The sequence below is a fragment of the Corynebacterium sp. HMSC068H04 genome (genome assembly GCF_001811255.1).
Lineage (GTDB): Bacteria > Actinomycetota > Actinomycetes > Mycobacteriales > Mycobacteriaceae > Corynebacterium > Corynebacterium hesseae.
Genome location: NZ_KV803997.1, coordinates 1 through 57,302 on the forward strand (window position 1 = coordinate 1; position 57,302 = coordinate 57,302).

A 57,302-nucleotide genomic window follows, 5' to 3' on the forward strand; every position below is an offset into this window, starting at 1 on the left:
ACAAGGACATCAACGACAAGAACCAGACGGTTACCTCTGACTCCGACAAGCCTTCCGATACCCCGGATAAGGGCGACGGCAAGGACAATGATGGAGACAAGGGCAGCTCGAAGAAGGACCTGCCGTGGTGGCTGCTGCTCATCCCGGGGCTGGGCCTGATCAAGATCATCACCGACGGTGGCCACAACGGTGGCAACGGCGGCCATGATGGTGGCAATGGTGGCCACGATGGTGGCAACAACCACGGTGAGTCCCATGACAACACCGGCCGCGATGACCGTGAGGTTACCGTCCTGGACGCAACCCCGCCGGAGGATGCTGCTAACCAGCCGCAGGACTTCGGTCAGCCGGTGCCGTCCAACACGCACCGCGTGGAGATCAAGCACGTACCTTCCGGTGCAACCGAGCTTGACCCAGGCATGCAGGACTTCATCAAGTAGTCCGCACTGCAACACCATCCCGGCCCTCACCGGCCGGGCGTGGTAGGGGCAGACAATGATTAGGACAATCCCCTCCAGGGTGAAAACGCTGGAGGGGATTCGTCGTATGATCCTTAGACTATTGTTTACATCGAAACCCCATCGCGAAGACTTTTAGAAGCTAGACGCCCATAATTAGAAGACAGGAACAAGGAGCAGAGATTATGGCTGACGAAAGCCAACAGAACGATTTTCCGGAATACCCCGCCGATTCCACGGGTGAGACTGCCGGGGAGGCCGCCGGGGCGAAGCACCGTGCCGGTGAGGAGCAGTCAGCGGGCGAATCGAAGAAGGGCAATAAGAAGCTCCTCATTGGTCTGGTGGCGCTCATCGCGGTCATCTTGGTCATCGTGCAGCTGGTGATCTATGCAGGCCGCAATGGCGATGATTCCGCGGAAGACAATGCGGGGGATTCGGCGGAGACGTCGCAAAGCGCTGAGTCTGCCGCCCCGACGACGAACAATGATCCTTTCGTGGATGACTCCGGTGAGCAGGATCAGGAGATTGATGCGGCACCGGGTGAGTTCCGTGGCTTCGGTGCTATGTCCTTGGGCATCAACGATGAGTTCGCCGCCGTGGACCCGATTCAGGTTACGGATACCGGCATGCTGATTCCGCCGCGCGATGTGCAGCGCTTGGGTTGGTACTCCGCCTCCGCAGTACCGGGCGAGGCTGGCCCGGTGGGCTCCAGCGTTATCACCGGCCATATCAACTACCAGGGGCAGGGAACGGGCTTTGCGGAGAAGTTCACCACCCTGGAGCAGGGCCAGGAATTCACCGTCTTCATCGACGGTGAGGAGCGCCAGTTCCGCGTGACGGAGGCGCCGTACCGTCTGCCGAAGGGTTCAGGTTTCCCGGACGTGGTGAACGATACGCAGGGAGAGAACCGCCTGGTCCTCATCACCTGCGGCGGCAAGTTCGTCGGCGGCGAGCTGGGCTACGAGGACAACATCATCACCGTGGCAGAGCCGGTGGCGCCAGTGGAAGGCGGCGCTGAGGCACCGGTCGATGGTGCTGTTGACGCGCCCGCTGAGGGTGCTGTCGAAGCGCCGGCGGCTTAGGTTGGTGTCAATAGCCTAAGCGTCAATAGCCTAAGCGGGGTGATGGCTTAGGCGGAGGCCTCCTCCAGGCGCGCGATGTGCAGCGTCAGGTAGGAGACCTCATCGGGGGTTAATGTGTTGTCGAGGCGCAGCTCAATGAGGTTGGCTACCATCTGGGCGGTCTCGACGGCATCGGGGTAGCGCGCGGAGATGGCGGTGGCTACTTGGCGGTCGTCTGAGTCCAGCTGCTGGTGCTCCGCCATGCGCACGAAGAGGTAGCGCAGGTGCGTGATGAAGCGGGCGACGGAGATGTCCTCGCTAATGAGCTCCGTATCGATGTGCGAGCCGATAACGGCCAGAATCTGCTGAATCAGACCCGTCATGCGGTAGGTGCCGGAGAGATCCCCCACCGCGAAGCCGGCGTTGACCAAGTGCAGTGTGATGGCCACGGCTTCGTCGGGAGCCAGCGGCTTATGGAGCCCGCCGTTGATGGCCGTGAGTAGCTGCTGCGCGAGGGCAAAGTCCTCGGCGTAGAGGTGGCGCACCTCGGCTTCGAGGGGATAAGACACGGCGTTGCCGCGGTTGACGGCACCGTGGATGTGGTCCGCAATCGCGACGACCAAAGTGAGTTTGCTGCGCAGTGCCTCAGACATGTCGACGGAGTGCATGGCGTCGATGACCAGCTGGACGTACTCGCCGGGGATGCCGGCGATCATGGCGGCCAGGTGGTCCGGGTCGCGGCCAGAATCCGGTACGAAGACCTTGACCACCTTCGCCGGGTCAACCTCAGTGCCGGGGTGAGCCTGGAAGCCGATTCCGCGTCCGGTGACGATGACGTCCTCCGCGCCGCGGCGTGCGAGCACGACGTTGTTATTGAACACTCGCAACAGTTGCACAAGGCACCTTTCTGGTTGGGGTTAAACGGTTAAGGCTAGCCGGTTGGGGCTAAAACGACTAAAGCCGGCCACGATGGTGGTTCCATCGAGCCAGCTTAGTCAGGGTTCGTTAGAGGCGTGCTAAAGGTTCCCTAGTGGGTCCTTTAGCGGGTCGTGGTGATGACCGTATCGCCAGCGGCTGCGTGGTTCAGGCCAGCCGGGGTGACGGCGGACAGCGCCTTGGTGTTGGTCACGGCAAGGACAATGGTGGTGTCGTAGCCGGCTTCGGTGACCTTGGCGAAGTCAACGGTGGCAAGCAGCTCGCCCTGCTTGACCGTGTCGCCCTTCTTGACGGCTGGGGCGAAACCTTCGCCCTTCATCTTCACGGTGTTGATGCCGATGTGGACGAGGACCTCCACGCCGTCTTCGGTCTTGATGCCGTAGGCGTGGCCGGACTTCATGGCACTCATGACGGTGCCGCTGACGGGGGCGTAGACCTCGTTGTTCTCGGGGACGATGCCCACGCCGTCGCCCAGGGTGCCGGCGGAGAAGACCGGGTCATCGATCTCAGCCATGGGGACAACCTTGCCGGCAGCCGGGGAGGCGATGTCGGTGGTGGTGCCAGCGGCGGGCTCAGTAGTGTCGGCGTCTGCAGCAGCGCCGACGTCAGCCTTGGTGGCGGTTGCGGTGGCGGCACCGGCGCCAGCGCCGGCAGCGGCGGTTGCTGCGGGGGCGTCGGCAAGCGCGGCGTTGTCGGCGGTGTTGGCGTTGTCGAGCTCGGCCTTCTCGGCTGCCTCGCGGGCGGCCTTAGCCTCAGCGCGCTCCTCCGGGGTGCGGTAGTCGGTGAAGAGGATGAGGAAGAAGGCCACGAAGAAGGCCACTGCGATGGCGATGGCGTACTTGGCCATCGGGGTGAAGACCGGGATGGTCAGCAGGGAGGTGAAGACGAAGGCGTCGGTAGTAATGCCGTTCGTGCCCAGGGTCAACAGGGCCACGGTCAGGCCACCAGCGAAGCAGCCCACCAGCATGCGCGGGTAAATCCTCTTGTAGCGCAGGTGGATACCGTAGAGGGAAGGCTCGGACACGCCGCCGAGCAGGCCAGCCAGGAGGGCAGAGCCGGAGGTCTGACGCATCACGGTGTCGTGGTCACGGATGGACAGTGCCAGCACGCCAGCGGTAGCGCCGAAGCAGGCGAAGTTCCATGCGCCCATCGGGCCCTGGATGAAGTCATAGCCCAAGGTCTGAATGTTGACCAGCATGAGGGCGTTGAGCGGCCAGTGCAGGCCCAGCGGGACGAGGAACGGGTAGAGCATCGGGATAGCCAGGGCGAAGACGAACGGAACGTTGTCATTCATCCAGGACAGGCCAGCGCCAATGCCGTTACCGGCCCACACACCGAACGGGCCAATGAGGAAGGCCGTCAGCGGGATGACGAAGAGCAGGGTGAGGAAGGGGACGAAGACCATGTGCACCGCAGACGGGATGATCTTCTGGAAGCCCTTGTAGAAGAGCGCCGCTACGGCCGCCATGATGAGCGGCACGAAGACGTTGCCGCCGTACTCCGGCAGCTGCATGGTCATGCCGAAGATGGGGATGGAGCACTGCTCAGCGCCGAGGGTGTCGTTGGTGACGCACTGGACCGCGGGGTTCTCCGAAAGGTTCAGGAACTCCGGGGTGAAGAGCGCCGCCATGATGGTGGCTGGGACCCACGGGTCGATGCGCAGCTTCTTACCAGCGTTGTAGGCCACCATCACCGGCAGGAAGTAGAACACGGAGCGCCACATGGCGTCCACGAAGAACCAGGAGGCAGGCTTGTCCGGGGAACGGAAGTCCACGACGCCGAAAGCGTCCAGGACGGAGGCGAAGGCGATGATGAGGGAAGCGCCCAGCAGCACGCCCAGAATCGGGCGGAAGGAGTCAGAAAGGTACTCGAAGAAGGCGTCCATCCACGGCAGCTTGCCCTTGGACTTGGCGCGGGCGGCGGCCTTGACATCGTCATTAGATTGGCCGCCGGACTGGTTGCGGTTCTTCATCTGCGGGAGGGCCTTGATCTCGTCATAGACCGTGGCCACGTCACCGCCGATGACAACCTGGTAGTTGCGGCCGCCCTGGGGCACGGCACCCATGACCTTGGGGATGGCCTCGAGTGTTTCCTTGTCTGCCTTGGAGGCATCAGCCAGCTCAAAGCGCAGGCGGGTGGCGCAGTGCGTGAGAGAGGTGATGTTCTCCGCCCCGCCGATGCCATCCAGGATGGCCTCGGCTGCCGAGCGAATATCAGTCGACATGAGAATCCTTTCGCGAGTTAAGGGCCTGTGAAAACCACAAAAGACCTAGGCCACAATGGTTCATAGCGAACCATCCCCACGCGGCTAAGAGTGGGGAGCCTAGGTCTTGCCCGAAGTAACAATCCTGGTTAGGAGCGTACTCCGGGGTGCTCACGGGAGACAAGTTACTGTGGGATAGCACACTGTGGTTCCGGGATAGGTGTCGGTGGCCTGGGAAGTTGATGAGGAAAAGCGTCAAGCGGGCGGCGAGCAGGGATGTGTTCCCGTACTGTGAAAGTGTCGTAGTGTCACTGTGTGTCCCAAATTGTGACCCCGGGTACACACCTTCTATGCAGAGAAAGGTTGGTCATGACCGCCAAGTCCTCACGCAATTCTGCCTTTATCAGCGTCATCGGGCGCGGCTTCGACGGCTTGGACGTTGCTGCTGTGGCTCAGGAACTAGGAGCCACCTTCGCCCAGGTCGATGACTTGGGAACCACGCTCAGCGAGGTTTTGGACAACGCCCCCGCGGGCAACCTGGTCCTTCAGGGAACAGGCGTTATGGACTTTGACGCCAAGGCCGCAGCCGCTCTGGGCCTGCCCTTCGTGCTGGTTTCCGACGCGCCTGACCGCGCCGCAGAGCTGGCACTGGAGCACGCGCGCTCGGTGGGCGCCACCGTGGTGGGCGCGGTGGGCGACGTCTCCTCCGTCCCCAGTGCGATTTCCTCCCTGGAGGACATCGAGCCCTATATGTGCGCCGAGCTCTTCCAGAAGCAGCTTCTGGATCAGGCCCGCGAAATCGGGGCGCACATCGTGCTGCCGGAGGGCGAGGATGACCGCATCCTTCAGGCCGCGGGGGAGCTCATCAAGGGCAAGGTGGCGAAGCTGACGATTCTGGGTGACGGGGACGTCGAAAAGCGCGCCCAGGAACTCGGGATCGACCTGAGTAGCGTGGAGATCATCAACCACCTGGAATCCCCGTTGGCGGAGGAATTTGCAGCGGACTTTGCGGAGCTGCGCAAGAAGAAGGGCGTGACGCTGGAGCAGGCGCGCGAGACCATGAAGGACGTGTCCTACTTCGCCACGATGATGGTGCACAAGGGCTTGGCCGATGGCATGGTCTCCGGCGCGGCGCACACCACGGCGCACACCATTAAGCCTTCCTTCCAGATCATCAAGACCAAGCCGGAGGCCTCCGTTGTCTCCTCCATCTTCCTGATGGTGATGCCGGGCCGCCTGTGGGCGTTCGGTGATTGCGCGGTGAACCCGAACCCGACCCCGGAGCAGCTCGGCGAGATCGCCATCGTCTCTGCGCAGACCGCAGCACAGTTTGGCCTAGACCCGCGCGTGGCGCTGCTGTCCTACTCGACGGGTACCTCGGGCGCTGGCCCGGACGTGGAGAAGGTGACGCAGGCCGTCGAGGTGGCTCGCGGCATCGATTCCTCCGTGGCGGTGGATGGTCCGCTGCAGTTCGACGCTGCCTGTGACCCCGGCGTGGCCGCCAAGAAGGCGCCGGAATCTGACGTTGCGGGTAAGACTACGGTCTTCGTCTTCCCGGACCTGGAGGCCGGCAACATTGGTTATAAGACGGCGCAGCGCACCGGTGGCGCGTTGGCGGTGGGCCCGATTCTGCAGGGGCTGAACAAGCCGGTCAATGACCTCTCGCGTGGCGCGACCGTTCCGGACATCATCAACACGGTGGCTATCACCGCTATCCAGGCAGGGGTGAAGTAGATGGCGTACGTACTCGTTCTCAATTCGGGTTCCTCCTCGGTTAAGTTCCAGCTGGTGGACCCGGAAAGCTCGGCCACGGATACCCCGCTGGTCTCCGGCTTGGTGGAGCAGGTCGGAGAGCCGCAGGGTGCGGTGACCGTCAAGACGGGCGGTGAGGAATACAAGGAAGAGCTGGAGATTCCTACCCACTCCTTCGGCCTCGACCGCGCGTTCGGCATCATGCACGAGCACGGCGTGGGCCCGACGGATGTCGAGGTCATCGCCGTGGGCCACCGCGTTGTGCACGGTGGGCGCCTGTTCAGCGAGCCGCAGCTCATCGTGGACCAGATTGAGTCCATGATCGAGGACCTCATCCCGCTCGCGCCGCTGCACAACCCGGCCAACCTGGACGGCATCCGCGTGGCGCGCAAGCTGCTGCCGGATATCCCGCACGTGGCGGTCTTTGATACGGCCTTCTTCAACCACATGCCGCCGGCGGCCGCGCTCTATGCCATCAATAACGATGTGGCCTCGCAGTACGATATTCGCCGTTACGGCTTCCACGGAACCTCCCACGAGTTCGTCTCGCAGCAGGTGCCGAAGCTCTTGGACCGCGACCCGGGGCACGTCCACCAGATCACGCTGCACCTGGGCAACGGTGCCTCGGCGGCGGCGATTCGCAACGGCCGCCCGATCGATACCTCGATGGGCCTGACCCCACTGGCGGGTCTGGCCATGGGCACGCGCTCGGGCGATATTGACCCGGGTATCATCTTCCACCTCTCGCGTGAGGCAGGCATGTCGATCGATGAGATCGACAACCTTCTGAACAAGCGCTCCGGTGTGAAGGGCATTGCGGGTGTCAACGATTTCCGCGTGCTGCGCGAGCGCATCAACAACGAGGACCAGGACGCCTGGCTGGCCTACAACATCTACATCCACCAGCTGCGCCGCTTCATCGGTGCATACATGATTGCGCTGGGCCGCGTGGACGCGATTACGTTTACCGCCGGCGTGGGTGAGAACGATACCGAGGTCCGCCAGGATTCGCTGTACAACCTGGACATGTACGGCATTGACTTCGACAAGGAAGCCAACCTCGTGCGCTCGAAGGAGCCGCGCATGATTTCGACCGCGGAATCCCAGGTCAAGGTCTTCGTGGTGCCGACCAACGAGGAACTGGCCATCGCGCAGAAGTCCGCGGGCATCGCGGCCATGGCCCGGGAGGCGGGCCTGTACTAGTTCTAGGTGCCGGCGAAAGCCGGCACCTAGAACATCGTGACCGGGCGGACCTTATTGGCCAAGTCCACCAGCGCGTAGCGGTGGCGGGCGAACGGTGCCTGGCGGGCTAGTGCCCGCAAGGTATCCGCCAGGCCATAGCGCAGGCCGCGCTGGGTAAAGGGAAACTCGAAGAGATCGTTGGGGGAGGCAGCGGCGTCGAGGTCTGCCTCGCGCAAGAAGGTCAGCCCGGCGGAGATGACCGCAATCTTGATCTGCAAGAAGCGCGGCTCGTTCTGCGGAATCTCCTCCAAGCGGCGGGCGGCACGGCGGATGCGGGACTCGGAGAGATCGTGCACGATGAGCTGCAGGACCGTGGTCAAGCGGGCCATGCGGTGGTGGCGCGATGCATTGGGCACCCTATCCAAGGTGGCCACGGCGAGCTCAACCTGGTGCTCAGCGCGCAGCTGGCGGGCCAGGCCGAAGGCGGAGGAGACCGTCGTCGGGTTCGTGGCCCACACGATGCCGTAGAGGCGCAGCGAGTTGAAGCGCAGGTGGGCCGGATCATCGGTGACGTGGTCCCAGATGCCGGGCTGATCCTCGAAAGCATCGTTGGGCAGATCCGCCAGCGACGTGGTGAGGTTGGCGCAGGCGCGGGCGACGGAGGCGTCGATAAGCGCGGCTTCCGAAAAACCCAGCTGCTGCAGGATGAGCTCGTTGACCGCGCCGATGGCCAGCTTCGGGGCGGCCTCACCGGGCAGCACGTCGAGGACGTGGGCGAAATGGGCCTGAGCCTCGCGGTACTTATCCAGCAGCAGCTCGGTCACGCCCGAGTACCAGTGGAAGCGCCAGTCCTTGCCCAAGCGCTCCTCGATGGAGGTCAGCCACTCGCGTGCCTGGCCGATGTATCCCAGATCAATCATGGCGCGCACCACGCCGAGGGGAATCTCCGCGGACTCCTCGTACTCCGGAGTCTGCATGGCCTGTCGCAGGGTCTCCAAGGCTTCCTGTGGCTCGGTGTAGGAGGAACCCTGCAGCAGCGGGGCGCCGATATCGGAGCGGACGATGAGCGGGATGGGCAGCGCGGAGACCACCTCGGGGGCGGTGATGCGCACGGTGCGGTCGATGCCGTCGATGAGCTGGTCGGTGCGGAAGACCAGGTGCTTCGTGCCGAAGGTCGTACGCTGCGGGGAGAAGACAGAGTGCTGGGCCGGGTGCTGGATGCCATCGCGCAGCGCGATGACCTCACGCAGCACTCCGAAGAGCTGGTTGCGCAGCTCGGACACGGACGCGAAACGCTGCTCCGGGTCAGGATCGGTAGCGCGCAACAACAGGCGGTAGAAGGAGAGGTAGCGGCGCAGCAGCGGCTCCTCGGTAGGGGAGGGTAGGCCGGGCTTATAGACGCCATCCTCCACCGGCAGCTTCAACGTCAAGCAGGCCAGTGTGCGGCCGATGGAGTAAATATCGCTGGCCACCGAGGGGCCCTGGGTGGCGATCTCCGGGGCCTGGAAACCCTGTGTGCCATAGATGTGGCCGAAGGCGCCGATGCCGGAGACCGCGCCCAGATCGATGAGCTTGACCTGGTCCTCGGTGACGATGATGTTGGAGGGCTTCAAATCGTTGTAGACCACGCCGCGGGCGTGCAGGTAGTCCAAGGCGGGCAGGATTTCCAGGATGTAAGCAATCGCGGTATCGACCGGGAAGCGATCATTGACCTGGTCGTTGCGGCGCTGCTTGAGCGAGGGGCCGCCCACGTATTCCATGACGATGAAGCCGCCGGGCACGCGGGGGTCATCGATGAAGTTGAAAATCTTCACGATATTCGGGTGCGTGATGTCCGCGAGGAACTCGCGCTCCGCCTCCGCGGTGGCGGTTTCCTCCGCGGAATTGGTGGATTGCATGCCCTTGAGCACCACGATGCGCCCGGAGACGAAATGGTCATTGGCCAGGTAGATCCACCCCAACCCGCCATGCGCGAGCACGCCGAGGATTTCATACTGCCCGGCCACCATGTCGCCCGGCTTAAGTTGCGGCGGTGCGGCGCGGGGCGCATCCTTCGGATCGATGAGCGCCTCGCTGGGATCTACCGGGACCACGAAGGGCAAGGTGGCCATGCCATCGGCCACCTCGCGGTCGGTGCGCTTGGTGGCGCGGCGCTGGCGGAAGGTATCGAGCGCGCGGCGGCGGGAGGCCCGCGAGGGGTCCTCTGCTTTGCGACGATCACGCAGCTGCCCCAGCTCCTCGATGAGTGCCGCGATGTTATCCGAATCGACGTATTCGCCGTCGTCGGGTTTGCCCGTCGCGGTGCCGTGCGCGCCGGGGCGGTCCGCTGGGGAGAGGACGGCGCCGGTGGCACCGAGGTCCTCCTCCTCGAGGTCATCCGCGAAGGGATCGAAGGGGACTGCCGCGGTGCGGTCTGAGGCTTCCGTGCTGTCGGCGCCGGGCGCTGCTGCGTTCTGGCCGCCGGATTCCGCGGACGACGCGGTGAGGTGGTGGTCCTCCGAAAAATCGTCCTCCTCATCGGCGAAGGGATCGAAGCGCACGGCCTGGGTGGCGTCGGCAGGAGCTTCGGGCTCCACGGCTGCGGGATCTGCGGCTTTGGGCTGCGCAGTCTCGTGCTCTTCGGGCGTGAGGTGGTCGAGCTCATCCTCGCTGAAGCGGTGCGACATTAGTGCCCCTCCTTCTTCTCACCGGGCTGATTGCTGGTTGGGGAACTCGATTGCGATTCCGTCGCGGGCGGGGTTTCGTCGAGGTACTTCGGCGCCGGGAGCACGGGCTGATCCATGTAATCCCCGAGCCACTCGTTAAAGAGCTGCTGCCAGGTCCCGTCTTTGCGGATGCGCTCCAGCGTGGAGTTGACCTGGCGGATGAGCGGGCGCGAGTCATAAGAGCCATCGGGCTTGCGCACGGCCACGCCATAGCTTTGGCTTTCGAGGGGATCGCCGACGATCTCCGTGTAGCGATCCTGCGCCAGCATCCCGGAGAGCAGGGCATCATCCACCACGATGCCGTCCGTTTGCCCCAGCTGCAGCGCCATGAGGCAATCGCCCCAGGCGCGGGTCTCCAAGATATCGGAAGTAGGCGCGTGCTTGCGTATCGCGTCCACCATGGTGGAACCCTTCGTCGCGCACAAGGTCAACCCGGCGGTATCCGCGATGGAGTGAATGCCGGAGTTCTTCAGCACCAGCAAGCGGGCATCCGTTTGCATATAGGGAATGGAGAAGGCGACTTCGCGCTGGCGTGTGGGGCTAATCGTCATGGTGCGGATGACGATGTCTACCGTGCGGTCGTTGAGGGCACGCGCGCGCTCGGAAGCTTCCACGAAGCGGAAGTCCACCTTGTTGGGATCCCCAAAGATATCGCGTGCAATTTCGCGGGCGATGTCGACCTCGAAGCCGCGGACCTCGCCGGTGGCGGTATCGCGGTAGCTGAGCAGGTTATTGGAGCGGTCCACGCCCACGATGAGCCGGCCGCGCTCCAGGATCTCGGGCACGCGCTCCCTCGGCGTCTTATCGTCCGGGCGGTAGGAGCCGTAGGCTTCGGCATCGCTTTGCTTGGACACCTCACCGCTGCCGGCGGGCTCGATGATGGCATCCTCCGGTAGCGGCGGGCCCGGCGTGGAATCGAGGTTCGCGGTAGACGGCAGGATGGGATCCGGCGCGCTGGGCGGCTCCGGCTCGCAAGCGCTGAGTGCCACGGCGCTGCTGAGCACGAGCAGGGCCGCGGTCCAGGCTGGGCGTTTCGTGGTAGGGCGGCGCATCACAGGTACTCCTGCAGACGGGGACGGATTCCCAACCACACGGCGATAATCGCGCCGAAGGTGGCCAGGAGCACGCCGGTAGACACCATGGTCATGGCGTTGAGCCCCTGGACCAGGTAGGTGCGCATGGCGTCGCGGGCCTGGTCGATGAGCGCGGCCAAGGAATTATCCACAGCGTTGAAAGCACTGGCGGCGGTGGGGTCACCGTCCGGATCGATGGCGGTGGCCTGGTACAGCGCGGCATCGTAGTCACCCATGGAGAGATCCTCCATGAAGTTCTCGTGCGTGGTCGTCCAATCTTCCACTGCCTGCTTCGCGCGGGGAATCAGGGTGGGATCGGAGGAGGGGAAGTCGTCGTCGACAAGCGCCTGCTCATAGTCCCGCAGAGCCTGGTTGACGGAGTACACCGTGGAATTAAAGTGCACGGACATGTCCTGCTGAGAGGAGCGCAGGACCAAGGCGAGGGTCTCCGAGGTGCGCATCTGCTGGGCCTCGATGCGGGAGGCGGTCAGCGAATCCCAGGGGCGCGACACCGTTTCGAAACCCTGGTGGCCCGAGGCCCACGTGGCGAAATTGGAGGCGGAGGCCCACACCAGCGCCAGGAACAACAGCCCCGTGGCCACCACGAAACCGCGGTTGAAGCGGCGGCGGGTCAGCCGCCATAGCCACCACTGCGCCAGGCCGAGGAAGATGAGCGCGGCGACCAGACCAGATAGTGGCACCCACTGCGGGCGGGTCAGGCGCTGCTGCTGTTGGCTCACCTTTTCCGACGTCAAGGTGAACAGCTCCGCGGCGGCGGGGAGGATCTGGGTCCGCATGAGCGCCGAGGCGTTCGACATATAGGAATTCGCCACGGCGTGGCCCGCGCGGTGATTGACGCGGGCCTTTTCCACGAGCGCGGTATACACCGGCAGCTTGCGTTGGATAAACGTGACGAGCTCGCGCACGCGCTCATCCTCCGCGGAGGTGCCCACGATGGCCTCCGTGGCGGCGACGGAGGCGGCATCGATGGCCTCGTTATAGCGGTTGCGGTTCACCTCCGGCTCCACACCCGCCTGCACGAAGCCGGTGGTGGCCACGGTATCCGCCAGGGACAGGTTGGTGTAGAGGTGGTGAGCCGCATTCGACATCGGCTCGGTGGAGGTCAGCAAGGTATCCAGGTCATCGTGCCTTGAAGCCGAGGATGAAGACATGGAAAAGCCGGCCGCCGCGAGCGCGACGGTGAGGATGACGGTGACCGTAAAAAGCTTGCCGGGCGTGGTGGCCGCGAAGCTATAGAGGCGCCGGATGACGCGCGCGGGGCCGGCGAAGGAGCTCATGGCCAGCTGCGTCGGGCGGCTAAACGCCGGGCTGGCGGGCTCGGTGACTTCATCGAGCCAGTGATCGCCCCATGATTCGGGGGAGTGCTCGCGCAGTTCGGTGGCCGGGCCGGTCATTCCCTTAGGATAGCGCCCTTGAGCGCGTCGCGCGATGATTTGGGGCAGGGTGGCGCGGGCTGCTTCTGACGTATCGTGGAAGGCATGTGTACACGCGTAAACCCAGAACTCTCCGGTGATGGCTGGTCTAAGGGGCCGGGCGGGGTGCCGGTATGGGGCAAGTTTGGAGCTGCTGGCCTTTTCTTGGTGGCGGGGGATGAGGTGTTGCTCCAGCACCGTGCCACGTGGACGAATAATGGCGGGACCTGGGGAATTCCGGGCGGGGCGCGGGATAAGCCGGAGTCCCCGGAGCAGGCAGCGCTGAGGGAGACGGCGGAGGAAACCGGAATCTCGGCCTCAGACGTCGAGGTGCTGGATGCGCTGGTCACCTCTGGGCCTTTCGAGGAAGGCTGGACCTATACCACGGTGTTGGCGCGGACACTTTCTGGCCGGCGCTTGGCGGTGACCGCCAATGAGGAATCCGCCGAGCTGCGCTGGGTGCCGTTTAGCCAGGTAGAAGAGCTAGAGCTCTTGGCTCCCTTCCGGGAAGCGCTGCCGCGTTTGCTGGAGCGCTGGGAGGAAATCAGCAGCTGATACAGGCGCGCGGCGGGAACCTGTGGCACGCTGTAGGGCATGATTGAAGTAGCCGGACTGACCAAACAGTACAAGTCTGTCCGCGCCGTCGATGACCTCACCTTCCAGGTGAAGCCGGGACAAGTGACCGGTTTTCTGGGACCAAACGGCGCTGGAAAATCAACGACGATGCGCATGATTCTGGGCTTGGACAAGCCCACCGCTGGCACTGCTCTGGTGCACGGCAAGCCCTACCGCGAGCTGAAGAACCCACTGCGTGAGGTGGGCGCGCTTCTCGACGCCAAAGCGGTCCACGCCAACCGCACCGCCGCCAACCACCTGTTGTGGATGGCGCAGGCCAATGGCATTCCTACTTCCCGCGTCGACGAGGTGCTGGGTCTTGTGGGCTTGGCTGATGTTGCCGGCAAGAAGGCTGGCGGCTTCTCCCTCGGTATGGGCCAGCGCCTCGGCCTGGCGGCCGCCCTGTTGGGGGATCCGGGCGTGCTGATCCTGGATGAGCCGGTCAACGGCCTAGATCCGGAAGGTATTCGCTGGGTGCGCTCGCTCGTGCGGGCGCTGGCGGCGGAGGGCCGCACGGTGCTTATCTCCTCGCACTTGCTGGCGGAGATGGCGCAAACCGCGGACCACCTCGTGGTGATTGGCCGCGGCAGGCTCTTGGCTAATCAACGCACCTATGACTTTGTCAAGGAAAACTCCAGTGCCTCGGTTATCGTGCGCTCGGAGCACCTGCGCGAGTTCGGCTCGGCGCTGAAGGAGGCCGGCATCACGTATAGCGAGTCCGTTGATGAGGAGCAGCGCCGCACCTTGGTCATTCCGAACCAAACCACGGATTACGTGGGTCAGCTGGCTTATTCCACGGGTGTGCCGCTGACGGAATTGACGCTCCACCGCGCCTCGCTGGAAGAGGCCTACGTGACTATGACGGAACGCGCGGTGCAGTACCAGGCGGCGGCACCGAAGGAAGGGGTATAGCGCTAATGTTTTTCAACACTGTGCATGCGGAGTGGACGAAGCTGCGCACGACGAAGTCCTTCTGGTGGACCACGGCGCTCATCTTCCTCATCGTGACCGGCTGGACGCTGCTGAACTCGCTCAACGCGGGGGAGGCGGTGCTGGGCATTAGCCCGCTGCAGGAGCGGGCCTTGGCCTCCATCCTCTTGCTCATGGGCATGCCGATCATAATGATCCAGGGCGCGATGGTGGTGACCACGGAATACCGCTATAAGACGCAATCCTTGACCTTCATGACCAACCCGAAGCGCTGGACAGTGGCCTGTGCCAAGCTGCTGCTCTACGGCGTCATCGCGGCCATTATTGCTTTCTTGAGCCTGGTGTACATCTTCGTGTTGGCGGATATGACGACGAATGAATCGGCGGCGGAGGCTTTCCAGCCCTTTGCCAGCGAGGATGGCAAGTACATGCTGTGGTCCTTCCCGCTCGCGGCCTTCGGCGTGGTTGCCTTCGTGCAGGGCCTGGGCATGCTGTTGCGGCAGACCGCCGGCACGGTGGCGATTTCCCTCATCTTGTACTTGGGCTTGGAAAACATCGTGCGTGTGCTGCCGACGGTGGGCGATAAGGCCATTCACTTCATGCCCTTTACCGCCTTCCAAAACTGGGCGGTGAACTATGTCGATGAGAACGCGCCGTGGTCATCGGTAGGATTTGAGGCCCTCGTCTTTTTCGGTTGGGCCGCGGTGCTGTGGATTTTCGGCGTCATCGTGCTGGAGCAGCGCGACGCGTGATTCCTTTTCCACTCCTGGCTACCTTGGCGCTGTTGTCCGCAACAGCGCCTTTTGCCACTGATATGTACTTGCCGGTGATGCCGGAGATCCTCTCCGATCTGGGCACCACCCGGGCGATGGTCCAGCTGACCATTTCGGGCTTCTTCATCGGCATGGGCGTGGGACAGCTGGTGATGGGCCCGCTTTCCGACGCCATCGGGCGCAAACGCCTCCTCATCGCCGGTGCCTCCCTCGCTCTGGTTGCCTCCGTGCTGGCGGCGCTGGCTCCGACCGCCACGGTGCTCGTGGCCGCCCGCGTGCTGCAGGGCCTCGGCGGCGGCGCGTGCGTGGTGCTCGCCCGCGCGGTGGTACCTGACCTCGTGCACGGCGCGGCTGCCGCGAAGGCTTATTCGCTGCTCATGGCGCTGCAGGGCATCGCGCCGGCGGTGGCCCCGGTGCTCGGCGGTGTCCTGGCAGAGCCGCTGGGCTGGCGCGGCATCTTTTGGGTGCTCGCCGGGCTGCATGCGGTGCAGTTGGTGCTGGCGATTGCCATCGTCCCGGAAACCGCGGGTGGGCGCTCCCGCGCTGGGTTGTTCCGCACGGTGGCGGGAAACTACTGGGCGGTCCTGACCAATGCCCGGGTGTGGGGCTACCTGGTGACCATGGCCTTCGGCTTCTGTTCGATGTTTTGCTACATCTCAGCCTCGGCCTTCGTGGTGCAGAACCAGTGGGGCTTTTCGCCGTTGGGCTATTCGCTGGTTTTCGGCATCAACTCCGTGGGCCTCTTTATGGCCACGCTGGTGAATTCGCGAGCCATGGATTCGGTCTCCCCGGCGGTTATGCTGCGCATCGGCGTTTGCGGCGTTCTTGCGTGTGGGGTGCTCTTGCTGCTGTCGGTGCTGCTCGGCGCCTCGGTGTGGGTGTGCCTCCTCGTGCTCTTTGCGTGCGTGGCGCCGACCGGTTTCATCATGGGCAATGCGACCGCGCTGGCCACGGGCCTCATGCGCCCGCGCGCGGGCAGCGTGTCCGCCATCATGGGCTTTGGTCAGTCCTTGCTGGCCAGCGCCATCAGCCCGCTCATGGGTTGGGGCTCAAATGCGGCGCTGACCATGGCCATCGGGATGGTGTGCTGCAGCTTCATTTCGCTGTGCGGCCTTGTGGTGTCTACGCGGCTGGCCCACGGCGCCGCCTAGCGTACGCCATTGAGCATAAGGCACCTCCCAGATGGCGCCTTGTCATTCTCAGAGATGGTTCTAGTCATATGGTTCGTTTGCCCCCAAACGAACCATCTACCGCCTCGCAGAAGGTTCAGAGGAACCGTTTGACTGGAACCGTTTGACTGGAGACTTCTGGCTGGAACCATCTGCAGGTCCATGCTGCCCTACCGCAGCAAGGTGTGGGCCCGCATATGCTTGCTACTGCAGCGCCGAGGTCAGGCGCATGACGTTGTCCACGTAGCGGCGCAGCAGGCCGCGCTCGTTCCACTCCTCGAGGGTGAGCTCGTGGCAGACCTTCTTGTAATTCCTGGCCAGCTGGGTGAAATTCTCGATGAGGTCGCCCTTGGCCACCAGCATCGTTGATTCATAGTTGAGGCCGAAGGAACGCATGTCCATGTTGGAGGAACCAAACATGCACAGTGGATCGCGCTCCGGAAGATTCGGGTCCGCCAGGATGAACTTGGAGTGCAGCACGAAGGGCTCGGGGAATTGGAAGATCCGCACGCCAGCCTCCAGAAGTGCTTGGTAGTAGGAGGACTGCGCGTGGTTGACCATGAACTGGTCCGCCTTCGCTGAAACCAGGAGCTCCACCTCAACGTCGCGGTAGCACGCGGTGGTGACCGCTTCCAAGAGGGACTCGTCCGGAATGAAGTAGGGCGAGCAAAGGATGAGCTTCTCTTTAGCGTGGTGCACCACCGAGTTGAACATGCGCAGGTTAGGTTCCGTGGTGTAACCGGGCCCGGAGGGGACCAACTGGAGGTGGTTGGAGTCCGTCGTCATAGCGTCGTCATAGGGCTGCATGTCCAAAGACAGCTGCTCCTCCGATTCCAGGTACCAATCCACCGCGAACACCGAGGCCAAGGACGTCACCACAGGGCCGGTCATCTCGACCATGTAGTCGATCCATGCGCGGTCCTTCGTCTTGTATTCGCGCTTAATCATGTTCATCGAGCCCAAGAAACCCGTGTGGCCGTCAATGACCACGATCTTGCGGTGATTGCGCAGGTCCGGGCGGCGGAAGCGGCCCTTGTGCAGCTGCAGCGGAAGCATGAGCCGCCAATCGACGTCTATGGCGCTCAAGCGTTTGCCCAGCGTGAAGTAACCCTTGTACTTCAGGCTGCCAATCTGATCGAGCAGCAGCTTGACCTCCACGCCGCGCTGGCGGGCGCGGGCGAGGGATTGGAAGAAGACATCGGTTACCTCATCCCAGGACTGGATGTAGATCTCAATGAGCACGTATTTCTCAGCGCGGTCCACCGCACGGGCCATGGCCAGGATGGCCTCCTCATAGGAGGCGTGCAAGCCCTTGTTATGCCCAATCAGAGCCGGGTGCCCGGTGAGGTTGCGGTTGAGCTGGATGAGGGATTCCACCTCCGGGGAGAGGCGGCCCGAGGGGTGGTTGGGGGTGGAGGCGGTGACGTCGTTAAGCAGCGCGTTGGCCTCTTGCTGGATGCGGTGGCGCCGGCGGTTGATATAGGGCGAGCCCATGAGCAAGAACAGGGGCAGGCCCACGATCGGCAGCACCAGAATGGCCAGCAGCCAAGCGGTGGAGCTAGACGGGCGGCGGCCTTCGGGGACCACGCCGATGGCGATGATTTTGATGCCGTAGTCAATGATCAGCAGCACAAGCTGCCAGACGGAGAGATCGATGTTGAGGTTCATGGCAGGCTAGCGCACCGACGCGAAATCGGGGACGTCGAAGTCTGCGATCAGCGGGACGTGGTCGGAGGTCTTGTCGCCGGCGCGCTCAACCATATCCACCTGGGCACCTTGGACCAGGCGTGCAAGCGGCTCGCTGGCCAGCTGGAAATCGATGCGCATGCCCTCGTTCTTCTGGAAGCGCAAGGACTTGTAATCAAAGTAGGTCCAGCGCTCCTTTTCGGTGAAGCGGCGCGTGACCTCCTCAAGCCCGGCTTCCTCCAACATCTGGAAGGCCGCGCGCTCCGGTTCGGTGACGTGCGTTTTGCCGCGGAAAAGGGACATATCCCAGACGTCCTCATCGCGCGGCGCAATGTTGAAGTCACCCGTGAGCAAGAGTTTCGACTGCGCGCGGGTCTCCACATAGCGCGCCAGCGCGTAGAGGAAGTCCAGCTTGTAGTCGAAGTGGCGGTCCGTGATCTCGCGTCCGTTGGGAACGTAGAGGGACCAGATCTCAATCCCGCGGATGCGGGCCGATACCGCCCGGGCCTCGCGCGCCTGATCCTTAGCGGGATCTTTGTGGAAACCGGGCTGACCGGGGAAGAAGGTCTGGATCTCTTCCGGCTCCTCCTTCGACAGGATGGCCACGCCATTCCACTGGTTAAGCCCGTGGCAGGTGACGTGGTAGCCGGCCTCCTCAAAAGGCTCGCGGGGGAACTTCGCATCCGCCACCTTGGTTTCTTGCAGACAGAGCACGTCGATGTCGTGCTTGGCCAGAAGATCCACCGCGCGCTGCGCGCGGGTGCGAACGGAGTTGATGTTCCAGGTAGCGATGCGCATGTGGTTTAGGGTACTTGAGGCAGGCGGCGGGCGTAACGGTGGCGGTGCTGCTCGAGGAAGCCGAGCTTCTCGTAGAGGCGAATTCCCGCCGTATTATGAGCCACGACCTGCAGGTAGGCCTTCTCCGCGCCCTGTGCCTTGCCCCAGGCCAGCATGTGCGCGCCCAGCGCGGTGCCCAGGCCCTTGCGGCGCCAGCCTTCGGCCACCTCCACGGCGGAGTAACCCAGCCACACGGTGCCGTTCCCGGATTCGGTGAGCGTGCCGCGCGTAATCGCGATGGTCTCACCAGCAGGGGAGAGGAGGCGTCCGAAGCCCATCGTGCCCTCGATGTGGCTGCGCAGGTACTCCAGCGCCAGCGGCGGCAGGGCTTTGCCGCGGAAGTGGTAGAGGTTGAGCCACTCGGCATCGGGTTGCTCATCGATGACGAAGTGGACGTCGGAAAGCGCCGGCAGCTCATCCAGGTCTCGGACCATCACCAAGATTTCCGGTTCGAGCTCCCAAGCTTCGGGCTCGGCCGCCACGAGCTTCTCAGCAGGCTTGCCGATGCGCTCCGGGATGGCCAAGCACACAGGCAGTTCGTGGCGCGCATAGAACGCTTCAATTTCTTCCATGGGCACCGGCAGGAAACCCGCAGAAGGTCCCAGCGGAATCGCCGAATTGGAGCGCCCCGTCACACCATCACCCGCGCGCATGAGCCACTGGCCATCGGAGGTCCACGTATGCTCCTTGCCCGGGAAGGCAGCCGCGGTGGCCACCTCGACGGCGCGGATATCGGAATTGCGGACCGTGCGCGGGGAGAGGCGCTTAATGATCTTGAGCTGCTCCGGTGGGATCTCCACCGCGTCGAGCGAAGACGGGTAGCCGCCCACCTCCTGTGGACGGATGACCAGCGGCTCGACGCTGAGCACGTGGCCGATGACATCGCTGTGCACGCCGCCGAAATCGCGCCGGGCCACCACGCGCTCGCCCACCTGGACGGCATCGGAGCGGAAGATGCGGGACATTAGTCCTCGTGCCCGAAGGGGTCTTCGTCCTCGCCCGGAACCCAGGTGAGGCCGGCCTCGGTCCAGCCGTTGCGCTTAATGGCCTTCTTGGCTTGGCGCTTGTAGCGGCCGGTAAGCACGTCGGTGTAGACGAAGCCGTCGAGGTGGCCGGTTTCGTGCTGCAGCATGCGCGCGAAGAAGCCATAGCCCTCGATGGAGATGTCCTCGCCCTTTTCATTCTTGCCGGTCACGCGGGCCCAGTCAGCGCGGCCGGTGGGGAAGCCCTCGCCCGGAACGGAGAGGCAGCCTTCGTCCTCGGAGCCGTCGTCAGCCGGCATGGTCTCCGGGATCTCGGAGGTTTCCAGCACCGGGTTGATGACGCAGCCGCGGCGCATGCCGCCGTCGGGAAGCTCGGTGCCATCCGGCCCGTCGGTGTCGGGGCAGTGGTAGACAAAGAGGCGCTTGTTCACGCCGATCTGGTTTGCGGCCAGGCCAACTCCGTGTGCGGCATCCATGGTTTCGTGCATGTCTGCGATGAGCTCCTGCAGCTCGGGGGAGTCGATGGGCTCGGTGACCGGCTCGGTGGGGTTGTGGAGGACCGGGTCGCCGTGGATAACGATGGGACGAATAGTCATGGAATACAGTTTAAGCATGCATTCCCTGTCAGACCTAGACGCCGCGATTTTGGAGTTCGAGTCCCACGCCCCGCGCGATATCGGCGCGAAGGAGGAGGCCATCCGCACGCAGCTGGACATTACTCCGGTGCGCTATCACCAACGCCTCAACGTGCTGCTCGACAACCCCGCCGCGCATGCCTCCTACCCGCTGCTGGTCACCCGTTTACGCCGGCTTCGTGACGCCCGCGAGGACGTCCGGCGCGCCGCACGCGACAATGCGCCGGACTAGGGTTCGCAGATACTAGAGTGACAAATGTGACTAATGTGAATCCGGAAAACTCTGCCTCGTCCGCTGACCGCGCGCGCCACGCCGCCGAGTCCGACTCGGCCGCCGCCCCGGCCTCCGCTAGCAAGCTCCCGCTGCGTGGTGTCGCTATGGTGCTCATCGCCGTGGCCGTCATGCTCGGCATGTGGGCTCTGTACGCCATGACCTCGGATAGCTCCGAGGACACCGCCCAGGACGCGCCCGCCAACGATGCCGCCGTGTCCGGACCCGCCACCGGTGGCGCCGAGGGCGACGCCCATACCGGCGGCGCTGCGGGCGAAGCCGACAAGACCAAGGACGCCGACGAGAACGAGCGCCCGGCTGATACCGACGCCGACTCGGAGAACGCTGCTGAGGCCGGCGCTGAGCATGGTGAGAACGCCGAGGCCGACGCACCCGCAGGCAATGCCGATCGCCCCCAGGCGGAGATCCCCGTCAACGTTTATAACAACTCCGGCCGCGTCAACTACGCCGCAGATGAGGCCGAGCGCCTCAAGAGCGAAAAGTTTAAGGTGGCCGAGGTAGGTAACATCAGCGGCGACGTCCTTGTCGCACCGCAGACCACCATCTTCTTCCCGCAGGGTGATGCCGCCGCCGAGAACCTGGCCAAGGAAGTCGCCGCCCAGTACTACGGCGGCAACGTTCCGGCGGAAGCCATCGCGCCGTACCCGGCCGAGCTGACCGGGGATTACACTAAGGGCAATGCCGTCGTCGTGGTCCTCGCCGTTCCCCAGGCCTAGGGAATAAAAACTTATTAAATTCACCCTGTTGGTGGATAGGATGAATGGGTGAATATTCCGGAAGAGAACTTTGCCCGTTCGCCCGAGCCCACGCTGGGGGTTGAGTGGGAAGTTGCCCTCGTTGACCCAGTGACCTGGGATCTCGTGCCGCGTGGTGCGGAGCTTATCGACGTTGTCCGCGCCTCCCACCCCTCCGTGCACCTAGAAAAGGAATTCCTCCAAAACACGGTGGAGCTGGTGACCGGGGTGTGCCGGACGGTGCCGGAGGCGATGGGGGACCTCGGGGCGTCGCTCAGCGCAGTGCGTGAGGCGGCCAATTCCATGGATGTGCGCCTGTGGGCCTCGGGTGGGCACCCCTTCACGGACTTCCGCAAGAACCCCGTCTCCACTAAGGAGAGCTACTCCGAAATCATCAACCGCACCCAGTACTGGGGCCAGCAGATGCTGCTGTGGGGCACGCACGTGCACGTTGGCATTAGCCACGAGGAGCGTGTGTGGCCCATCATCAATGCGCTGATGACGAAGTATCCTCACCTGCTGGCCATCTCCGCGTGCTCGCCGGGGTGGGAGGGGCTCGATACCGGCTATGCCTCCAACCGCACGATGCTCTACCAACAGCTGCCCACAGCGGGTATGCCCTACCAGTTTGAAAACTGGGCGCAGTGGCAGGCCTACATGCGGGACCAGGCTATTTCGGGGGTCATCAACCACACGGGCTCGATGCACTTCGATGTTCGCCCGGCCTCCAAGTGGGGCACGGTGGAGGTGCGCATTTCCGACGCCGCCTCCAACCTCCGCGAGCTCTCCGCCATCGTGGCGCTGACGCACTGCCTGGTGGTGCACTATGACCGCATGATCAATGCGGGCGAGAAGCTGCCGACCCTCCAGCCCTGGCACGTGGCGGAAAATAAGTGGCGCGGTGCGCGCTATGGCATGGACGCGCTGGTCATCACCTCGCGAGAGACCGATGAGCGCTGGATCAAAGACGAGCTGGCGGATCTCTTGGTGGAGCTGGCCCCGTTGTCCGAGGAGCTGGGCTGTGCCCGGGAGCTGCAGCTGGTGCAGGAAATCATCGATTCCGGGGCGGGCTATGAGCGCCAGCGCCGCCTGTACGAGGAGACCGGCAGCTGGCAGAAGGTGGTCAAGGCCACCGCGGATGAGATGGAGCAGCTCTTGCCGCTCTAGCCTGAGTACCGAACGATCAATCAAGGCCCGGAAACTGATGGTTTTCCGGGCCTTACTTGATCGAAACGTCCTTTTGGGAAGCTGCCTCGCCTCGACGAGGACGTTTCGATCAAATAGTGCGCTAAAACGGGCGGGTTTTGCCCCCTTATTTGATCGAAACGTCCCCTAGCTCTCCGCCACCGCGCGCTTGCGTGGCGCGACGAATCCCCACACCGCGTAGACGGCGATGAAGGCAACGCAGGACAGCGTCCACAGAGAAGTCGCCCACGGCTGGAAGGACTCGATCGCATCGAGGTTGGCCGTGGACATGGTGAACCACACTGGCACCGACATAAACGGCAGCGACACCACGAACAGTGCCGCCACGGAGGCGAGGCCGGCGAGTTGCTCGCCGAACTTACCGGACAGGCGCGCGCTGAGCGCCTGGTTGACCGATACGAAGACCATGACCACGAAGGGGATGGTCCACACGAAGTGGTGGTACCACGAGAAGGGGGAGACCAAGCAGGTGCTCAGGCCCGTCAACGCGAAAGCCGCCGAGCGGTTGCCGCGCAGGTATGCGGTGCGAAGCGCCAGGCAGGTAAGCGCAAAGACCACGATGACCGCCAGCAGCCACCAGATGCCGCCGTCGACGCCTAGAACGCGGTACATGAGCGAGCGCAGCGACTTCGCGCCGGGGTTGGCGTGCTCGCCCACGCGGGAGGAGTTGAACATGGCGTCGGTCCAAAAATCCATCGCATCGGGCACGAAGAGGAAACCGAGCACGACGGTCACCAGGAAGGTAATGACCGCCCCCGCGGCGGCCCACCAGCGCTTCTCAAAGAGCAAAGCCAACCCCATATAAGCCGGGGTCAGCTTGATTCCCGCGGCCAAGCCAATACCCACGCCCGGCAGGCGGCGCTTAATCGGCAGGAAATCTAGGGCCACGAGCAGCATCAAGAATACGTTGACCTGCCCGTAGTACAGCGAGCCGTGCATCGCCTCATTCGCCGGGGTCAGGGCGGTGAGCAGCACCGCTACCAGGACGGCCGCCGGGGTCACCTTCATGCCCCGCTCACGGAAGATCATGATGATGATCGCCAACACCGCCAGGAACATGAGCGAGGGCCACATAAAGGTCAGCGCACCCTTGCTGAAGAAGGGCAAAACCTTAAACAGCAACCCCGCAAAGGGCGGGTACGTGAAGGGGAACTCGAAGATATAGGGGGCGTCGTAAAGCAGGCCGCCCGCGTTGAGGTCTTCGCCCGCCATGCGGTAGATGGAGAGGTCGAAGGGGAGGATATTGATGAAGGCATGGGGCCCATCGAACTGGCTGAACTTGTACACCATCACAGCGATGCACAGCGCGAGGACAGCGCATATCGTTGGTACGCCTTGCAGCTTCTTCACGTCGACTCTCCTCGGATGACCACCAATTATTGCCTTTTGCAGCCTATATTAATTCGCCCTCATTTCCTGGGAGAAGGCGCCCGTGTCCCTACTTTCGGCGCATGGAGCGCGCGGCAGGGGCCTCATTGCGCAGCATTGACTCCGGCGGACCGTACAGGCCCTCACGGCGGGCGATACGCGTGGTTCTTTGCGCGGTCACCGGGCTGGTGATCATGGCGAAAAGAACAAGCAGCACCAGGATGCCCAGGTCGCCGCGCTCGGCCACGCTGAAGCTCTCCGAACCTGTCACCTTGATGATGGCACCCAAAATCGTGAAGATGAGCCCGGTGGTTTGGGGTTTGGCAATGGCGTGCACGCGCGCCATCGTGTCCTTAAAACGCGCCACTCCAATCGCGGCCGCCAAGGTGAGTATCGAGCCAAGGAGGATGAGGATGATGGAGAGGATATCGGCAACTACTGCGTAACTCATGAGTCCCTCTTCCTAAAGCGAGTAACGGAGACCGTCGAAATGAACCCGAGGAGCGCCACGACCAACATCGCGTTGGAGACCGTCGTGTCCAGCGTCCAACAGATATAGGTGGCCAGGGCGCATTGGAACATGGCCACGAGCCCGTCCATGGCGATGAGCCGGTCAAGCGAGTTGGGCCCGATGACGATGCGCCACGTGGTGATGAGGAAGGCCACCACGAGGAAGCCCGCGGCCACGGTGAGTAGGATGTTATACACGTCAGTATCCATCAGGGGTGGCTCCTTTCGAAGATGGCAATCATATCGGCCTCCAGCTTGCGCACCGCCGCGATCTCACGCTCTAGGTGGGCTTCAGAATCGGCGTCGAGTAGGTGGATGGTGAGCATGCGATTCGCAATGTCGATATCAGACACGGTGCCGCCCGGCTGCAGGTTGTACAGGCTGACCGCCAGCGCCAGAACGAACTCATTCTCCAAGCGCATCGGGAGCCTGACAATCGCCGTCTTGGGCACCTCCTGCGGGCGCACCGCCAGCCAGCCCACCTTGATAGAAGCTTCCATCAGCTCCACAAACCACTGCACCATGAAGATGAAGAGTTTGCCCCAGCTCACCGATATCCCCGCCACGGGCATCGCCGGCAGCGGTAGCGCGAAGACGATGAACAGGCTGGCCAGCAGACCGCCCACCAGGTTCGCCACGGTGACTTCGCCCATGAGCATGCACCACATGACGATGATCCACACCATGAACCACGGGCGGAAGCGGTGCTTAACTCCGGAAAATCTCATCGGGACACCTCCTTTTCTTCCTTATCCACGGAGGTGGGCAATGCGGGCGTGGCGCTTGGCGACGTCCTCGTTGTCGGCGCCACCGGCTCCGGATCCGGGAGGGGCTCGCTGCGGTTCTTCCGCGAATCGGCGCCCTCCTCGTAGCGTTCGGCGGGGTCCAAGTGCCGCGTTGGGTCCTCGGCGGAATCCCCCAGCACGGCGTAGCGGTAGATGGAGTCATCCTGTGCGGACGTCGCCGCGCGGGTGGTGACCCCGGAGATGGGGCCGGCGAGGAAGGTCATCGACACTGAAGCAATGACGAGCAGGGACGTGGAGGCCAGCATGCCGAAGGGCACGCGGCCGACATCGGCGCGCTCCTCCAATTCGACGTACTCGGTGACCTCCCCGAGCGGGGAGGGCCGCGCCATGGCGAGGTTGCCTTCGGGGGCATCCCTGCGGTCACGCAGGAAGCCCTTGGTCCACACGAGGATCATGACGTAGAGGGTCAACAGCGAGGTGAGGACCGCGCCGCCGATGAGCACCCACGACATCCAGGAACCCTCGTTCGCGCCGGCCTGGATCAACATGATCTTGCCCAGGAAGCCGGAGAAGGGCGGGATGCCGCCCAGGTTCATGGCCGGGATGAAGTACAAAATGGCGATGAGCGGTGCGGAATAAATCAGCGAGCCCAAGCGCCGCAGCGAGGATGTGCCGGCTTGGCGCTCGATGAGGCCTACCACCAGGAAGAGAGCGGTCTGCACCAGAATGTGGTGCACGGCGTAGAAGATGGCGCCCGACAAACCTTGCGCGGTGCCGAGGGCAACGCCGAAGACCATGTAGCCGATGTGGCTGACCAGGGTGAAGGACAGCAAGCGCTTGATATCCGATTGCGCGATGGCGCCCAAGATACCCACGAGCATCGTGGCCAGTGCGACCCACATGAGCAGGCCATCGAGGCCGCCGCCGGTGAAGATGGAGGTACGCGCGCGGATGATGGCGTAGACACCGACCTTGGTAAGCAGGCCCGCGAAGACCGCGGTGACGAGCGAGGGCGCGGTGGGGTAGGAGTCCGGCAACCAGGCATCGAGCGGGAAGATGGCTGCCTTGATGCCGAAGGCGATGAGCAACACGGAGAAGACCGCGGAGCGGGTACCGGCCGGGATGTCCTCCATCCGGAGGCCGATCTGGGCCATGTTCATCGTGCCCACCGCGGCGTACACATAGGCCAAGGCCAGCACAAAGATGAGCGAGGAAGCCATGGAGACCATGACGTAGCCCACGCCCGCCCGCACACGTGCGGGCGATGCGCCGAGGGTCAGCAGCACGTAGGAAGACACGAGGAAGATCTCGAAGCCTACGTAGAGGTTGAACAAGTCACCGGCCAGGAAGGACACGTTCACGCCCATGGTCAGCAACATGTAATTAGGCAGGAATACCGCCACCGGTTCGTCCTTGGTGCCATCGCGCACGCCCTGTGAGATGGCGTACCACATGACGGAGAACAGGACGACGGAGGAGGTAAAGAGCATGACCGTGGACAAACGGTCCGCCACGAGCGTGATGCCCACCGGGGCGTCCCAGCCGCCCACCTGGAGGGTCTGGATGCCGGTGGTATCCGCGATGAAGATCAGGGCGGCGTTGACCGCGGCCAGCGTGAGGAGGGAGAAGAAGGCGATGCGGCGCTGCGCATGAGCATTGCGCGCAAAGAGCATCGCCAGCGCGGCCGCCAGGGCGGGGATGATGATCGGAAGGGGGATCAGAAAGCTGACGTAGGGCAGCAGCAGGTTCACCAGGGGTGAGATAGTTTCACTCATCGGTGGCCTCCTTCACGGGAGCCTCGAAGAACTCGGGGCCAAACTTATCGCCTTCCTTCGTGGTGCGGCCGGTGGTCGGATCATTGGAGGCGTCGTGGTCGGGGGCGGCCGAGGCATTGCCCGGGCGCGAGGCAATCGCCGCGATGGCGGTGTCCTCGGTGTCATCCTCAATCACGTCCGCGGTGCGGTAGCGGTATTGGCGGTAGGCCAACGTGAGGATGAAGCCGGTCAGCGCCATTGAAATGACGATCGCGGTGAGGATCATCGCCTGGGCCAGCGGATCGGCGATTTCTTCGCCATAAGGCAGGGAGGTCCGGCCGTCGATAGGCGGCGAGCCCGCCTTGCCGCCGGCCATGAGCACGAAGAGGTTCGCGCCATTGCCCAGCAACAAGATGCCGAGCAGCATCTTGGTCATCGCGCGGTCCAGCAACAAGTAGGCCCCGGCGCCGCAGAGCACGCCCGCAGCGAGCAGGAGCATGAGGTTGGCATCCATTAGGCGTGTCCTTTCTCTGTGGTGGCAGCTTTTTCTTTCTCTTTTTCTTTCTCTTTTTCTTTCGTGCGGCGTGCCAAGGAGCGAGCGCGGTCGCGGGCGCGTTGCTTACGCATCTCTTCTTCCTCATCGAGCTTGGCGCCCAAGGAGGACAGGACGTAGAGTGTGAGGCCGACGACGATGAGGTAGACGCCGGCGTCGAAAATCAGCGCCGAAGGCAGGGACACATCACCGATGAGTGGCACGCCGACCTTCGTGTACCCGGTGGTCAGCGGCGGGTAGCCCAAGAGCATCGGGGTGATGACTGCGCTGAGGGAGAGCAGCAGGCCGACCGCCATGGTGCGGCCGCCGTCGAGAGGCAGCGCCTCATCGAGCTCCGCGCGCCCGCCGGCCAGGTAGCGCAGAATCAGCGCCAAGGCCGCCACGAGGCCGCCGGCAAAACCGCCGCCGGGGGCGTTGTGGCCGCCGAAGAAGAAGTAGAGGGAGAGCACCATCATCGAGGGGAAGAGGATGCGGGTGCTCACGTCCACCATGAGCGAGCGGTTGAGCGCCTTCTCCGATTCCACACCCGCGGCCAGCCAGCGGCGGCCGGTGACCTGCAAAGTCGGGCGGCGGGAGGAGCGGGTGAAGCTCTGCGTGCGGTAGATCAGTGAGGCGATTCCCGTCGCCGCGATGATGAGCACCGTGATTTCGCCGAAGGTATCCCACGCGCGCAGGTCCACGAGCAAGACGTTGACCGTGTTGGCGCCGTGGCCGATCTCCTTGGCCAATTCCGGCATGTACTGCGAGATGGGTTCCTCGCGCCGGGCGTTGATGGCGAACATGCCCACCACGGTGACGGCCAGGCCCACGCCCACCGCCAGCCACGCGCGCAGGCGGCCGGATTTGGGGTCCTGCTTCCACTCGGTATTCGCCGGCATGCGGCGCAGCACGAGCATGAAGAGCACCATGATGATGGTCTCCACGAGGAGCTGCGTCAGCGCCAAGTCCGGCGCGCCGTGAAGCGCAAAGATGAAGGACAAGGCGTAGCCCGTCGCGCCGACCAGGATGACGCCGGAGAGGCGGTTATCCAGCACCGTGGCGGCGATGGCGGCGATGATGATGACCACCGCGGCGATGGCCTGCCAGGGGTTCTCGGCCACGATCATGTGCACGTTGGTGAGGTCGCCGCGGATGAGCATGACGATGGGCAGCACCATGAGCGTGGCAAAGATGACCGTGAGGTTGAACTGCAGCGAACCGCGCTGCGTGGAGGCGGTGATGCGCAGGGAGAGTTGGCGCAGGGCGTTGATGACGGCGTCGTAGGAGTCATCGGCCGAGCCCAAGGCCGGGTAGGTGAACTGGGCCTTCGCGAGGGCCTGGCGCTGCCAGTGCAGGAGAGAACCGGCCACGATGATGAGCACGGAGAGCAGCAACGGGATGGTAAAGCCATGCCACAGCGCTAGTTCGGAGGCCTGCTCCGCGCCAAAGGTGTTGTCCAGGTGCTGCGCGATGCCGTGGGACAAGGGCAGCGGCAGCAGACCAAAGAAGATGGTCAGCAGAGTCAGCACCGTCGGCGGGATCCACAGGAAGGGGCCGATGTGGTGCATATTCGCTACTGCCTCAGAGGGCTCCTCCTGCCCCTTCGAGGAGAACGCACCCCAGAGGAAGCGCAGCGCATAGGCCATGGTCAGCGCGGAGCCGACGACGACCGTCACGAGCAGCATGTTGCGCGGCATGCCGACCAAGAGCTCCTCGTGCATAATCGCCTCGAGCGTGGCCTCCTTGGACACAAAACCCAGCAGCGGCGGGATACCGGCCATCGACATCGCGGGGAGGATGGCCAGGATGTACAGCGCGGGTTTCTTCTTGCCCAGGCCTGCCAGCTTGTCGATGTCCCTCGTGCCCGCCGAGTGGTCAATGGCGCCGACGATCATGAAGAGCGCTGCTTTGAAGAGGGAGTGCGCAAAGGTCAGCGCCAGGCCTGCCTGCATGGCCTCGCGGGAGCCGATGGCGATGATGGCGGTGATAAAACCCAGCTGCGAGACGGTGCCGTAGGCCAGAACCAACTTCAGGTCACGCTGCTTGAGCGCCATCCAACCACCGAGCAGCATGGTGAACGCACCCAAGGGGATGACCACGAGGTGCCAGGTAGGGATGTCATGCACCGAGGGTGCTAGGCGTGCGACGAGGTAGATGCCGGCCTTCACCATTGCTGCGGAGTGTAGGTAGGCAGAGACCGGGGTCGGCGCGGCCATGGCGCCTGGCAGCCAAAAGTGGGCGGGGGCGATGGCGGATTTGGAGAGCGCACCGCAGAGAATCAGCACGATGGCCACGGTGAGGAAAGGCGTGTTGGCCAGGTCCTCGGTGGCGGCGATATCGCTGAAGGACCACGCGCCGGTCTGGCGGCCGAGGAGGGTAATGCCCACGAGCATGGCCAGGCCGCCAAGGACGGTGACCATGAGTGCCTGCTGCGCTGAGCGCCGGGATGAGGCGCGCTCGCCGTAATAGCTCACGAGGAGGAAGGAGAGCAAGGAGGTGATTTCCCAGAAGACGTAGAGCAGCAGGAAATTATCGGAAATGACCAGGCCATACATGGCCGTGGCAAAGCCCACCATCTGGCTGCCGAAGAGGGCCAGGCGGCGCCGGGAGTGGTCGAAATAACCCCAGCAATACAGCAGGACCAGCGCGCCCACGCCCAAAATGATGAGGCTGAACAGCGCCGAAAGCGCGTCCATGCGCAGATTGATCGTTAGGTGCGCGGCGGGCATCCAGTTGAGGTCGTATGCCAGCTGGTTGCCGTCGCGCAGCGTTCCGGTGGTGAGCTGTTGGAGCACCCAGAAGAATCCCACCGCGGGCACGACGGCAAGGAGGCCGAAGGCGCGGCGGCCGAGATAGAAAAGGAGGAATGGAGCGGCGATGGTAGCAAGTACCAAGGCGCTGAAGAGAGTGAGCACGAGGTTGCGGTGGCGTCCTTTCCTTGTCGGGGACTGGGCAAAACCCACCGCAGCGGCGGGCGTTCACTAGTGCTCACGATACAGTCTGAAATCCCAATTTTCACATTTTCGTTTCATACAGTTATATCTGTGTCTCCTGTTGGCGTTCCGCCACGTCGCCAAGCGGCCAACTGAAAAGAAGACGATCCCTGCCCAGTGGATTGCGCGGTCGGGCAGGGATCGTTTCGCCTAAGCGAAACGCTGGAGGAAGAGCGCCTCAGCGATCGCAATCTTCTCAATCTCAGTCGGGTCGACCGACTCGTTAGCGGAGTGGATGGTGCACTGCGGCTCCTCGACACCAAAGAGCGCAATCTCTGCGTTCGGGTGCTTCTCCTGCAGCTCCACGGTCAGCGGGATGGAGCCGCCCATGCCCTGGGTGATGGTCTCGGAACCGTAGGCCTCGCCCAGGCACTCACCGAGCAGGGCGACGGCGGGCTTGGACGGATCGGTTTCGAAGCCCAGGTTGGCCTCGAGGATGGTGACCTCGATGTGCGCGCCCCACGGAATGTGCTTCTTCAGGTGCTCGGCCACTGCTTCCGCGGTGGAGCGGGGGTCCATGGTGGCGGGGGTGCGCAGGTTGATGTTGGCTTCGGCGGTAGCGGGCACGGCGTTGACCGCCTCGGAGACCGGGGTGGAGGTAAAGCCGGTCACGGTCACGGCGGGGCGGGCCCAGATCATGTCAGCGATGGCGGTGGCGCCTTTCGGATCCTTCGCGCCCATGATCTCGGTGCCCTCGAGCATTTGGGCGTCGGCGCGGAAGTCCTCCTCGCGGTAGGCGGTGTCCTGCCCCTCGGCCAGCGGCCAGGTGCCCTCACAATCGACGCCGTCGATAGTCGTGCGGCCGTACTCATCCGTCAGGGAATCCAGTGCACGCATGAGGGCCTTGACGGCGTCGGGAGCCGCGCCGCCGAACTGTCCGGAGTGCACTGCCGAGTTGAGGGTGGAGACCTTGACGTTGATCTGGGAGCCGCCGCGCAGGGAGGTGGTCAAAGTCGGCACGCCTGCCTTGGCGTTGCCGGCGTCGGCGATGAGGATGGCGTCGGCGGCGAAGAGCTCCGGGCGCTCCTCGATGAGCGCGGACAGGCCCTCGCCGCCGCGTTCCTCAGAGCCCTCGATGAGCACGGTGAGGTTGAGATCGGTTCCACCCTGAGCGTCGAGCGCGCGCAGCGCGGCGAGGTGCATGGCCACGTTGCCCTTGCAGTCCGCGGCGCCGCGGCCGTACCAGCGGCCCTCGCGCTCAGTCAGGGTGAAAGGATCGGAGTCCCACGCGTCGGGGTTTCCGGCAGGAACCACGTCGTAGTGCGAGTACAGCAGCACCGTCTTCGCGCCCTCCTTGCCGGGGCGCTTGGCGACGATCGCCGTGGAACCATCAGCGGTGGTGATGGCTTCGGGGGTGAAGTTGGCGTCGACAAGCGCGGCCTGAACCCACTCGGCAGCCTTCGCGGGCTGGTCCTCGAGGCCCGGCTCGTTGTGGACAGAATTGAAGGAGACGAGCTCCTTGAGTTGCTGGAAAATGGTATCGCGGTCGTTGCTGACAAACTCAGAAATGTTGCTCATGCCCTCCAACCTACTCGCATCCTCGAATCGGCCTGCCGAGCGTTAGGTAGTAATATATTCATGGTTCTAGTCCAAATTCTTTTAGAAAGGACCTGACATGGCGACTACCACCGCCGAAGGTTCCCAGTCCACGGTCCGCGAGCTTACGCTCCGGGGCATCATCATTGGTGGGCTCATCACTCTCATTTTTACCGCCGCCAACGTGTATCTGGGCCTCAAAGTGGGTCTGACGTTTGCCACGTCCATTCCTGCCGCCGTGATTTCCATGGCGGTGCTGCGCCGCTTCGCCGGGCACAACGTCAAAGAGAACAACATTGTGCAAACCATCGCGTCGGCAGCCGGCACTTTGTCCGCCATCATCTTCGTGCTCCCCGGCCTGGTCATGGTGGGCTACTGGCAGGGCTTCTCCTTCGTCGATACCGCCGCTGTCTGCGCCATCGGTGGTGTGCTCGGCGTGATGTACTCCATCCCGCTGCGCCGTGCGCTGGTGACGGGCTCCGATCTGCCCTACCCGGAGGGCGTGGCCGCGGCTGAGGTTCTCAAGGTGGGCGATAGCTCCGGCGAGGACGGCGAGGCCGCGCACGAGGAAAACGCGAAGGGCCTGCGTGTCATCGTCTTCGGTGGCATCCTTTCCGCCGTCATGGCTTTGCTTGCTGCGATGAAGGCTGCAGCCTCTGAGGTGGCCACTTATTTCAAGCTGGGCTCGGGTGCGACGACGCTTGGCACCTCGCTGTCCCTGGCGTTGGTCGGTGTGGGCCACCTCGTGGGCTTGGCGGTGGGTATCGCCATGCTCGTCGGCGTGGTCATTTCCTACCTCATCCTGCTGCCCATTCTCACCGGTGGGGAGGCACTGAGTGATCCGGCCACGATCATGGACACCGTCGACACGGTCTTCTCCGACAGGATCCGCTTCATCGGCGTGGGCACCATGGCCATCGCCGCCATTTGGACGCTGATTAAGATTTCCGGTCCGATTGTCAAGGGCATGGCTGAGTCCTTCGCTTCCTCCCGTAACCGCAAGGACGGCCACCAGGTGGCGGTGGAGGAGCGCGATATTCCGGCACCGTATGTCGTTGGCACCATCCTTCTACTCATGGTTCCGATTGGACTGCTGCTGTGGAACTTCGTGCGCGGCACCGACATCCATGAGCACATGGGCGTGCTCATCACCGTGTCCGTGCTCTTCACTCTGCTTGTGGGCCTCGTTATCGCGTCGGTCTGCGGCTACATGGCTGGCCTTATTGGTGCGTCCAACTCGCCGATCTCATCTATCGGCATCATCGCGGTCATCGCCGCCGCATTGCTGATTGCCGCCGTGACGCGCGGTACGGAAGCGGAGCCGCTCTCGCTGGTGGCCTACACGCTGTTTACCGCGGCCATCGTCTTCGGTATCGCGACCATTTCCAATGACAACTTGCAGGACCTCAAGACCGGTCAGCTGGTTGGCGCGACGCCGTGGAAGCAGCAGGTAGCGCTCATCATCGGTGTCCTCTTCGGCTCCATGGTGATTCCACCGATTCTGCAGGTCATGCTCACCGGCTTTGGTTTCCAGGGCATGGAAGGTGCTGGCGAGGATGCGCTGGCTGCACCGCAGGCCGCGCTGATGTCCTCGGTGGCATCCGGTATTTTTGATAACTCGCTGCCGTGGGATCTCATCGGCCTGGGCGCGGCGATCGGCGCCGTCATCATCATCGTCGACGAGTGCCTGCGTCACTTCACCGACAAGTACTCCCTGTCCCCGCTGGCGGTGGGCATGGGCATGTACCTGCCAGCGGCCATCACGATTGTGGTGCCGATTGGCGCCATCTTGGGTGCCTTCTACAACCGCTGGGCGGCGCGCCAGTCCAAGCCGGACTTTGCTAAGCGCATGGGCACGCTGCTGGCCACCGGCCTCATCGTCGGTGAGTCCCTCTTCGGCGTGGTCAACGCTGGCATTATCGCGGCGTCGGGCGGCGAGTCCCCGCTGGAGATCTTCGAGGGCGGAACCGCTGCCAAGATCGTCGGCGTCATCCTCTTCGTCGGCGGCATTGCTGCGGCGTACAAGTGGACGGCGAAGAAGGCCGAGGCTTAAGCGGAGCTAGGACTTCGGTTTAATGGACGGTTCGATTTAGTGGGCGGTTCGTATTAACGGGCGGTGCTGTTGCACCGCCCGTTCGCTTATAGCGTTCGTGTTGAACCTTGCAGTCGCTAGGTCTGAGTGCCAGAATGGTCGCTAGCACTTCCACATGGCAAGTGCCAGAAATAAACAGAGTCATCTATGTGGTTGGGGCTGGAGAACACTCGCCAGCCGTGCCGTCGCGGGCGTCCGTCATAGATCAGACGTGAGTGTCGTCCTCAACAAAGCTTAAGGAGCACAAACACATGGCAAAGATCATTGCCTTCGATGAAGAGGCACGTCGCGGCCTCGAGCGTGGTCTCAACACGCTTGCCGACGCCGTCAAGGTCACCCTCGGCCCTAAGGGCCGCAACGTCGTCCTGGAGAAGTCCTGGGGTGCCCCGACCATTACTAACGACGGTGTCTCCATCGCGCGCGAGATCGAGCTCGAGGACCCGTACGAGAAGATCGGCGCAGAGCTGGTCAAGGAAGTAGCCAAGAAGACTGACGACGTCGCCGGTGACGGCACCACCACCGCTACCGTCCTGGCACAGGCTCTTGTGCGTGAGGGCCTGCGCAACGTGGCCGCTGGTTCCAACCCGATGGGCATCAAGCGCGGCATCGAGGCCGCTACCAAGAAGGTTGTTGACTCCCTGCTCTCCTCTGCGAAGGAAGTAGAGACGCAGGAAGAGATTGCTACCACCGCAGGTATCTCCGCTGCTGACCCGGCCATCGGCGAGAAGATCGCTGAGGCTATGTACACCGTGGGCAACGGCTCCGTGAACAAGGACTCCGTCATCACCGTTGAGGAGTCCAACACCTTCGGCGTTGACTTGGAAGTCACCGAAGGCATGCGCTTCGACAAGGGCTACATCTCTGGCTACTTCGCTACCGACATGGAGCGCCAGGAGGCTGTCCTCGAGGACCCGTACATCCTGCTGGTTTCCTCCAAGATTTCCAACATCAAGGACCTCGTCCCGCTGCTGGAGAAGGTCATGCAGACCGGCAAGCCGCTGCTGATTATCGCTGAAGATGTTGAGGGCGAGGCCCTGTCCACCCTCGTGGTCAACAAGATCCGCGGCACCTTCAAGTCTGTTGCTGTGAAGGCTCCGGGCTTCGGTGACCGCCGCAAGGCCACCCTGCAGGACATGGCTATCCTCACCGGAGGCCAGGTCATTTCCGAGGAGGTCGGCCTCTCCCTGGAGACCACCGAGCTCGAGTACCTCGGCCAGGCCCGCAAGGTTGTCGTGACCAAGGATGAGACCACCATCGTTCAGGGTGCTGGTTCCCAGGAGCAGATCGACGGCCGCATCAAGCAGATCCGCGCCGAGATTGAGAACTCCGACTCCGATTACGACCGTGAGAAGCTGCAGGAGCGCCTAGCCAAGCTGGCCGGCGGCGTGGCAGTCCTCAAGGTTGGCGCTGCTACCGAGGTGGAGCTCAAGGAGCGCAAGCACCGCATCGAGGATGCCGTGCGTAACGCTAAGGCTGCTGTTGAGGAGGGCATCGTCGCCGGTGGCGGCGTGGCTCTGCTGCAGGCAGCCGAGGTTCTGGATTCCCTTTCCGACCTCACTGGTGATGAGGCAACCGGTGTCAAGATCGTCCGCGAGGCGCTGTCTGCTCCGCTGAAGCAGATTGCTCAGAACGCTGGTCTGGAGCCGGGCGTTGTCGCTGACAAGGTCGCCTCCCTGCCGGCTGGCCAGGGCCTCAACGCCGCATCTGGCGAGTATGTGGACTTGATGGCCGCGGGCATCAATGACCCAGTTAAGGTCACTCGTTCCGCGCTGCAGAACGCTGCGTCCATCGCAGCCCTGTTCCTGACCACCGAGGCGGTTGTGGCTGATAAGCCGGAGCCGGCTGGTGCAGGCGCTGGCATGCCGGACGCTGACGCAATGGGCGGCATGGGCTTCTAGTCCGCTCCTTCCCCGGGCTGAGGCGTCTTGCGGCCTCAGCTACTAGCAAAATAGATGCTCCCCACGGTTGACCGTGGGGAGCTTTCTTCGTCTTGAGACCCTTTTGTATCCTATTGCTCCCCCGGATAGGGGTAATACGCGATGTTGCCGCGAGAAAAATGTGGCGAAATTACTCCGTAAATCGGGCCTATGAATCGCAATTTTAGGGGCTCGCGTTACGTTTCGACGAAGATTTTTTGAGGCAGGACACCCGCCGCCGTTCATTTACGCAGATAGGCGCATTGTTGCTGGCTAGGTTAACAAATGGTGAATAAATAACCTGAAAAGTGAATCTGATTTTCGAAGCGCTGTGCTCGAAAAGTCACCCACGAATCCACTTGCAATGTTTCAGTGGTGTGCCAAAATAGTTTCGTGTGACGCCCGCTGAGGGTGTCTGCAAACTGCAAACCCCTCCGGGCAATTTCTCTACCCGGACTTCACAAGAGGAGACCATAATGGATCTTTCTTTCATCGGTGACCAGCTCGGTAACTTCGCTGACTTCGCTGACGGCATCAAGAAGCTCTTCGGCGGCTTCGCTAGCGTCTTTGACCTCATCTCCGGCGCTGCCACCACGGAAAACTACCCGGTTAAGCCGGATACCTCCGTTCTCGAGGGCCTGTCCTCCAAGAAGTAAACTAGCTTCCCTTTAGGGCAGCACTAAACACACACTTTCAATCCCAAGGAGATTTCAAATGGGTACCCTTTCTTCCACCGGCATCATCGGCCTCCTGCTCAACATTTTCTACGGTCTGGGCACCATGGCTGACGGCGCTTCCAAGCTGATCGGCCTGCTCTAAGCACCACGCTGCTTACGCAGAACTAAAGCGTTAACCCCGCTGTCCCACTTGAGGGCAGCGGGGTTTCCCGTATCAAGAACCCACCGCCACCGCGGGGCGGGTGCAGATCGATCAAATAAGCCCCCAGATCCTCGAATTCTGGGGGCACTATTTGTTAGAAACGTACATTCTGGGCGGCGGCTGCCGCCCGTCGGGCATTATGGGGGTAAATTGAGCGGCTCCAAATCGTTTTATCGAGCCAGATGCCTGCTTCCTAGATAGAATTAATGGTATGGCTGACATTAAAGACGACGAACTCCCCGAGATCGACCTTGCGCAGACCGACGGCTACGTCGTCGATGACTCCGATGAGGACGATCCCTCGCTCATCATGCCGGATGGCTCACCGGTTGAAACCTGGCGCGAGAACTACCCGTACGAGGAGCGCATGACGCGTGACGAGTACGAGTCCATTAAGCGCTCCCTGCAAATTGAGCTGCTGAAGTGGCAGAACTGGACCAAGGAAACCGGCCAGCGCCACATCATTCTCTTCGAAGGCCGCGACGCCGCTGGTAAGGGCGGCACCATCAAGCGCTTCAACGAGCACCTCAACCCGCGTGGTGCCCGCACCGTGGCACTCGAGAAGCCCTCCCCGCGCGAGTCCACCTCATGGTATTTCCAGCGCTACATTGAGCACTTCCCGTGTGGCGGCGAAATCGTCTTCTTCGACCGCTCCTGGTACAACCGCTCCGGCGTGGAGCGCGTCATGGGCTTCTGCACGGAGTCCCAGCATGCAGAGTTCCTGCGTGAGGTGCCGATGCTGGAGAACATGATTCTTGGCTCGGGCATTTCGCTGACCAAGCTGTGGTTCTCCGTGACCCGCAAGGAACAGCGCACTCGCTTCGCCATCCGCCAGATTGACCCGGTCCGCCAGTGGAAGCTGTCACCCATGGACCTGGCCTCCCTGGATAAGTGGGATGACTACACCCGCGCGAAGGAAGAGCAGTTCCGCTACACGGATACCGAAGAATCCCCGTGGATCACCATTAAGTCCAACGATAAGAAGCGCGCCCGCATCAACGCTATGCGCTACGTGCTCTCGAAGTTTGAATACACCAACAAGGACCACGAGGTCGTTGGTCAGGTGGATGACAAGATCGTGAAGCGCGGACGCGACCAGATCGGTGACTAGTCACGGCACCCCGACCGCTTATTAGCGAGTCAGGCATAAAATGGAGGCGGCAGGAAAACCTGCCGCCTCCTTTCTGTTTATCTATTTCTTCCAGGGCTCAATCGGGTTGCCCTGCCAAACGGAATTGCTCGGGACCTGATCGCCGCGCATCACCAGGGAGCCGGGGCCCACCGTCGCCACGCTGCCAATGACTGAGGCGGGCAGCGCCACCGAGTGCGAACCCAAGGTTGCACCGGCCTTGATAGTCACGGTGTCTAAGCTCATCACGCGGTCCTGGAAGAGGTGCGTTTGCACCACGGTGCCCGGGCCGACGGATGCGCCGTCGCCCACGATGCAGAGATCGGTCTCCGGGAACCAGTAGGAGTCGATCCACGCACCGCGGCCAATCCTGACGCCCAGCGCGCGCAGGCCCAGGTTGATCTCACCCATGCCATAGGTGTGGCTAAAGAACCACGGCGCAGCAACCGCCTCAACGAAGGTATCTTGCAGCTCGTTGAGCCACACGAAGGCAGACCACAGCGGGTGGTCGCCGGCGGTCTGCGTGCCCACGCAGATCCACTTCGCGGCTACTGTGACCGTCATCGCGATAGCGCCCGCCACCATGAGGATGAGGCCGCCGAGGGCCCAGGCGGCGGCGACGCCGAGGGCGTCGGCAAGCGCGTAGAGCGATGCCAGGGTCCCCGCCAGCAGCATGGCCGAGGTCATCGGCGCCAACAGGCGCATGGTCTCAATCGCACCGCGTGCGGCCTTGACCCCAAAGCCCGGGGAGTAGGTGAGGGACTCGCCCTGCACGCCCTCCACGTGGGCCTCGACGCGGCGCATGCGCTCCGGTGGGGAGCCCCACCAGTTGGCACCGGACTTAGTCTTCTTCGGCGTCGACGAGAGAACGGCAACCAGCGAGTTCTTCGACAGCTTGCGGCCCGGACCCGTGATGCCGGAGTTACCCACGAAGGAGCGCTTGCCCACCTTGGTCTCACCCGTGAGCATCCAACCGCCGCCGAGCTCGTAGCCGCCGATCATGGTGTCATCCGCCAGGAAGGCGCCGTCTTTGACCTCGGTGAGTTTGGGCACCATGACGGCCGTGGAAATCTCCACGTCCTTGCCAATCGTCGCACCCAGCGAACGCAGCCACGCCGGGGTGAGCTGCGAGGCATAGATGGGGAAGAGCTGAGTGCGAGCTTCATCCATGAGCCTCTCGATGGTCCACAAGCGCCAACCTTTGGCGGAGCGCACCGGTGCAACACCGGGCGTGATGCCAATCGAAAGGAGGCGCACGCCCAGCCAGGTTTGCAGCATATAGGTAGCAAATGCCACCAGGGCGCCGAGCGGTGCGAAGAAGATGGAGCCGACGAAGGCGGAGCCATCGGTCAGCGCGATGAGGCTAACGACGACAGCCGCGCCGACCGCCAGCGCCACAATGGGCTGCACGGCTAGCAGGACGGACGTGAAGTCATACACAGGAACCCATAGGGGACGGCGCTTCGGGGCATGGGACGGGAAGCGGTGCTTGGAGCGGCCCACCTTCTTGGCGGGGGAGCCGGACCAGCGCTGGCCGTCCTTGACCTTCTTGCGCCCCGTCACGGTGGAGCCGGCCTCTACGTGGGCGTACTTGCCCACGACGGTGCCCGGCAGCAGCGTGGAGCGCGCACCCACGCGCGCGCCTTCCTTGACCTCGATGGCACCGACGCGGAGGATGTCGCCGTCCAGCCAGTAGCCGGTGAGGTCCACTTCCGGTTCGATAGCGGCGTGCTTGCCCAAGGTCAGCAGGCCGGTGACGGGTGGCAATGAGTGAAGGTCCACGCCGCGGCCAATCTTCACGCCCAAGGCGCGGGCATAGTTATTGACGCGGGTAGCGCCCGCCAGGGAGCTGGCGCCTATGGCATTAACCCAGCGCTCAGCGGCCCAAATGCGCAGGTGCGTGGAACCGCCGCGCGGGTACTCGCCAGGCGTGATGCCGGCGGTGATAAGCCGCGCGCCGTAACCACCCAGTGGGATGCGCCCAACCGGGGTGACGAAGACGACGAGCAGGATGGCCACCAGCCACCACGGGGTGGTCATGGCCCAGTCCACGCCCAGCAGGTTCGCCACGTTGGAGCCCAAGAGCAACCAAGCCAGCCAGCTCGTGGCGGCCATGGTCATCACCGGGATCTGGATGAGCGTTTGCGCGATGCGCGTACCGGCGCGCACGGGCGCTACCTCGCGGGCGGGGCCGGAGTCCTCGACGGATTCGGCGTCGGCAAGCTGCTCCGCGAGCGAGCCCAGGCGAGGGTGGTCGTAGAGGTCACGCACGGCCACGGTGGGGAAGCGCTCGCGGATGCGGCCGACCAGGGTCGCCGCGGCCAGCGAGGTGCCGCCGAGGGAGAAGAAGTCGGCGTTGACGTCCTCGACGGACACGCCCAGGGTGTCCACCCACAGCTCCGCCAACCACTGCTCGGTGGGGTTGAGGCCGGATGCCTCCACACCCACGCCGGGCAGTGGCCACGGCAGGGCCTTCTTATCCACCTTGCCGGAGGTGCGAATCGGCAGCTCATCCATGACACAAATGCGGGGGACGAGCGCTGCCGGCATGGATTCCGCGAGACGGACGTGCGCCGCCTCGTGGTCGAATCCTGCATCCGGGTCATCCAGGGAGACGTAACCGACGAGCACGGACTCGCCGCCCGGTGTCTTCTGCACGGCCACGGCGGAGTTATACACGTTGGGAAGGGCCGCCACGTTGGCCTCCACCTCACCGAGCTCGATGCGGCGGCCGCCAATCTTCACCTGATCATCAACGCGGCCCACGAAGTACAGGCCGTCCTCTTCAAGACGCACGTGGTCACCTGTGCGGTAGGCGCGCTCCCAGCCCAGGGACTCCAGCGGCGCGTACTTCTCCGCGTCCTTGACCGGGTCCAGGTAGGCGGCCAGGCCCACGCCACCGATGACGAGCTCGCCCACCTCACCGGTGTTCACGGGGACGCCGTGCTTGTCGACGACCACCAGGTCCCAGCCCTTCAACGGCAGCCCGATCGACACGGGCTGGCCCGGCAGCATGCGTTGCGCGCAGGCTACGACGGTGGCCTCGGTGGGGCCGTAGGTATTCCACATCTCGCGGTCCTCGGTGGCTAAGCGGTCCACCAGCTCCTGGGAGCAGGCTTCGCCGCCGACGATGAGGAGGCGGATATTATCCAGGGCCTCGGCGGGCCACAGGCCAGCCAGGGTTGGCACGGTGGAGACCACCGTGATGTCACGGCGAATGAGCCAGGGGCCTAGGTCCATGCCGGAGCGCACTAGGGAGCGCGGGGCCGGGACCAGGCAAGCACCGTGGCCCCAGGCCAGCCACATTTCCTCGCAGGAGGCGTCGAAAGCTACGGAGAGTCCCGCGAGAACGCGGTCGTCCGGGCCGAGCGGGCCATGCGGGTTATCCGCCAGGAAGAGGGCTGCCTCGGCGTCAACGAAGGCGGCCGCGGAACGGTGGCTCACCGCCACGCCCTTGGGCTTGCCCGTAGAACCGGAGGTAAAGATGATCCACGCGGTGTCTTCTGGACGCGGTTCGTCGAAGGGGGTGGTGTCGCCTTCGCCGCTACGGGAGGCTGATGTTTCCCGGAGCATGCGGAAGCCCTCGTCGGTGAAGACACCGTCGATGTCGGCCTCGCCGAAGACCATCTCGGCGCGTTCATCGGGGTCGTCGGCGTCGACGGGCACGTAGGCCGCGCCGGCGGCGAGCGTGGACAGGATGGCCAGGTAGAGCTCGCGCTTGCCGGAGGTCATGCGGATGCCGATGCGGTCTCCGCGCCGCACACCGCTGGCGTGGAGCTCGGTGGCCCAGGCGGAGACGTCGGCAAGCAGCTCGGCGTAGGTCAGGATCTCACCGTCATCCAGGGCGGCAGCCTCGGGGTAGTTCTCTGCTGTGGTGCGCACGACGTCCCACAGGGTGCGCGCCGGTGCGGCCTCGGAACCTAGGAGGTAGTGCGCGGGAACCTCGGGCATTGCTGGGGTCTCGGGCTCGTCCGCCTGGAGGGCGTGGCGGCCTCCGGTACTAGGAAGATTATCGGGCTCCGTCATTTAGGCATCACTGCTTTCTGCATCACCGGGCGCGTCGGCCGCGATGATGGCGGTGGCCAGCTTGCGCAGGTGCTTGAGCTGCTTGTTGGTGGACTCGTCGAGGGCCTCGTCCTCCGCCTTCGCCACCAAGACCGCAAGCTCCTTGTGGGCCTTGGTGCCTTTCTTGGTGGAGGCAATGATTTGGCGGCGGCGGTCCTTGGAGTCACGCTCACGCTTGACCCAATGGCGGGACTCCAGTGAATCGAGGAGGCGCACCATGTCGGAGGCGTCGATGGCCAGGGTTTCCGACAGGGCGGACTGGGAGGACGCGGTCTCTGCAACGAGGCAGGTGAGCACCCAGTATTCGCGCAAGGTAGTCCGCTGTGTTTGCAGCGCGGCCTCGACGCCTTCGCGGGTGCGGCGGCGGAGGCGCTCCAGCTGGAAGGAGGGGGACTCCAGGAGTGCGGTAGGGATGGAAACAGAATTCAATGAAGGCATGCCGATGATTCTAACGCGCCTACGGTGGCATGCCTAAATTATGGGTTGTGGCCCACTAGTTTCAGGCTGAGGCTAGCTTCTGCACGATGAGTGTGTTGAGAGAAACGCCTTCCCGTTCTGCTTCGATGGTCAGGTCTCGGTGAAGTGACTGAGGTATGCGGAGGTTGAACTTCCCCGAGTAGCTTCGCTGTCCGAATGGTTCTGGGATGTGTTCATTGTTGCGTTGCATATCTTCTAGAGTTTCTTCGACGACGCTGCGCAACTCGGCTTCTGCGGTGGTCGCAGTAGCATCCAGCCATGACAGGGAAGGGAACTCTAGGACTGTGGCAACGAACTCGCCATCTTCTTCTGACCAAGCGGTTTGATAGGTGTACTTGTCTGCGAGGTTCATGATCTGCTCCTAGAAATAGAAGTCACATACAAGTTGCAGCTCTGAGAAGCGGACGTTTGTCCGTGAGGCCCGCATCTTTGTGAGGATCTTTTCTATCTTGGAAACCACACCTGTATGGTACCGCAAATGGTACCACTAGTGGTTTGGGTAAACCATAGGGCAGCCTTGGGCCTTCCAACCATCCGTTCCACCCTCGACGTTGATGACGTCCCAGCCCTTGGTGTGCTCCAAGTACTGGCAGACCTGCATGCTGCGCCCGCCTAGGTGGCAGATGACGTAGATGTCTTGGTCCGGGTCAATCTCGTCGATGCGATCAACTAGTTCGCCCATCGGGATGTGCGTGGCGCTCTGGGCGTGCTCGGTGTTCCACTCGTGGTCCTCGCGGACGTCGATAAGCTGGGCGTTCTCAGGTACTTCCTGTGGCGTTACGTTTCTCATGCCCCATACCCTAGTCAGGTATAGGGCCTAGTGCTGTTACTCCACTCGCCGCGTCCAGGGAAGGGCTTCAAACTCTGCGCGGTCCCCGTTCACAAACCGTTCAAGGAGGGACAAGGCTTCGTCGATGTCCTCAAGGAGCATCTGGAAGTTTTCTTCCTCACCGTTGTTGTGGCCCCATTCGACGAGGTAGCGTGCCGCTCCTGTTTCTGAGGGTTGCACGCGGTCGACCTGGCAGTAGTCGCCCGGGACTATTCGGTCAAAGGCCGCTACCCACGCTCCCACTTCGGGGAAGCCGTCCTGGCGAACTGCCTCGAGAAGGTCATCGTTGAAAAGATACGCAGCTGAGCCGAAGACCGTGGCGTTGACCATGAAGCGCTCTTCCTCAGGGATATCTGAGGACGACTTCTGATCTTGCCAATTCACTTTGTCCACCAACTGCGCCGGGGAGTAGGTGAATTCAACCATCAAATCCAGAGCAAGGGGCAGTGGGATGGATGGGATTTCGTGTAGGTTCCCGTCGGGGGTGACAAGGTCAAGCGAAACGTTGTCGCCTGTATAGGTTGTTTCCAAGGTATAACGCTCTTGGAAGTCCACCTGACTCCCGGATCGAACCTCAAGCCTCCATCCTGTGAAGAGGCGAAGCCCCGCTTCGAGTACGGAGGAGGATGTAGCCACCTCCCAGGTGTTCACATACAACTTATCCGCGAGTAGCTTCAACTGGCAGCTCTCAGCCCCCGGAAGCGGCTTGCCCGACGGGTTGTACAGTGCCAGGGAATCGTCGACAACAAGCGAAATGCCATGATCCTGCGCCAGATGAGTAAGCCTCTCTATCGTGACCGACCTGACGTCGGCAGGGATGAGCAGCCGAGTGAGTGCTTGTGCCTCCACGTGCTCCTCGGCGAGGAGGATTTCGCTTCCGAGCTTTGAGTTAATCCTCTCAATATATTTCTGCATCCGAGGGCTGGGCTCGCCATTATGGTCAGCACGGATGCGGTGCATCATGCATACTGATGCTTCTGTCCACTGCTCCTCGCGCTCCGGAAGCTCCATTGCGGTGACCGTGGTGTACGGTGCCGGATCCGAAGATGAAGAGTCCGGGAAGACCGTGGAAATCATCTCGCCGTTGCCGTCCAAATAGTGCTCCGCCACTGCGATGACTTCGTCTGCGATGTCGAAGGTCTGCACATTGTCGGTGCCGAGGTTATCGTAAACCTTCGCGGTCCACTGTCCTTGAGCATTGCGGCCGTAGGCCAGGGAAAACGTTGGCCATTTGTGTAGGTGGACCATCACGCCTGCGGGGAGCTCCTTCACTGCGTCCAGCCGGCGCCAGGGTGTTTCGTGGCGGACTGAAGCATCCAGGATTGGCTTAGATTCACGTTGAGGCAACGGTTCCCACGCAAGTTCTTCGATCAACGGGTTGTGGTCGCTGAAAGAAAGCAGAATCTCTCGTGCTTCTTCATAAGTATCGACAGTGAGCGTGCGGAATACCGGTTCAGTGGCCTCTGGAGGGAGGCTGGACCATATCAGTTCGAACTGCCCGCTTGCGCGCAGGTACATGGATATTTCGAGGCCGTAGCTTCGTTCTTCCGAGCCATAGTTGGCTACCTGAATCCACGTCTGTTCGGACACCGGCAGGCGCAGGGCGTCCTCAAAGGCGCGATCAAGCATAGGTCTGCTGACCTGTCGCCACATAGTTCCCATGCAGTTCCTGATTGAGGAAAGGCCATTGCTGCTCGTGGGGATTCCAGTCGCATTAAAGAGGATGTCCGTGGTTCCAATGAAGACAGTCAAGCCGTGGTAATACGCCAGCAAAGCTAGCTTTTCTTGGAGCTCTAAATCGCTCGAATCCATCGTGACCGTGACGGCCGAATGCGCGGGCACGTCCTGTCCGAAGAGTTTGGAGAGTGCGGCCGATGCTTCTTCCATTTCTGGATCCGGCTTCCGGAAGGAGTCCAGCCCTTCCGTCTGAATTAACTCCAGAAAATAGTCATGGTCAGCAATCTTTTCTCGGTTAAAGCGCACGATGTTGAGCTGCACGTCCATTAAGCGGGGTCCTTCCAGAGTGGGTTGGGTAAGGGCACGGACAAGCTTATGCGTCTTGCGTCACAGTTTCCTTGGGATCCTGTGGATGGTCTCTGTCAGGGCGCTCGTGTGGACGGTGGGCGGGCGCGGGCTTTAGCGGTGCGCTGAGAGGTACTCCAGAATGGCTTTCACGCGGCGGTTGTCCTCGCTGGGGTCCAGCCGCAACTTGGTGAAGATATTGGAAACGTGCTTGGCCACCGCGGCGGAAGACAAGACGAGCTCGGCGGCGATGTCCTTGTTGGACTTGCCGCGCGACATTAATTCGAGAACCTCGCGCTCGCGTGGAGTGAGCTCGCCCAAGCCGCTGCGCCCGGAGCGCATTAACGCCTGCGCCACGGTGGGATCGATGACGGTGCCGCCCTGGGCCACCACGTCCAGGCTGGAGAGAAAGTCCCGCACCTCGGAGACGCGGTCCTTCAGCAGGTAGCCGGTGCCGGCATCGGGGGAGTCGAAGAGTTCCACCGCATATGCGGGAGCTACATACTGGGAGAGCACCATGACGGGTAAGCCCGGGTATGCATTTCTCAAGTTCACGGCGGCTTTCAAGCCATCATCGCCCATGCCCGGTGGCATGCGCACGTCCGTGATGACGATGTCCGGAAGCTCATCACGCAGCTTATCCACCACGGCCTCCAACGCCGGGGCGGAATCCGCCTGGCCCACAATCTGATGCCCGCGGCGCTCCAGAAGGCCAGCTAAACCTTCGCGCAAAATGGCGGAGTCATCCGCCACGACGATTCTCAAACTCATTTCTTACACTCCTGACTGTCCGCGATCGAGAAGAAGAGGAATCGAGCACGCCAGCCTCGTCGGCCCGCCCGGGGGAGAGGATAGCGTCATCTCCCCACCGAAAGCGGCGAGGCGCTCGGCCATCCCGGCCAGCCCATGGCCTTGTACCACCTGCGCACCACCTGGCCCCTCATCTACCACAGTGATCTTTAAGGAGGCATCCGCGGTCACTAAAACGGAGACCGGCGCGCCGGGCGCGTGCTTCGCTGCGTTGGTTAAAGCTTCAGTGCCGAAGAAGTAGCCGCAGGCCAGCACGGAAGCGGAGAGCTTAGGAAGAGGATGCGGGGCGAAGACGCTGACGTGGGGGCCGTGGGAGGAGGAGACGTCGGCAAGCGCGGCCACCAGGCCGTGATCCTGCAGTACCTGTGGGTGGATACCGTGCACCGTGGCACGCAGGGAATTCAAGCCGCGGTCCACGTCCTGCTTGGCCGCGGTGAGGAGCTCGGCGAGGTCAGCGGGGGCGTCGAGAAGAGCCTCCCCCAACTTCATGCTCGCGGCCACGAGGTATTGCTGCGCGCCGTCGTGCAAGTCACGCTCGATGCGGGCGCGCTCCACCTCATAGGCATCCGCGATGGCGCGGCGCGAGGCCGTGAGCTGCGCAATCTTCTCCGCTTGCTGCTGCTCATGGTTGGTGGGCTGGGGCTTTCTTCGGAACACAGGCCCAGCATAGTGGTCCGCCCCTGCGGCAGGGGTAGTGCTGGCACTACCTTAAAGAGCAACGCTAGGGCTGTTCTTTAAGCGGGCCTGAGACGGTGAAATGAGAGACATGGCACAGATACTTTCCCTGACAGACATCACCAAGGATTTCGGCGGCGGCCCGGTGCTCGCTGGAATCTCCCTCGACATTGAACCGGGCGAGCTCGTGGCCGTCATGGGGCCGTCCGGCTCCGGCAAGTCCACGCTGCTGCACTGCATGTCCGGCGTGCTCACCCCCACGCACGGCAGCGTGCGCTACGGGGATGAAGAGCTCTCCGCGCTTGGCGACGGTCCCCGCTCCCGCACCCGCCTGCGCAACTTCGGCTTCGTCTTCCAAGACGGCCAGCTGCTGCCGGAGCTGAGCAACGTGGACAACGTGGCGCTGCCTGCGATGCTCAACGGTATGGGGCGGGGTGCGGCCCGCAAGCGCGCGATGGAATTGCTGGACCAGCTGGGCCTGGGTGGTTTGGCGGAGCGCCGCCCAGCGCAGGTTTCTGGCGGTCAGGCGCAGCGCGTGACTATTGCGCGTGCGCTGGTGGCTAACCCGGGCGTGGTCTTCGCCGATGAGCCGACCGGTGCGTTGGACCAGTCCACGGGCCACGAGGTCATGCAGATGCTCACCACCATCGTGCGCCAGTCGGGTGCCAGCCTGGTCATGGTCACGCACGACCCGAAGGTGGCCGACTGGATGCAGCGCCGCGTGGAGATTCGCGATGGCATCATCCACGACGACCGCCGCCTCGAGGTGATTCGATGAACACCGCGACTTTGGTCTTTGACCTGCAGCGCGAATCCATTCGCGCGCGATCCGGAACAGGAATCGTCTCGATGCTGGCGATTGTGAGCTTGACCATTGGCTCCGCCATCGCCTTCCTCGTTGCGGGTGGTACCTGGATGTTCTGGCAGCGCGCCCAGCACGTCGAGGATGCCGCCCCGGCACTCAAGGAGGCCTTCGGCAACGAGATGGAGGCCTTCCTCTATCCCTGGTTTGCCCTAGCCCTTTTTGCTTGCGCGTTCATTCTTCCGGCGCTGTTTAACCTCACTGCCCAAGCCGCCGTCCTCGGTGCGTCCGGCAGGGAACAGCGCCTGGCCACCCTGCGCCTGTTGGGATTGAGCTCCCGCCAGGTGGAGCGCATGGTCATCGTGGAGACCGGACTGCAAGCCATCGTCGGCATCGTGCTCGGCGGGCTGATCAGCCTGCTCGTCGCGCCGGTCTTCACCCAGCTGGATTTCCAGATGCGTTCCATTGCTCTGTCCGAGCTTCTCCTCCCATGGTGGGGCTACCTCGCCGTGGCGGGTGTGCTTTTCCTGCTGGCCATCGGCGCCGCACTCGTCGGCATGCGCCGGGTGCGGGTGAGCCCGCTGGGCGTGGCCAAGCGTCAGATGCCCGCGGCTTATCGCTGGTGGCGCGCCATCGTCTTCCTCATCATCGTGGCGGTCGGTGGGGTTTTCCTCTCCGGCAAGGCGGGCCCGCCGACCGCCATGGTCATCGTGGTCATGTTCGGCATGCTGATGAGCATCAACCTCATCGCTCCCTTCATCCTGCAGCTCGGCGCGCACATCTTGTCCCTCTTCCCGGGCACCGCGCACTTCGTGGCCTGCCAGCGAGTGGCAGGTAATGCGCGCCCCGCCTGGCGGCGGAGTGCGGCCATCGGCTTCTTCGGCTACTTGGCGGGATTCCTCGTTGCCGCGCCCCTGGGCGCAGACGCTTTGGCCCTGGTGCTGAAGGAAGACCCGGGGATGAACGTGGTGTTCAAGGACATCTCCACCGGTGTTCTATTAACCCTCATTTTCGGCTTCACGCTGACCACCATGTCCATCATCCTGGGACAGGTCTCCGGCATCTTTGAGGATAAGGAGCTCATCCGCTCCCTGGATCTCATGGGCGTGCCGCGCGGCTTCCAGTTCCGCTCCGGTGCCTGGACCGTCATGGGGCCGGTCGTGGGCTTGAGCTTCTTCGGCTTCCTCTTCGGCGGTGGCATCGCCTCGCTGATGTTCTTCTCCAGTGTCGATTCAAGCGACGTCGATGTTCTCGGCCGCATGCTCATGGCCTTCGGATTCCTGGCCATAGGTTGGTTGGTCACGCTGCTAGCCATTGTCATTGTTGAACCCCTGCGCGGCTACGTGCTGCGCACGGGAGGAAGGAAAGAATGAAAACTGTACTGAAAATCTTCGGCGGACTGTTCCTTGTTGCCCTCATCGCCGTGGTCGCGGCCGTGTACTTCTTCGGCCCCTCCTATGGCGGTGCGCTGTTGGGCAAGCCCTACTTCCTTTTCAACGCCAGCGAGAAGCGCATCAATACCGCGATGGTGGATACTGCAGCGATCTCCGGAATCTATGGCGCGAGCGAAGAATTCCAGCGCGCCCGCGAGGCCTTCAAAAAGGACCCCACGAACGCTGAGCTCCTCGATGCCGCTATTGATGCCGCCGGCGGCAAGCACTCCAACGTCTTTAGCACCGAGAAGGAAAAGGCCATCGAAAACACTGAACCCTCGGTTTCCTTCGAGGACGGCGTTCTGCGCGCCACCGTCCCGTCCATCGGCCGCCACGATGATGCCCAGGCCTACGCCGACACCCTCGCTCAAGGTCTGACCGCCCACCCGGAGGCCTGCGCCGCCGTGGTGGATCTACGGGGCAACGGCGGCGGCGACATGGGCCCGATGTACGCGGGCTTAAGCCCCCTGCTGCCGGATGGCACCGCGCTCTCCTTCGTGAGCCGCATGGGCACATCTGACGTCACCATCGACGGCAACTCCATCACCGGCGGTGGCACGCCCACCACCACGACGGGCGGCAAGCTTGAGGTCCCCGTCGCCGTGCTCACCGACGACGAAACCGCGTCCTCCGGCGAGGCCACCCTTCTGGCCTTCCGCGGCCTGGACAACGTGCGCACCTTCGGCGAGCCGACCGCCGGCTACGCCTCTGCGAACGTGGTCCTGGATTATCCGGATGGCCGCTCGCTCATGCTCACCACGGCTAAGGACAAGGCGCGCACGGGCGAGGAGTTCGCCGAGGATCCCATTGCCCCCGATGCCCCGGAATCGGAGCTCGATGGCTGGCTCGCGTCCCACTGCAGTTAGTTAGCTGCAGTGTTAGTAAGCCGCAGCGTTAGTCAGCCCAGTTCGTTGTCGGCACGTTGCGGCTGAACAGCTGCAACGCTAGCCTGCCCAACGCTCGCCTTCCCACCGCCAGTAGTGGTGCCACTTCCACGGCGGAGGCACGAACTCACCCCGCCCTTTTATGACCGCGAGGATCTGGTGAACCGCGACGTCGAGGTGGTGCTCAATTGTGGCGGCGGTGAAGTGGAGGGGCCGGTAGCCGCGCTGGATGGCGTCGTTAAGCTTCTGGCGGTCGATCTCGAAACGCTGCCGGTTCTCGCCTTTGTGGTAGGCGTATCCGTCCACCTCGATGGCCACCTTGTGTTCCTCTAGGAGCAAGTCCCAGCGGTAGGGGCCAATCCGCACGTTGTTGCGGACTTTGACGTGGGGATCGAGACCCCGGGTGAGGTCGCGCTCCGGCTTGCTATCCGCCCCGACGATGGCCTTTTCCAACACCTCACGCGTGTGCTTGGGCAGGCGGCGAAAGTCCAGCTGTTCCGTCTCGATGCGCGAGCGCCCATGCGGCCCGGCGAAGAAGGCCTCGATGAAGGCCACGGCATCCTCGTGCTCCATCGCCTCAACGCATTGCAGCGGGCTACACACGTTTACCCCATTCATGCTGCCCAGCGCTTTGGGCCGCGCCCGTCGGCTCCGGAAGTACGTGCTCGGTGCCATCGTTCCTGCGCGCAGGAAGTGAAGCGGAAAAGTTAGTTCTTGGCCAAGATACTGCTGGGCGGCGGAATAGCCATCCAAGGCTGAGTCTGGCCAGCGTCTTGAGACGATTTCAGCGAGCTCGCGCGGCGTTGGCACCGCAGATAAATACAGACCGTGACAAATCTTGATTGCTTGGCCATTAGTTGCGCGGCGAGTCCCCGCGCGTCCCTCGAAAATTTCCATGTGCCCCCGATGAGTACGTTTCTAACAAATAAGCCCCCAGAAACCGCTGTTTTCGGCCCCCTATTTGATCGAATCGTACGTCACGAACGAGGAGTTGTCGCGGTGACAAAGAAAAAGGACGTTTCGATCAACTAAGGCCTCTCAAACCCCCGGGTCTGGGGCCCTATTTGATCGAAACGTCCCTTAGAAGTGCGAATTATTTGAAGCGAGCCTTAGCCTCTTCGAGGATCTTCTCTGCCTCAGCCTTGTCGCCCCAGCCGGAGCCGGTAACTTCCTTGTTCGGCTCCAGGTCCTTGTAGTGGACGAAGAAGTGCTCGATCTCGTCCTTGATGTGCTGCTCCACATCGTTGATGTCCTGGTAGCGCTCCCAGCGCGGGTCATCGATGACGGCGAGCAGCTTGTCGTCGCCGCCGGCCTCGTCGGTCATCTTGAATACGCCGAGAATGCGGGCCTCCACGACAACGCCCGGGAAGACCGGCTCCGGGAGGATCACTAGTGCGTCGAGCGGGTCGCCGTCCTCACCCAGGGTGTCGTCGATGAAGCCGTAGTCAGCCGGGTAGGCCATCGGGGTGAACAGGTAACGGTCGAGGTGGACCTTGCCGGTCTCGTGGTCGATCTCGTACTTGTTGCGGGAGCCCTTAGGGATCTCGATGGTTACTTCAACGCTCACGGCTGAATCCTCCATAACTAATAGGTTGGCATGTGCTCCGCATAGTCTACCGCGCTAGTCTAAAGGGCGATGAAAGCTAAGCATGTCTGGTGGAGTACTGCGGCCCTCGTCACGGCCGGCGTCGTGGCGGCGACGGCCGCAGTGGGCGTAGAAGTCCAGCGCACCTACGATCAACTGGACCACGGCCAACCCTATAAGCAGGCAGAACCCGAAACGCTGCTCCAACCCGTCGAGCCTGGTGAGATAGACACCGCCGCGCTTAAAGCGAAGTTGGATGAGCTGGGCAAAGACAAGGCTCTCGCCACTTTCGGCGGTCAGGTCATCGACACCACCACCCACGAGGTGCTGTGGGAGCGCGAACCCGCAAAGCCGCTCACGCCTGCCTCCTCGACCAAGGTCCTCACCCTCGCCGCAGCAACGCTCGCGCTCGATGAAGAAGAACGCCTCACCACGGAAGTGGTCAAAGGCGATAACGATGGCGACGTGGTCATCAAAGCCTCCGGCGATGTGTGGCTGACGGACGAGCGCCTCGATGAGCTCGCGGAGCAGATCAAGAAGCACATGAGCACCGTCAACCGAGTATCCATTGATACCTCCGTCTGGGCCGGCCCCGACCAGGCTCCCGGCTGGGACGATGACAATATCGACGGTGGCTATGTCGCACCCATCCAGCCAGCCATGCTCTACGGCGGGCGCATCGGGGAGAAGACCGGGGACGTCCCGCGCTCCCATGAGCCGGCACTCGACGTCGCCCGCGCGCTCGCCAAACGCCTGGGTACCGATAAAGCCGACATGGCCCCCGCACCCGACAACGCGGAGGCCATCGCCTCCAGCGAGTCCGAGCCGCTGGCCTTGCGCGCGCAGCAAGCGGCGAAGGACTCCGACAACGTCATGGCAGAGGCCATCGCCCGCGAGCTGGCCATCAGCCAAGACGCGGAGGCAAGCTTCGACGGCGCCGCGCAGGCCACCCTCGACGTGCTCAGCGGCGCCGGCATCGACGTCAACGGCGTCACCTTAAAGGACGGTTCAGGTCTCTCCCGCGATAATCGCATCCCGGCAGGCCTCCTCGCCCACATCGCGGATCAAGCCGTAGCCACCGAAGAGCTACGCCCACTGTTGGGCTACCTCCCCCTCGCCGGCGGCGAAGGAACCCTCTATGAGCGCTATTCCGATTCGCCCGCCCGCGGCTTCGTGCGCGCCAAGACCGGCACACTCACCGGAACCTCCGCGCTGACCGGCACCGCCCAAGGCCAGTCGGGCCGGGTTTATGCCTTCGCCTTCCTGGTCAACGACGGCGAAGTCACCTCCGCCCGCCAGGCCCAAGACGCCCTCGCCGCCGCACTCCATGACTTCTAAGAAACCTTTTTGGCCACGTAAAAGCCCCAACTTCTTGGCCTGCCGGGTGGCCGCCCGCGCCGTGGTGGGGCAGCACCCCCGCGCCATAGCGGTGGGATTGTCCGGCGGCGCCGACTCGCTGGCGCTGACCGCGGCCCTCGTCGCAGAAGGTCATGAGGTCACAGCGCTCTGCGTCGACCACGGCCTACAGGAAGGCTCGGCCGCACAGGCGCGCGGGGCTGCCGACCAGGCTCGTGGATTGGGGGCGGGGGCGGAGGTGTTGCCGGTGGACGTCGCCAAGCACGGCTCCGTGGAGGCCGAAGCCCGCGCCGCCCGGTACCGTGCCTTCGCGCCCTGGGGCGAGGTGGCGGTGGCTCATACCGCCGATGACCAGGCCGAAACCCTGCTGCTGAGCGCCCTGCGGGGGAAGGTGGCGGGCATGTGCGAGCGCTCCGAGGTGGAGGGCGTGCGCGTGCTGCGCCCCCTTTTGCGCGTGCGCCGCGCTCAGACCGAGGCCGCCTGCGCGGAGCTGGAGCTGGACGTCTGGCACGATCCCCAGAACCAGGACCCGGCCTTTCGCCGCGTGGCGCTGCGCCGCGAGATCCTCCCGCGCCTGCAGGAGATCCTGGGCGGTGACCCCGTGCCGGCTTTGGCCCAGGCAGCCTATGACGCCGCGCTTGACGACGCCTTCCTCACCACCCACCCCACCCCCGACTGCGCCGAGCTGGCCGCCCTTCCCGAGCCGAAGCGCCGCCGGGCGATTGCCGCGTGGCTGCGCGAGGAAGGGGTAGAGGTTACGCGCGAGGCGGTGCGCGGCATCGATGCCCTGTGCGTGCAGTGGCATGGGCAGGGGCCAGTCGCCGTCCGTGGTGAAAAGAGAGGTACAAGGTTGGAAGTCGCACGCGTTGGTGGCAAACTGTCACTATTGCCTCGGTCAGCAAAGGAGCGCTCACGTGCACGACACCCATGATTCAGCCGTCCCCGCCAATCCTTATGGAGAGGACATTAGAAACGTACTCGTCGCCGAAGACGATCTTCAGGCGCGCATCCAAGAGATGGCGGACCGCGTTTCCGAGAAATACAGCAACGCCGATGATGACCTCATCCTGGTGTGCGTGCTCAAGGGTGCGGTCTTCTTCTTGACGGACTTTGCCCGCAAGCTCACCATTCCGTCCCAACTGGAGTTCATGGCGGTGTCCTCCTATGGCAACTCGGCCTCCTCCTCGGGCGTGGTGCGTATTTTGAAGGACCTGGACCGCGATATCGAGGGCCGTGATGTGGTCATCGTGGAAGATATCATCGACTCCGGCCTGACCTTGTCCTGGCTCATCCGCAACCTGCAGGGCCGCCACCCCCGTTCACTGGAAGTGGTCACGCTGCTGCGCAAGCCTGAGGTAGTCAAGGCGGAGCTGGATCTCTTCGACGTGGGCTTTGATATCCCCAACGAGTTTGTCGTGGGCTATGGTCTGGATTTTGCGGAGCGCTACCGTGACCTGCCCTATGTGGGCACGCTGGAGCCTGCGGTATACAGCAACGACTAGTTTTTCTTGCCCTCTGTTGCATGAGGCCTCGAATTCGCAAGGTAATTAATGAAAAATAAGAACATCATCCGCTATGGCTCGATCGCGGGCCTAGTTCTCATCCTGCTGTACGCTTTCACGTTCTTTAGCAATGATGCCCGCAGCTTCAAGCAGGTGGACACCTCCGTGGCCATGCAGCAGCTGACGGATAAGAACGTCGAGGAAGCACAGATCGATGACCGCGAGCAGCAGCTGCGCCTCAAGCTCAAGAAGCCGGTGACGGTGGAGGAGCAGGAAGGCGTCGAAGAGGTCATTGCCAAGTACCCGGCCCGCGCCTCCGAGCAGGTCTTTAACGCGGTGAAGGGCTCTGGTGCGGAGAAGTACCAGACCAAGGTGACGCAGGATTCCTTCATCGGTTCCATGATCAGCTTCCTGCTGCCGATGCTGATCCTCTTCGCGCTGCTGTTCTGGCTTATGACCCGCATGCAGCAGGGCGCGGGCGGCATGTTCGGCATTGGTGGCTCCAAGGCCAAGGAGCTGACCAAGGACATGCCCACCAACACCTTTGCGGATGTTGCCGGTGCGGATGAAGCGGTGGATGAACTCCAGGAGATCAAGGACTTCCTGGATGATCCGGAGCGCTACCACGCGCTGGGCGCGAAAATCCCGCGCGGCGTGCTGTTGTACGGCCCTCCCGGCACGGGTAAGACCCTGCTGGCCCGCGCCGTTGCGGGTGAGGCCGGCGTGCCTTTCTATTCCATTTCCGGTTCCGACTTCGTGGAGATGTTCGTCGGCGTCGGTGCCTCCCGCGTGCGCGACCTGTTCAAGCAGGCCAAGCAGAATAGCCCGTGCATCATCTTCGTCGATGAGATTGACGCCGTGGGCCGCCAGCGCGGTTCCGGTACCGGCGGCGGCCACGATGAGCGCGAGCAGACGCTGAACCAGTTGCTCGTGGAGATGGATGGCTTCGGTGACCGTGAGGGCGTCATCCTCATCGCCGCCACCAACCGTCCCGACATCTTGGACCCGGCACTTCTGCGCCCGGGCCGCTTCGACCGCCAGATCCCAGTGACCAACCCGGACCTGGCCGGCCGCGAGCAGATCTTGCGCGTGCACGCTAAGGATAAGCCGCTGGCCAAAGAAGTCGACGTGGCGCAGTTGGCCAAGCGCACCGCCGGCATGTCCGGCGCGGACTTGGCCAACGTGCTCAACGAGGCTGCCCTGCTCACCGCGCGCATCGGCGGCAACGTCATTACCTACGACGCGCTGGAGGAGGCCACCGACCGCGTCGTCGGCGGCCCGCGCCGCCAGAGCAAGATCATCTCTGAGCATGAGAAGAAGGTCACCGCCTACCACGAGGGCGGCCATACCTTGTCGGCGTGGGCGCTCAAGGACATTGAGCGCGTCTACAAGGTGACCATCCTGGCCCGCGGCCGCACCGGCGGCCACGCCATGACCGCGCAGGAAGACGACAAGGGCATGTACACCCGCGACGAGCTTTTCGCTCGCCTCGTCTTCGCCATGGGCGGGCGTGCCGCGGAAGAGCTCGTGTTCGGCGCACCGACCACCGGTGCCTCCTCCGATATCGAGCACGCCACCAAGATCGCGCGTTCCATGCTGACCGAATACGGCTTCAGCCCGGACCTGGGTACCGTCAAGTACGGCCAGGAGCAGGGCGATCCCTTCAGCTATGCCGGCGGCGGTGGAACCATTGACTACTCGGATTCCGTGGCCACCAAGATCGATGAGCAGATGGCGTACCTCTTGGACCGCGCGCACCAGCAGGCCTATGACATCCTGTCCGAGCACCGCGACTACCTGGATAAGCTCGCCGAGATGCTGCTGGAGAAGGAAACCCTGCGCCGCCCGGACCTCGAGGGCATCTTCGAGGGCATCGAGCCGCGCGAGGCCTTCGACGTCTTCCCGAACGAGGACGCCCGCTTCCCGCGCCAGGCTGGCCGCGAGCCGGTGAAGACCCCGGTGGAGCTGGCCCAGGAGCGTGGTGAGGAACTGCCGAAACGCATGACGCTTCTCGACGCCTCCCGCGCCGCCCGCGAGCGCCGCCAGGCGGAGCTTGAGCGCGCGAAGGAGAACGGCGGCGAAGCCGGTGGCACTGCATCGGCGGCGCCGGTCGAGGAGATCGGCTTCAGCTTTGGCCAGCACGCAGGTGACTATGTGGACCCGGACAAGGGCAACACCTTCTTCGGCGAATCCGAGATCACCGAACCCACTGGCCGCGAGCTGAGCGAGGACGAAGCTGTCAGCGATGCGGCGCAGGAGGAGACCGTGGCCCCAGAGCAGGCAGGGCCCAGTAGCGAGGACACCCAAGAGATTCCGCGTGTGCCGGAGTCCGCTGCACCGCAGCCAGAATCCCAGCCGCAGCCAGAACCTCAGCCGCAGCCGCGCGAACCGGAACGCCGCGGCCGCCACGCCAAGCCGGAGGATCACGCCTGGGGCGCGCCCGGCTGGGGAGACAACGAATACCGCAACAACCCGTACAAGGACGGCGAGACCAATGAGCGATAACATCCCGGCGCAGCGCGAGTTCGATCACGAGCGCGCCGAAGCAGCCGTCCGCGAGCTTCTCATCGCCGTCGGCGAGGACCCCGACCGCGAGGGCCTGCGCGAAACCCCGGCCCGCGTGGCCCGCGCCTATGCGGAGGTCTTTGCCGGCTTGCACCAAGATCCGACCGAGGTCCTCCACAAGACCTTCGCGGAGGAGCACCAGGAACTCGTCCTCGTGCGCGATATCCCCATCTACTCCA

Annotated in this window: 49 protein-coding genes (1 of these 49 running past the window's edge); 23 read left to right on the top strand and 26 right to left on the bottom strand. The window is 63.3% G+C overall.

The features are described from left to right. Together HMPREF2792_RS06695 and HMPREF2792_RS06700 are read left to right on the top strand one after the other, a co-directional pair. Window positions 1–440, top strand: a 440-nt coding sequence (locus tag HMPREF2792_RS06695; protein WP_369821994.1) for a hypothetical protein, incomplete at its 5' end; no start/stop codon positions are given. Between the two features lie 203 nt (window positions 441–643). Beyond that, entirely contained in the window at window positions 644–1,540 is an 897-nt protein-coding gene (locus HMPREF2792_RS06700; RefSeq protein WP_070532139.1) for a class F sortase, read from the top strand. A 47-nt stretch (window positions 1,541–1,587) separates the two neighbouring features. Here the strand turns inward: HMPREF2792_RS06700 and HMPREF2792_RS06705 are convergent, their stop codons facing one another. Then, window positions 1,588–2,415, bottom strand: a complete 828-nt coding sequence (locus HMPREF2792_RS06705; RefSeq protein ID WP_070532141.1) for a PRD domain-containing protein — start codon at window positions 2,413–2,415, stop codon at window positions 1,588–1,590. A gap of 143 nt (window positions 2,416–2,558) precedes the next feature. Next, window positions 2,559–4,679: a glucose PTS transporter subunit IIA gene (locus HMPREF2792_RS06710; protein ID WP_070521629.1), complete on the bottom strand. Its 2,121-nt coding sequence runs from the start codon at window positions 4,677–4,679 to the stop codon at window positions 2,559–2,561. Between the two features lie 348 nt (window positions 4,680–5,027). Here HMPREF2792_RS06710 and pta point away from each other — a divergent pair, with 348 nt between their 5' ends. Then, window positions 5,028–6,392, top strand: coding sequence for a phosphate acetyltransferase (gene pta / locus HMPREF2792_RS06715; RefSeq protein WP_070532143.1), 1,365 nt, complete (start codon window positions 5,028–5,030; stop codon window positions 6,390–6,392). Next, window positions 6,393–7,613, top strand: coding sequence for an acetate kinase (locus HMPREF2792_RS06720; protein WP_070521625.1), 1,221 nt, complete (start codon window positions 6,393–6,395; stop codon window positions 7,611–7,613). A 26-nt stretch (window positions 7,614–7,639) separates the two neighbouring features. Here HMPREF2792_RS06720 and HMPREF2792_RS06725 read toward each other — a convergent pair whose 3' ends face one another. From HMPREF2792_RS06725 to HMPREF2792_RS06735, 3 genes are read right to left on the bottom strand one after another with little or no spacing between them, the layout of a single operon-like run. Continuing rightward, window positions 7,640–10,258, bottom strand: coding sequence for a tetratricopeptide repeat protein (locus HMPREF2792_RS06725; protein WP_070532148.1), 2,619 nt, complete (start codon window positions 10,256–10,258; stop codon window positions 7,640–7,642). Continuing rightward, a complete protein-coding gene (locus HMPREF2792_RS06730; RefSeq protein ID WP_070532151.1) occupies window positions 10,258–11,349 on the bottom strand; it encodes a glutamate ABC transporter substrate-binding protein in 1,092 nt (363 codons plus the stop codon). Before HMPREF2792_RS06730 ends, HMPREF2792_RS06725 begins: the two co-directional genes overlap by 1 nt. After that, window positions 11,349–12,785 carry a hypothetical protein gene (locus tag HMPREF2792_RS06735; RefSeq protein ID WP_070532156.1) on the bottom strand — a complete coding sequence of 479 codons (1,437 nt, stop codon included), beginning with the start codon at window positions 12,783–12,785 and terminating at the stop codon, window positions 11,349–11,351. Before HMPREF2792_RS06735 ends, HMPREF2792_RS06730 begins: the two co-directional genes overlap by 1 nt. Before the next feature lie 84 nt (window positions 12,786–12,869). Between HMPREF2792_RS06735 and HMPREF2792_RS06740 the strand changes: the two genes are divergently transcribed. From HMPREF2792_RS06740 to HMPREF2792_RS06755, 4 genes are read left to right on the top strand one after another with little or no spacing between them, the layout of a single operon-like run. Next, on the top strand, window positions 12,870–13,358 hold the full coding sequence (locus HMPREF2792_RS06740; protein WP_070532159.1) for an NUDIX domain-containing protein: 489 nt from the start codon (window positions 12,870–12,872) through the stop codon (window positions 13,356–13,358). A gap of 39 nt (window positions 13,359–13,397) precedes the next feature. Continuing rightward, window positions 13,398–14,330 (top strand): ABC transporter ATP-binding protein, encoded by a 933-nt coding sequence (locus HMPREF2792_RS06745; protein WP_070532162.1) that lies wholly within the window; start codon window positions 13,398–13,400, stop codon window positions 14,328–14,330. Window positions 14,331–14,335: 5 nt separating this feature from the next. Beyond that, window positions 14,336–15,100, top strand: a complete 765-nt coding sequence (locus HMPREF2792_RS06750) for an ABC transporter permease (RefSeq protein ID WP_070532165.1) — start codon at window positions 14,336–14,338, stop codon at window positions 15,098–15,100. Then, window positions 15,097–16,272, top strand: coding sequence for a multidrug effflux MFS transporter (locus HMPREF2792_RS06755; RefSeq protein WP_070532168.1), 1,176 nt, complete (start codon window positions 15,097–15,099; stop codon window positions 16,270–16,272). The genes HMPREF2792_RS06750 and HMPREF2792_RS06755 overlap by 4 nt, the downstream gene beginning before the upstream one ends. Before the next feature lie 222 nt (window positions 16,273–16,494). On the opposite strand, the gene HMPREF2792_RS06760 is transcribed toward HMPREF2792_RS06755, so the two are convergent. Genes HMPREF2792_RS06760 through HMPREF2792_RS06775 form a run of 4 tightly spaced genes read right to left on the bottom strand, consistent with a single transcriptional unit; the run spans window position 16,495 to window position 20,392 of the window. Further along, window positions 16,495–17,958, bottom strand: coding sequence for a phospholipase D-like domain-containing protein (locus HMPREF2792_RS06760; RefSeq protein ID WP_070532170.1), 1,464 nt, complete (start codon window positions 17,956–17,958; stop codon window positions 16,495–16,497). Window positions 17,959–17,964: 6 nt separating this feature from the next. Beyond that, window positions 17,965–18,774 (bottom strand): exodeoxyribonuclease III, encoded by an 810-nt coding sequence (locus HMPREF2792_RS06765; RefSeq protein WP_070532173.1) that lies wholly within the window; start codon window positions 18,772–18,774, stop codon window positions 17,965–17,967. 5 nt (window positions 18,775–18,779) lie between these two features. Further along, a complete protein-coding gene (locus HMPREF2792_RS06770; protein WP_070532176.1) occupies window positions 18,780–19,778 on the bottom strand; it encodes an N-acetylglutamate synthase, CG3035 family in 999 nt (332 codons plus the stop codon). Beyond that, a complete protein-coding gene (locus HMPREF2792_RS06775; protein WP_070532411.1) occupies window positions 19,778–20,392 on the bottom strand; it encodes a peptide deformylase in 615 nt (204 codons plus the stop codon). The genes HMPREF2792_RS06770 and HMPREF2792_RS06775 overlap by 1 nt, the downstream gene beginning before the upstream one ends. A 16-nt stretch (window positions 20,393–20,408) precedes the next feature. Between HMPREF2792_RS06775 and HMPREF2792_RS06780 the strand changes: the two genes are divergently transcribed. From HMPREF2792_RS06780 to HMPREF2792_RS06790, 3 genes are read left to right on the top strand one after another with little or no spacing between them, the layout of a single operon-like run. Further along, on the top strand, window positions 20,409–20,663 hold the full coding sequence (locus HMPREF2792_RS06780; RefSeq protein WP_070532179.1) for a DUF3263 domain-containing protein: 255 nt from the start codon (window positions 20,409–20,411) through the stop codon (window positions 20,661–20,663). 26 nt (window positions 20,664–20,689) lie between these two features. Further along, on the top strand, window positions 20,690–21,439 hold the full coding sequence (locus HMPREF2792_RS06785) for a LytR C-terminal domain-containing protein (RefSeq protein ID WP_070532183.1): 750 nt from the start codon (window positions 20,690–20,692) through the stop codon (window positions 21,437–21,439). A gap of 48 nt (window positions 21,440–21,487) precedes the next feature. After that, window positions 21,488–22,624 (top strand): glutamate--cysteine ligase, encoded by a 1,137-nt coding sequence (locus HMPREF2792_RS06790; RefSeq protein ID WP_070532186.1) that lies wholly within the window; start codon window positions 21,488–21,490, stop codon window positions 22,622–22,624. A 165-nt stretch (window positions 22,625–22,789) separates the two neighbouring features. Here the strand turns inward: HMPREF2792_RS06790 and HMPREF2792_RS06795 are convergent, their stop codons facing one another. The 8 genes from HMPREF2792_RS06795 to HMPREF2792_RS06830 all read right to left on the bottom strand — a co-directional run bounded on the left by HMPREF2792_RS06795 (window position 22,790) and on the right by HMPREF2792_RS06830 (window position 32,084). Further along, window positions 22,790–24,013 carry a glycosyltransferase 87 family protein gene (locus tag HMPREF2792_RS06795; protein WP_070532189.1) on the bottom strand — a complete coding sequence of 408 codons (1,224 nt, stop codon included), beginning with the start codon at window positions 24,011–24,013 and terminating at the stop codon, window positions 22,790–22,792. Window positions 24,014–24,101: 88 nt separating this feature from the next. After that, window positions 24,102–24,482 (bottom strand): monovalent cation/H(+) antiporter subunit G, encoded by a 381-nt coding sequence (locus HMPREF2792_RS06800; RefSeq protein ID WP_070522648.1) that lies wholly within the window; start codon window positions 24,480–24,482, stop codon window positions 24,102–24,104. Then, window positions 24,479–24,751 (bottom strand): monovalent cation/H+ antiporter complex subunit F, encoded by a 273-nt coding sequence (locus HMPREF2792_RS06805; RefSeq protein ID WP_010188770.1) that lies wholly within the window; start codon window positions 24,749–24,751, stop codon window positions 24,479–24,481. Before HMPREF2792_RS06805 ends, HMPREF2792_RS06800 begins: the two co-directional genes overlap by 4 nt. Next, window positions 24,751–25,269 (bottom strand): Na+/H+ antiporter subunit E, encoded by a 519-nt coding sequence (locus HMPREF2792_RS06810; RefSeq protein WP_070532191.1) that lies wholly within the window; start codon window positions 25,267–25,269, stop codon window positions 24,751–24,753. Before HMPREF2792_RS06810 ends, HMPREF2792_RS06805 begins: the two co-directional genes overlap by 1 nt. Beyond that, the gene (locus HMPREF2792_RS06815; RefSeq protein WP_070532193.1) at window positions 25,266–27,062 is read right to left on the bottom strand and encodes a Na+/H+ antiporter subunit D; all 1,797 of its coding nucleotides are present in this window, start codon (window positions 27,060–27,062) and stop codon (window positions 25,266–25,268) included. Before HMPREF2792_RS06815 ends, HMPREF2792_RS06810 begins: the two co-directional genes overlap by 4 nt. Further along, window positions 27,055–27,555, bottom strand: a complete 501-nt coding sequence (locus HMPREF2792_RS06820; RefSeq protein WP_070532196.1) for a Na(+)/H(+) antiporter subunit C — start codon at window positions 27,553–27,555, stop codon at window positions 27,055–27,057. Before HMPREF2792_RS06820 ends, HMPREF2792_RS06815 begins: the two co-directional genes overlap by 8 nt. Next, a complete protein-coding gene (locus tag HMPREF2792_RS06825; RefSeq protein ID WP_070532199.1) occupies window positions 27,555–30,488 on the bottom strand; it encodes a Na+/H+ antiporter subunit A in 2,934 nt (977 codons plus the stop codon). The genes HMPREF2792_RS06820 and HMPREF2792_RS06825 overlap by 1 nt, the downstream gene beginning before the upstream one ends. A 228-nt stretch (window positions 30,489–30,716) precedes the next feature. Further along, the gene (locus HMPREF2792_RS06830) at window positions 30,717–32,084 is read right to left on the bottom strand and encodes a dipeptidase (protein WP_070532203.1); all 1,368 of its coding nucleotides are present in this window, start codon (window positions 32,082–32,084) and stop codon (window positions 30,717–30,719) included. 97 nt (window positions 32,085–32,181) lie between these two features. Here HMPREF2792_RS06830 and HMPREF2792_RS06835 point away from each other — a divergent pair, with 97 nt between their 5' ends. The 4 genes from HMPREF2792_RS06835 (at window position 32,182) to ppk2 (ending at window position 38,100) form a co-directional block, all read left to right on the top strand. Beyond that, entirely contained in the window at window positions 32,182–34,155 is a 1,974-nt protein-coding gene (locus HMPREF2792_RS06835; protein WP_070532206.1) for an OPT family oligopeptide transporter, read from the top strand. Between the two features lie 290 nt (window positions 34,156–34,445). Continuing rightward, complete coding sequence (gene groL, locus HMPREF2792_RS06840; RefSeq protein WP_070522669.1) at window positions 34,446–36,092, top strand: chaperonin GroEL; 1,647 nt, start codon at window positions 34,446–34,448, stop codon at window positions 36,090–36,092. A gap of 494 nt (window positions 36,093–36,586) precedes the next feature. After that, window positions 36,587–36,766, top strand: a complete 180-nt coding sequence (locus tag HMPREF2792_RS06845; protein ID WP_070532208.1) for a PorH family porin — start codon at window positions 36,587–36,589, stop codon at window positions 36,764–36,766. A 434-nt stretch (window positions 36,767–37,200) separates the two neighbouring features. Next, a complete protein-coding gene (ppk2, locus tag HMPREF2792_RS06850) occupies window positions 37,201–38,100 on the top strand; it encodes a polyphosphate kinase 2 (protein ID WP_070522677.1) in 900 nt (299 codons plus the stop codon). Between the two features lie 81 nt (window positions 38,101–38,181). Here the strand turns inward: ppk2 and HMPREF2792_RS06855 are convergent, their stop codons facing one another. From HMPREF2792_RS06855 to HMPREF2792_RS06885, 7 genes are all read right to left on the bottom strand, one after another. Next, window positions 38,182–42,144 (bottom strand): Pls/PosA family non-ribosomal peptide synthetase, encoded by a 3,963-nt coding sequence (locus tag HMPREF2792_RS06855; RefSeq protein ID WP_070532210.1) that lies wholly within the window; start codon window positions 42,142–42,144, stop codon window positions 38,182–38,184. Further along, on the bottom strand, window positions 42,145–42,621 hold the full coding sequence (locus HMPREF2792_RS06860; RefSeq protein WP_070522684.1) for a MarR family winged helix-turn-helix transcriptional regulator: 477 nt from the start codon (window positions 42,619–42,621) through the stop codon (window positions 42,145–42,147). 61 nt (window positions 42,622–42,682) lie between these two features. After that, the gene (locus HMPREF2792_RS06865; RefSeq protein ID WP_070522687.1) at window positions 42,683–43,012 is read right to left on the bottom strand and encodes a type II toxin-antitoxin system HicB family antitoxin; all 330 of its coding nucleotides are present in this window, start codon (window positions 43,010–43,012) and stop codon (window positions 42,683–42,685) included. 135 nt (window positions 43,013–43,147) lie between these two features. Then, a complete protein-coding gene (locus tag HMPREF2792_RS06870; protein ID WP_070532213.1) occupies window positions 43,148–43,450 on the bottom strand; it encodes a rhodanese-like domain-containing protein in 303 nt (100 codons plus the stop codon). Between the two features lie 36 nt (window positions 43,451–43,486). Further along, entirely contained in the window at window positions 43,487–45,493 is a 2,007-nt protein-coding gene (locus HMPREF2792_RS06875) for a hypothetical protein (protein ID WP_070532215.1), read from the bottom strand. A 132-nt stretch (window positions 45,494–45,625) separates the two neighbouring features. After that, the gene (locus tag HMPREF2792_RS06880) at window positions 45,626–46,282 is read right to left on the bottom strand and encodes a LuxR C-terminal-related transcriptional regulator (protein ID WP_070532217.1); all 657 of its coding nucleotides are present in this window, start codon (window positions 46,280–46,282) and stop codon (window positions 45,626–45,628) included. A gap of 3 nt (window positions 46,283–46,285) precedes the next feature. Further along, window positions 46,286–46,978, bottom strand: a complete 693-nt coding sequence (locus tag HMPREF2792_RS06885; RefSeq protein WP_070532220.1) for a sensor histidine kinase — start codon at window positions 46,976–46,978, stop codon at window positions 46,286–46,288. Between the two features lie 109 nt (window positions 46,979–47,087). Between HMPREF2792_RS06885 and HMPREF2792_RS06890 the strand changes: the two genes are divergently transcribed. From HMPREF2792_RS06890 to HMPREF2792_RS06900, 3 genes are read left to right on the top strand one after another with little or no spacing between them, the layout of a single operon-like run. Next, entirely contained in the window at window positions 47,088–47,774 is a 687-nt protein-coding gene (locus HMPREF2792_RS06890) for an ABC transporter ATP-binding protein (protein ID WP_070532222.1), read from the top strand. After that, complete coding sequence (locus tag HMPREF2792_RS06895; RefSeq protein WP_070532225.1) at window positions 47,771–49,171, top strand: FtsX-like permease family protein; 1,401 nt, start codon at window positions 47,771–47,773, stop codon at window positions 49,169–49,171. The genes HMPREF2792_RS06890 and HMPREF2792_RS06895 overlap by 4 nt, the downstream gene beginning before the upstream one ends. Beyond that, window positions 49,168–50,097 (top strand): S41 family peptidase, encoded by a 930-nt coding sequence (locus HMPREF2792_RS06900; protein ID WP_070532228.1) that lies wholly within the window; start codon window positions 49,168–49,170, stop codon window positions 50,095–50,097. Before HMPREF2792_RS06895 ends, HMPREF2792_RS06900 begins: the two co-directional genes overlap by 4 nt. 78 nt (window positions 50,098–50,175) lie before the next feature. On the opposite strand, the gene HMPREF2792_RS13285 is transcribed toward HMPREF2792_RS06900, so the two are convergent. After that, on the bottom strand, window positions 50,176–50,718 hold the full coding sequence (locus HMPREF2792_RS13285) for an endonuclease domain-containing protein (RefSeq protein ID WP_232748488.1): 543 nt from the start codon (window positions 50,716–50,718) through the stop codon (window positions 50,176–50,178). Between the two features lie 490 nt (window positions 50,719–51,208). Then, window positions 51,209–51,682 (bottom strand): inorganic diphosphatase, encoded by a 474-nt coding sequence (locus tag HMPREF2792_RS06910; RefSeq protein WP_070532414.1) that lies wholly within the window; start codon window positions 51,680–51,682, stop codon window positions 51,209–51,211. A gap of 69 nt (window positions 51,683–51,751) precedes the next feature. Here HMPREF2792_RS06910 and dacB point away from each other — a divergent pair, with 69 nt between their 5' ends. The 5 genes in view from dacB to folE are tightly spaced (at most 48 nt apart) and all read left to right on the top strand, a layout consistent with a single transcriptional unit that may run on beyond the window. Continuing rightward, window positions 51,752–53,038: a D-alanyl-D-alanine carboxypeptidase/D-alanyl-D-alanine endopeptidase gene (dacB, locus tag HMPREF2792_RS06915; RefSeq protein ID WP_070532234.1), complete on the top strand. Its 1,287-nt coding sequence runs from the start codon at window positions 51,752–51,754 to the stop codon at window positions 53,036–53,038. Further along, complete coding sequence (tilS, locus tag HMPREF2792_RS06920; RefSeq protein WP_070532237.1) at window positions 53,028–53,987, top strand: tRNA lysidine(34) synthetase TilS; 960 nt, start codon at window positions 53,028–53,030, stop codon at window positions 53,985–53,987. Before dacB ends, tilS begins: the two co-directional genes overlap by 11 nt. Then, window positions 53,971–54,558 (top strand): hypoxanthine phosphoribosyltransferase, encoded by a 588-nt coding sequence (gene hpt / locus HMPREF2792_RS06925; protein WP_070532240.1) that lies wholly within the window; start codon window positions 53,971–53,973, stop codon window positions 54,556–54,558. The genes tilS and hpt overlap by 17 nt, the downstream gene beginning before the upstream one ends. A 48-nt stretch (window positions 54,559–54,606) precedes the next feature. Then, the gene (ftsH, locus tag HMPREF2792_RS06930) at window positions 54,607–57,063 is read left to right on the top strand and encodes an ATP-dependent zinc metalloprotease FtsH (protein WP_070532243.1); all 2,457 of its coding nucleotides are present in this window, start codon (window positions 54,607–54,609) and stop codon (window positions 57,061–57,063) included. Beyond that, on the top strand, window positions 57,053–57,302 hold the 5' portion of the coding sequence (folE, locus tag HMPREF2792_RS06935; RefSeq protein WP_070532246.1) for a GTP cyclohydrolase I FolE. It continues 341 nt past the right edge of the window; only the first 250 of its 591 coding nucleotides appear in the window; its start codon is at window positions 57,053–57,055; its stop codon lies off the right edge, out of view. Before ftsH ends, folE begins: the two co-directional genes overlap by 11 nt.

Bases quoted from the DNA above. Each gene is read 5' to 3' on its own strand.
- HMPREF2792_RS06815 (WP_070532193.1), bottom strand. From the start codon at position 27,062: ATGAGTGAAACTATCTCACCCCTGGTGAACCTGCTGCTGCCCTACGTC.
- HMPREF2792_RS06835 (WP_070532206.1), top strand. From the start codon at position 32,182: ATGGCGACTACCACCGCCGAAGGTTCCCAGTCCACGGTCCGCGAGCTT.
- HMPREF2792_RS06810 (WP_070532191.1), bottom strand. From the start codon at position 25,269: ATGAGATTTTCCGGAGTTAAGCACCGCTTCCGCCCGTGGTTCATGGTG.
- HMPREF2792_RS06855 (WP_070532210.1), bottom strand. From the start codon at position 42,144: ATGACGGAGCCCGATAATCTTCCTAGTACCGGAGGCCGCCACGCCCTC.
- HMPREF2792_RS06750 (WP_070532165.1), top strand. From the start codon at position 14,336: ATGTTTTTCAACACTGTGCATGCGGAGTGGACGAAGCTGCGCACGACG.
- HMPREF2792_RS06765 (WP_070532173.1), bottom strand. From the start codon at position 18,774: ATGCGCATCGCTACCTGGAACATCAACTCCGTTCGCACCCGCGCGCAG.
- HMPREF2792_RS06895 (WP_070532225.1), top strand. From the start codon at position 47,771: ATGAACACCGCGACTTTGGTCTTTGACCTGCAGCGCGAATCCATTCGC.
- HMPREF2792_RS06805 (WP_010188770.1), bottom strand. From the start codon at position 24,751: ATGGATACTGACGTGTATAACATCCTACTCACCGTGGCCGCGGGCTTC.
- HMPREF2792_RS06760 (WP_070532170.1), bottom strand. From the start codon at position 17,958: ATGAACCTCAACATCGATCTCTCCGTCTGGCAGCTTGTGCTGCTGATC.
- HMPREF2792_RS06800 (WP_070522648.1), bottom strand. From the start codon at position 24,482: ATGAGTTACGCAGTAGTTGCCGATATCCTCTCCATCATCCTCATCCTC.
- HMPREF2792_RS06780 (WP_070532179.1), top strand. From the start codon at position 20,409: ATGCATTCCCTGTCAGACCTAGACGCCGCGATTTTGGAGTTCGAGTCC.
- HMPREF2792_RS06745 (WP_070532162.1), top strand. From the start codon at position 13,398: ATGATTGAAGTAGCCGGACTGACCAAACAGTACAAGTCTGTCCGCGCC.
- HMPREF2792_RS06875 (WP_070532215.1), bottom strand. From the start codon at position 45,493: ATGGACGTGCAGCTCAACATCGTGCGCTTTAACCGAGAAAAGATTGCT.
- HMPREF2792_RS06735 (WP_070532156.1), bottom strand. From the start codon at position 12,785: ATGACCGGCCCGGCCACCGAACTGCGCGAGCACTCCCCCGAATCATGG.
- dacB (WP_070532234.1), top strand. From the start codon at position 51,752: ATGAAAGCTAAGCATGTCTGGTGGAGTACTGCGGCCCTCGTCACGGCC.
- tilS (WP_070532237.1), top strand. From the start codon at position 53,028: ATGACTTCTAAGAAACCTTTTTGGCCACGTAAAAGCCCCAACTTCTTG.
- HMPREF2792_RS06880 (WP_070532217.1), bottom strand. From the start codon at position 46,282: ATGAGTTTGAGAATCGTCGTGGCGGATGACTCCGCCATTTTGCGCGAA.
- HMPREF2792_RS06820 (WP_070532196.1), bottom strand. From the start codon at position 27,555: ATGGATGCCAACCTCATGCTCCTGCTCGCTGCGGGCGTGCTCTGCGGC.
- pta (WP_070532143.1), top strand. From the start codon at position 5,028: ATGACCGCCAAGTCCTCACGCAATTCTGCCTTTATCAGCGTCATCGGG.
- HMPREF2792_RS06860 (WP_070522684.1), bottom strand. From the start codon at position 42,621: ATGCCTTCATTGAATTCTGTTTCCATCCCTACCGCACTCCTGGAGTCC.
- HMPREF2792_RS06865 (WP_070522687.1), bottom strand. From the start codon at position 43,012: ATGAACCTCGCAGACAAGTACACCTATCAAACCGCTTGGTCAGAAGAA.
- HMPREF2792_RS06700 (WP_070532139.1), top strand. From the start codon at position 644: ATGGCTGACGAAAGCCAACAGAACGATTTTCCGGAATACCCCGCCGAT.
- HMPREF2792_RS06770 (WP_070532176.1), bottom strand. From the start codon at position 19,778: ATGTCCCGCATCTTCCGCTCCGATGCCGTCCAGGTGGGCGAGCGCGTG.
- HMPREF2792_RS06720 (WP_070521625.1), top strand. From the start codon at position 6,393: ATGGCGTACGTACTCGTTCTCAATTCGGGTTCCTCCTCGGTTAAGTTC.
- groL (WP_070522669.1), top strand. From the start codon at position 34,446: ATGGCAAAGATCATTGCCTTCGATGAAGAGGCACGTCGCGGCCTCGAG.
- ftsH (WP_070532243.1), top strand. From the start codon at position 54,607: ATGAAAAATAAGAACATCATCCGCTATGGCTCGATCGCGGGCCTAGTT.
- HMPREF2792_RS06775 (WP_070532411.1), bottom strand. From the start codon at position 20,392: ATGACTATTCGTCCCATCGTTATCCACGGCGACCCGGTCCTCCACAAC.
- HMPREF2792_RS06830 (WP_070532203.1), bottom strand. From the start codon at position 32,084: ATGAGCAACATTTCTGAGTTTGTCAGCAACGACCGCGATACCATTTTC.
- HMPREF2792_RS06900 (WP_070532228.1), top strand. From the start codon at position 49,168: ATGAAAACTGTACTGAAAATCTTCGGCGGACTGTTCCTTGTTGCCCTC.
- HMPREF2792_RS06890 (WP_070532222.1), top strand. From the start codon at position 47,088: ATGGCACAGATACTTTCCCTGACAGACATCACCAAGGATTTCGGCGGC.
- HMPREF2792_RS06725 (WP_070532148.1), bottom strand. From the start codon at position 10,258: ATGTCGCACCGCTTCAGCGAGGATGAGCTCGACCACCTCACGCCCGAA.
- HMPREF2792_RS06710 (WP_070521629.1), bottom strand. From the start codon at position 4,679: ATGTCGACTGATATTCGCTCGGCAGCCGAGGCCATCCTGGATGGCATC.
- HMPREF2792_RS06740 (WP_070532159.1), top strand. From the start codon at position 12,870: ATGTGTACACGCGTAAACCCAGAACTCTCCGGTGATGGCTGGTCTAAG.
- ppk2 (WP_070522677.1), top strand. From the start codon at position 37,201: ATGGCTGACATTAAAGACGACGAACTCCCCGAGATCGACCTTGCGCAG.
- HMPREF2792_RS06870 (WP_070532213.1), bottom strand. From the start codon at position 43,450: ATGAGAAACGTAACGCCACAGGAAGTACCTGAGAACGCCCAGCTTATC.
- HMPREF2792_RS06845 (WP_070532208.1), top strand. From the start codon at position 36,587: ATGGATCTTTCTTTCATCGGTGACCAGCTCGGTAACTTCGCTGACTTC.
- HMPREF2792_RS06730 (WP_070532151.1), bottom strand. From the start codon at position 11,349: ATGCGCCGCCCTACCACGAAACGCCCAGCCTGGACCGCGGCCCTGCTC.